The sequence below is a fragment of the Clostridium tetanomorphum genome (assembly GCF_017873215.1).
GTDB classification, from domain to species: Bacteria; Bacillota; Clostridia; order Clostridiales; family Clostridiaceae; genus Clostridium_AO; species Clostridium_AO tetanomorphum.
Window position 1 is genome coordinate 1 of sequence record NZ_JAGGKA010000005.1, and the last position, 57,671, is coordinate 57,671.

The window sequence follows — 57,671 nt, forward strand, 5'->3', positions numbered from 1 at the left end:
TCCTTTTTGTTTGAATAACTTAACCTTAAAGAAATATAATTTATTGATTCAAAAAAGTAAAACCGCCATCACTTTCGTGATGACGATTCAATATTTTTAGTTTTTCAGTGGCCTCCCCGTGAACAGAGATTTTTTTAATTCTTTAATGGAAGACAAACAGCAAAAACAGTATACTGATTTGGTTCGCTTTGAACGGTAATTTTACCATCCATTTTTTCAACCATCTGCTGAACAATAGACAATCCCAATCCACTTCCTTTGTCAGAACGGCCTTTATCGCATTTATACAGTCTTTCAAAAATATGCTGCAGATCAGTTTTCTCAATCCCGATTCCATTGTCCACTATGCGGATTTCAATTTCCTTTACCTTTTTCGCCATCTCGATTTTGATCCGCGTAGCTTGGCTATGGCTAAGGACATTTTGTACCAAATTGTTGATGATTCGCGCATATCCATCCAAGTCCACTTTTGCAAACAGCGGCTTTTCCGGAATTTCTATTTCATAATCCAAATGGTTTTCCTCAAAAATGGGTATCCAGTCTTTCAGAATATTTCGTGTCAGCTCCGCAATCTCTACTTGTTCTATGGATAAGGCAAATTCACTGGAATTTAATTTAAACCAATCAAAAAGAATGTCTATATAATCTTTTAGGTCATGGGCTTTCCGTCTTGCGATTTCCAGATAATCCTCGTGTTCTTTTCCGGCAACAATGCCTCTGTGAATGGCATCCAAATAGCCAATAAGTGTGGTAAGGGGAGTTCGTACATCATGAGAAAGACTGGTCATAAGTTGGCGGTTGCTTTCATCCGCCGCTTTAAGCTGAGAGAGCTGTTCTTCGTAACGATAAACTATTTCATTCATTTTATAGGAAAGGCCAGCGGTCAATTCATTACTTGCGGCGAGGATCTTTCGGTTTCCATTTCCAGACTTAATATCATTCAAGGCATCAGTCATGTCCTTGAGCTGCCGCTTTACATCAATTAGTTTTGCAAAACAGGTAATACCGAAAAGGAGAGCAAGGCAAAATAATATGCCCAAAGTCACATTGAGAATCACAGCCTACACCTCCTTGTTGAAACGATAACCAATCCCTTTTACTGTTTGAATATAAAACGGTGCACCAGGATTAGGTTCGATTTTTTTGCGAAGTCTGCTGATGATTGCCATAATATTGCTGTCATCATAAACATAAATCTCGCCCCAAACCTCCTCATAAATTTGTTGCTTCGTCAAAATTTTTCCTTGGTTTTTTGCACAGAACAGCAGTATATCAAATTCTTTCGGCGGTAATTCAGATGTACCGTTTTGCGTGGTTACGCTTCGGCTGTCTAAGTCTATAGTTAGTCCTTGGTAAGTTAGTAGGTGTGAATGACCTCCCACTGAATTGAAACGTGTGTACCGACGTATTAGAGAAACTACTCTAGCAATTAATTCTTCCATATCAAAGGGCTTTGTCAGATAGTCATCTGCACCGGAACGAAGTCCACGAATTTTTGATGTGCTGTCATTTTTAGAAGTCAGCATAAGGATGGGGACGCTGCTTTGTTTACGTATTTTTTCCATTGTCTTAAAACCGTCCATTCCCGGCATCATCACATCTAAAATGATGAGCTGATAATCGTTCTTTTCAATGATGGCTAGTCCATCTACGCCGGAGTAGCAGTTATCTGCATCTATATTTTCAGCCGCCACACTTTGCTTTATCAAAGCACACAGTTCTTTATCATCATCAATTACTAATATTTTACAATCCAATTTCACTCCCCCTAATTCTCATAGCCTTAACAAAAGTATTTCTCTTATCAACGACATAGAATTTAAAAACTTAATATTACAACAAGTTAATTTTACTTTATATCTTTAGATAGTGCAAGTTTGAAATGTGAATAACAATGGGTATATGTCAATATCTTAGACACAAAAAGAATAGCACTTATACTGATATAGATGATATCAATGCTAAGAATTTCACCCCCACGAACCAATTCCACTGGATCATAAAAACCGTGAATTAATAGCTTTTTGAAAATCTCTACATCTGCTGAAATACCACCTAACATATTCATAATTAAAAATGCTATTGGAATACCTGCGCCAAAACCAAGCGATAACTTTGTTTCATTGAAAAAATAAGAGAAGAAAAAGCTAATCATCATTACAACCATATTAACAAGCATTGTAGTAAGGTTTAGAATGAAAAATGCACCAGTGTTAGGAAACATAACTGTACAGTTCATAAAGCCAGCTTGCAAGATAACCTGTAAGGTCTGTAACCACATTTGAAAAATCCATAGCTTTCATGAGGTCTTCTGGAAGTAACTTCAACATTGATGTTAAAGCTTCCATTTCATTGGGGTCATACATTGAAATTATTATGGTCATATACATAATTAAGGATGGTAAACCGTGCAGCTGTCTTAATGAAACGATCAACATTTTCACCTGTTACAAAAACCTCAATGGTGTCTCCAGATGTAGAGTACACCTCAAAGCTTTCCTCTTTAAGCACCTTTGAAGCATAAGCAATATGGTCAGGTCTGATGGATGATAAAGCCTTTTCGTTGAGAATTTTTAAGAGTTTGTACATCAGAATGCTTAATGATTAGTACATTATCACAGGTTCTTTCGACTTCTTCAAATATGTGGCTGGACATCAAAATAGTTTTGCCTTTAGCTTTTTCCCTTAATATAGGATCAACAAATCTATTTTGCATAATAATCACACTAACCCCAAAACTCTTTGCTTTCCGATAACTTTATATATATGCTTAGTTTTAATCTAATTCTATGTTTTTTATACAAAATTATTCATCCTGCCTGACTTTCCACTTCTACCCAAATCAATAAAGCTGCTTATTCTATTATTTTTTACCAAAATACTATAGACATCTTTAAAAATATTGGGATAGATTATGTGTATAATCTATCTATTTTCAACAACATCAAAACTCGTTTTCATATCTTTTGAAAAATTCATAATATGTACGCACATTTTCTAATTTCGTCCACTTTTTCACATCAACTGGATTTTCATCAAGATCATATATCTTTGCTCCATGCATAGCAAGCAGAAACGGCGAATGTGTTGATATAATAAATTGACAGCCTAAAAATCGTGCAGAGTCCTCAATAAATTTCATTAATTCCATCTGACGTTTGGGAGAAAGACTATTTTCAGGCTCATCCAATATATACAGCCCATTTTCACCAATTTTTTCAATAAAATATCGGAATGCACTTTCCCCATTTGAATATTCCCGTACATTATCCATCAATTCATTTCTCACAAATCGTGACTGGGTTTTACTTCTATCAGTATTCACTTTTTTTAGTTGCTCGTAATCTGCTATAGACTTCATTTGGAAATGAGAATATTTCACATCTAAATATTCTTCAAAAATTTTTTCCCGTTTTTGATCAATTCCTTCGTTGAAGTTACGGATATTCAACATATAATCAAATACATCATCACTTGTTATAATTCTGCTATTTTTAGGGATGTCATTTTCAAACTGCATCTCACACATATTGACATAGTCGCAATAGAAATTAGATTTATTATAAATAGAATCTCGATTGATTCCTGTTTTTTCTGCTATCACATTTAACGCTGTTGATTTTCCTGAACCATTTCCACCATATAAAATCGTAATTGGTTCAAAATCAATTCTTTCAAAACCATGTCTTGATAATACCTTAAATGGATAAAACGAGTCATAGCATGTCCTTTTTACCTCTATTAGAAAGTCAAATTCCATATCATCATTTGGAAATTTAAAAGCATTTAAATAAACCATTATCATCTTCCTTATCACAACATTATATACATATCATATTTCGTTGCCTATATGTATATATTACCCAGACTATTTTACATTATTTAAAAGATAAATACAATTTTAAAGCGTTCTTCTAACTAGTATAAAAGATTCCCGTAAAAAATAAAAGTCTGACCCGTGAATAAGTGGTAGAAATATAATCTTGCTTGAAATCTGTTTTTTCTTTCACAGAAGTTTCCTCCTTTGTATGCCATTCTATTATATTATTCATATACCAAGTTGCCATATGAATAATAACTACAACAAATTAAAATCCCGATTTTTTTAAAATTCGGGATTTTAATCAAATTATCTAACTGTAAATGGCATTAAATAATTCCATATTCTTTTAATAACTTTTCAATGTCTGTTCCTGCTACTTGTTTTAAAATTTTACGTTTAGCCATTGGTGGTAAATCAAGTTCTGGTTTTTCTCCATCTAATAAACATACACCTGCATTTAATAAATAACGGATATCATATCTTGAAGAAAATACCTCAGGAACTCCTTTTTCAACTCCGGTTAAAACATATACTGCTTCCATAGCTGTACGTCCTGAATATTCTATAGTAAATACAGTATCACGGCCTGGATCATCTAATGTTTCAGCAAATTGTCCAAGGAAAGCAAAGTTTACAGCATTCTTTGGTACAACATATGGACGATCTCCAGCTGCACGAGGCATAAATTGAGAGGTTATAAATGGCATCATAACAGGAACTGCGCTACATGATCCTGCTAATTCTTCAATTTTATCTGTAGGAACACCTATATGATATAACCATTCTTTTGTAATTTCCTTACCAGTACAATCTCTCATAGGTTTTTTAATATAATCTCCAGGAACATCAGAGAATAAACCATATACCCAAACTAGAACATCTTTTTCTGGTTGTCCATAATATTGTTCTTGACGGTTTATTGTCCAACTCATCAACCATGAAGAGTCAAGAGCTGTAACTATTCCGCCTGTTACAGTATGTCCGCCATATGGTGAACGTTTTGTGATCTTTTCAATGTACTCAGGAACACGTTCATCATGACAAGTTACTGTACAAGATTCCCAATTAGATTTTTCTGTATCTGTACAGAATTTATCTGGTTTTCCAAATTCATCTGATTGAGCTGCTATGTTCCTCCATAACTTCCAGCACCCTTTTGGTTCTCTATTAAATGGTGCAGGAGTGTTGTCATCACCATATCCTGAACCTTCAGTCATGGAACCATTAGTGATAAATACTAAGTCGTTTTCTGTTAAATCAATAGAGATATTCTTTCCAGCTTTGTCTGTTGCAACTATTCTCTTTGCAACCTTTTTAGCATCTGAAATTGAGAACTCAACGTTATCAACAGTAACTCCATATTCAAATTTAGCACCATGATCTTCTAAATATTTAATCATAGGTTTTACAAATGAAGTGTATTGATCATGTCTTGAAAATTGTAAAGCAGAAAGATTTGGAAGTCCTCCAACATGGTGGATGAAACGATTCATATATAATTTCATCTCTAAAGCACTATGCCAATTTTCAAAAGCAAACATTGTTCTCCAATATGTCCAGAAATCAGTGTTTAAAAGTTCTTCAGAAAGAACATCTTCAATAGATTTATCTTCAAGTTCTTCATCTGTTATATTTACAAAAGCAGCTAATTCTTTTGCCAAGTCTTGACCCAAATTGAATTTTCCATTGTCATAACGCTCACCTTGGTTTTTAGTAATACGACAATTGCTAAAATTTGGATCATCGTAGTTTGTATAATAAAAATGATCTAAAACAGTCATATTAGGATCTTCTGTAGATGGTAATGAACTAAATAAGCTCCATAAAACCTCAAAATGGTGACCCATTTCACGTCCACCACGTGCTACATAATCCATATTTTGACGAACCTCTCCGTCCAAAGATCCACCAGGAATGTCTAATTGTTCTAAGAAGGTAATTTTGCTGCCATCCATGTGAGCATCACGAATTAAAAAACAACCAGCAGCTAAAGCTGCAATTCCAGTACCGATTAAATAAGCTTTTTTATCTTCAATTCCTTTAGGTTTTCTTGCATTTACTAAAGCATGATAACTTCCATTTGTAAGAGTAAGTCTATCATCATGTGTTTTTAATTTCATTATTATCTCACTCCTTCTTAATTTTTTAATAGTTTTCCAAATACTATCATTATATTTAGAGTTCTTCTATAATTTTGTGGATACTTATTACCTATAAGATCTCTATAAATCTATAATATAGTTTTTTTGTGTCTTTTTCATTAGATAAACAAACTGCGGTGTTCGAAATTTGAACACCGCAGTTTATTTATCTAATTTTTAGACATTTATATCAAAATGTCTGGTAAAAAGGAATCTCCTATTGCTTTTTATTAGACATTATTTAAATCAGCACTTCGCTTAAGGGACAATTCGATGTTTCCATCGAAAAGCTGTCCAATTCGTCTAACAATAGTATCAGGATCCTCCTTCATTCCGGCAGCAACCCAGCGTAGTACCATTTCAGTGAGGGCACACTGATAAAAGGAAGCAATCAATTTTCTATCTTCCAAAGAAGCTGAGATACCATCGCTTACTTTTTCAATATACCGAATCATCACATTTCCTGATACATTGTATATATAGTTCACTAGTCCTTCTCTCTGCATGGAATTATATACATGATAAATAGCTGTTTTGTTTTCTAAAGCAAATCTAGCAGCTACAATAAAACTCTCCTCCCAGGAAAGTGTATCATTATATTCATCAATTACTGTCTGAAGTTCTGTTTGGAATATCTCTGACAAAAGTGCATATATGTCTGTGTAGTAATAATAAAAAGTATTTCTATTTATCTCACATGCTGTAGCAATATCCTTAACTGTGATCTTGTTAAGTGGACGCTCATTCAGCATCTTTATAAATACCTCACGAATCATTTTTCTGGTATATTGCTGAGCCAAACTGCCACCCCCTTAATGCTTTATCTATATTCAAAATTATAACATAGGGTAGGTTATTTTTAAATTATTCAGTAGGAAGTTTTGAAAGCATTTCTGCCACATTAAAATACATCTGTTCAATTCCGTTTCGATCATATTTCATTCCACAAACCTCAATATGATCTGTATTATCCAATTCACCAAGATAATTCCATATACCCTTTACAGCAGTTCCTCTATAATCAACTATTTGATCTGGTGAACCGACCTTAGGGCTTATGGCTGATATCACACTCACAACTCCGTCATTTCTCCACCAGCTTTTATCTATAGGAACTTCACCGCTCTTATTGTTTGTATACATGCCCATAAATATCGAACTTTTTACAAGAATCGGATTCATATTTTTATTTGGCACCTGAAAATGAGTCAATTTATCTTCATGAGTATTTACACATGCAATTGAGAAATAATTGATATCACTTTGTGCCTTAACATAGGAATTAAATTCCTGAGCTCCTTCCGGTGATAAATCCCAAACACTTAAATCCTTAGTTTCTTTCCAGATTTCACTGTTAATTACTTTATTGCTATAGTCTAAATAGGATTCGCCAGGATTTCTTCTAAGTCCCCACTGATCTAATTGGAAATCGTAATTTAGGTTACCCAAATTAACATTTCTGCCTTTTATTGCAGCAATAGCTGCAACAAATTGATGTGTGAGAGGCTCAATATTACATTTTATATGTGCTTCCTGACTTCCATCATGTGGAGTAGCAATAGATGTAATACTGGACACCCATGATTTACCCCCAGTAAAAAGAGGATTGATACTTCCGTCTGTAGTAAATGCTAATTCATCAGGATCTCCATTTTCTAAAAGCTGTGCAAATAGACGAATTGTCTGTCCTCCCATACTGTGTCCAATTAAATGAATTTTCTTAATATTACTAGATGAATCTTCTGTTCCAATTTGTTTGTAAACGCCTGGATAACTCCGTCCGTATCTTGCATGTCCATATTTTTTAGAATGTACTTCACCGTAATCAACTATGCCACCTACAATATATGTATACAGCTCACATGCTCTATCCCAGTTACTTGAAACAGGTCCGATAGATGGAGAATATACAGTATAACCCTTCTCGGTAAGCTTTTGAGTCAGACTTTCTTGACCTCCCCAGTAATAAAGACCGGCTACTTCATTGCTTCCCCAACCAAAGCATCCATGTACCATAACTATAGGATAATCATTTCCAACTACCATAGCATCACTATTATCAGCAGCTTTTACAGTAGAAATTGAAGTGAAACCAAAAACTGTACAAATAATAAGTATAGATACCATAATCCTTTTAAAATAAGATGTTTTCATACCCATGCTCCTTTGCATTATAAATTCTCTAGTCAGCAGCCAGGCTATAGAACTTATTTTATTTTGTTTAAGCTAATAGTAACTTTCAATCGGAGTATCCTAATGTTAATTATTCTTAACAGGATATTAGAGAAGATTGGTTCGTTTATTCTTTGCAGAACATTAATTCTATTACTGTGAAAGCTTGTCCCACTGACTTAAGTATCACATGCTGCTTACTCAGATATTTCATATCTAATGGTAGCCCACATTAAGGCATTTTCATTGGATAAAAGCTGATTATATGAGGCTTTAGTCAGTATTTTGCTCAGGATATTCCTTTTCTTACTCCTCCATCTTTTCTATAGAAAGGTAGTGATATCATGAAGAAATCAGATAACTTATCTACCTTACCTATGTGCGTTGATGTTTCTGCCCGTGAGAATGTTGTCTGAGTTTTAAACTGTGAACAGGAAAAACTTCTTTAATTTGATGTCGCCAATACTCAATTTGACGGTGATGAAATTACTGATAAACTTTCCGTCTTTCTGTTCCACAACATTAAAATTCACCTCCTTTTAACTAGCTTTCTTTCTGATAGTACTTTATTAGCTCCATATAATACTTATATTTATTACCTAAATCACCAAATGACTGTTAACTACTAAAAATCATTTATCTGCATAGGAAAAAATAGACTATAATTTTGCTAATTGATGATTTTGCTTGTGCAGGCTGTAATTATGTGCAAGTTATGATGTGGTTTAAAGTATTTTATTAATGGAGTTAATGTTTTCGTTATAGCATACTGTTATATTACAGTCAATGTTATGAAGTGACTATAGTAAGCCTAAAATTCCAAATAACTTACAAAATCTTCCTCTCTTTAATCATTACATAATTTTCCCATTTTTCAAAAAAGGAAAGCCTCTATCTTTTCCGCTGGGAACGATAGATTTAATTCAGCCATACAGCCATGATAAGAACTTTTCTTTCTCATCAAGGTTTGTAGAAGCTTGTGTATTGCACAACTAGTAGAGCAGTTGTAAGAATAAACTTCCAATGTACCTATAATTTATGATTCTTTTTTTGTTTGATGTATCCTATTACTTGTCTGTTAATAATATTAGAAAAATTAATATATTGATTATTGATCTGTTTCCCAATTTCATCAAAAGAAGTTGTAAAAGGATTTTCTGTTCCTTTTTCTACTTTGTCTTTATTTGTATCATTTTTGCTATAAGCACTCTCTACCCAGCAGACATATGTTCCATCAGGGTATATAACAACACCTGAACTTTTAACTGGTGGAGCAAGACTTCTTAATTCCTTCTGGGCTTCTGGACTACAATTATCATTAATAATCTTACAAATTTTTGCTTTAAATTTTTCATCTCTTACCATTTTTTTAAGTGTTTCATTTGAGATTACTACATTGTTTAATGAATTACTATCTGTAGAATTCATCGTATAATTATAAGAATCAAATGAACATACATGCAGATTTGCATTATATTTATTTTTAAGCTCATTTTGGATACTATATGTAGATTGCTCACTAATTTCTTTATTAATTATATTAATAAATTGAGTGCTATCCTTTGCAGATTTTTTTATACTGTTTGCAGACATCTTATTATCCATACTATTTACTTGTAAAATTTTCATAAATATATCCTCGCTTTCTATAATATCTTTATAAATAACATTATTTGTTAGGTCTTTTCGGTTGATGATAAATGCCTGAACAAGACGATGGCCATACATATGAATTTTTTCTCACCTCAATTCTTGTTAACCTTTTTCATATTCTTTTACCTCCTGATTTAATATTTTTGCTATTAAAAGTAAAACTGCACACAATATAATAGAAATTGCCATGTAGCTTATGATAATATCAACGATTTGCTATCTTTTAGCCACTAAAATAAACATAATAGTAATTGTAACATATTCTTGTTTGTAATAATTTCAAATTTTAATAATATTTAGTCATATAATCTTGATATAAAGAATTTTCTTGAAACTCCAAGGGTTTTATTTAAAACAACTTTTTTTATTGATATTCAGTTGATTATATGATTTAAAAATGCTTCAATGCATCTTTAATATCTTCTACCTTGAATATATTCATAGACGAGTTTTTCTTACCTGCCGCTGATCTGGTGAAAAGCACCAGACGCAGGCAGATAGAAAAACAAATGGACAGTTTCACGGATAAAGAGCTAATGTTTATGGAATCTCTGGCAAAAGGAATTAAGCAATCAAAGGATATAAAAAATAAATAATTTCATTGCTGAAAAGAGCCGATAACCAAGAAATTTCATTCAAGGTCATCGGCTCTTCGTCTTAGCGTGTGGCTCTTTTATAATTGATATTTTAAGCTGCTGCATTTACCCCTTTCGGGTCAACAACCCAACCACTAACATTTTTATTTTGGAGAAAGACAAGATGTTCTTCTTTATTATGTAACATCACATTGTGTCCAACATTAATTCCCAATGGCGAAAATAAATTTTCTGTTGCAAAAGTATGTTAGAGCTATAAACGGACAATTACATAATAGATACATTTTCAAGAAAACTAGTAGGTAGAGAAATAACTAAAATAGCTACTACAAATGACGCCTTAACGTCTATAAAAAGAGCACTTATTGACAATAAAGTTACTGAAAATTTAGTGTTAAGAAGTGATAATGGTTCACAATTCACCTCTGTAAAATTTGAACATTTTTGCACAATAAATAATATATATCATGAGTTAATACCTGTAAACTCACCTAACTATAATGCTTATATAAAGTCGTTTCATACATTATGTGTATAAAAATAGACGCTCATTTCTCAACGTCTGTACAAGAGAAAAGGAGTACCATTTTCACAGTACCCCTTGATTCTCAACCTTTATTTTCTTGTATCTACACACTCTATATCAACTACCACAGAAACATTGATATAGTTTTTAATGACTTTATTTCTGAATTTTTCGCCCTCTCCTTTGAAGACGATATGCTTGAAAAAGTGCCTAGAACAAAGTATTCTACATATCTTTTCTTTGTATCAACACTATAGTCTTCACGTGCCAGCATACAGCTAGAAGCATATTTCCGGCTGTATTTTTCTCTTTTATCATCACCGATTTTTCCTCTGTTTTTATTTCTCTGATTTAAAATTTCCTGTGCTTTTTCAAAGACTTCCTCACTAATAATCGGCTCATGATGTTCATGAATATAAAACTGGTCTTCTTCTCCCATATTATCCAATCGCCGTTTGGAAATCGGGTCAACTGTAAAGGTCTTACCCAGCAATAAATCACCTTTTTATTTCTCGTTTTTTATAATACCAAGAATAGTAGAAGGTACCCAAGCAGAGCTGACGTATTTTGTTACGTATCCAAGATTCTCTAATTCTTGCTCTATAACGAAGCCACCAGCCCCCTGAATGTAGCGATTGAAAATATAGCGTACAATTTCAGCTTCATTTTCAATCCCTTTTTCACATTGGCAGAAATATTTTCTACTTCCTGTTGTGCGGCAGAGCTAAGTACCATTTACAAATTTTAATACCGCACAAAAATTAGCTTTTACCTTAATAGACTTATACTAAATTTTTAAGGTTTTACAGAAAGCTTCTTAAATGAATCCACATATAAAACCATTCCTACTAGAGTGAATAGCAACCTACTCATTATAAAATCTAAAGACAAACTAAAAACAGGTTCACCGAGACTATCAACCGGTAGAACTGTAGGAATATAAGTCACATACCCTTTGGCGAAAATATCAATAAAAGGTGTGCTATTAAAACTTATCAATGACAAAATCAGAACAATTGGAATCCAAGCATAAATCAAAGTTTGGCTTTTACTGCCTAAAAACATACTCGTTCCAAAAACAAACACAAAAGTAGGAAGTAGTATTATTAAGATCGGTAATGAAAAGTTTTGAAAGTTTGTAAAATTAAAAGTTGTCTTGTAAAACGCCAAACTTATCAAAATGCAACATACCGCAATAATTAAGTAAGAAATAAACAGAGCTAAACTTTTTGTAGCCAAATACTTTTTCTGTGGTAAAGACGTACATGAAGTAATTTCTCTTACTCTTTGTTCATTTCTAGAAAAAAGTCCTGTGCAAGAAAGCATTAGAATTAATGACATAATCGTATTTATGTCACACAAAAACTTGCAATAACTCCACTTGGAAAAAGGTGCCGTACCGGAAACACCTTGTATTATTCCTGTATAGAGGTTAATCACTGAAAAGAAAAGTGCAATTATGAAAGTTATCACAAACATTTTTGAAAAAATTATTCTTTTTAGTTCATATTTAAGAATTTTTATATCCATTGACGACTACCTCCTTTTAGCACCAGTAATATTTAAAAACTCAGAAAAAGATAGTTTTTTATCTTTTTTGTCATAATATTCTTTGTAAATAACTTTTATGGAATTAAAGTAATTGTCTTCACCAATCTGCTTATAAACATTGTAAACTGTGAGTGGTCCCAAAGCATAAATTTTACTACCTCTTAAAAATAATGAGACGCTGTACTTTGGAATCATTGGTAATTTGTTCATGTATTCAGGATTTCTTTGATAAAAGTTTCGATTTAATTCATTTGCTCCTTCTTTCCATTTTTTCAGCAATAAATTTTCTGCATAATCTTTTCCAAATTTGTTTTTGAAGAATAAATAAGTGCTAAATTCCGCAAAAGCTTCATTTGACCATTCATCGTGATTTTTATCTATTTGATTATGGCTGTTTTCATTAGATGCATCTATTCCACCGCCCCACCATTGATGAGCAATTTCATGGGTCATCAATGCAAAAGTGTCAGAAGAAGAGGCTTGGGATGAATCCACATTGGATTTTTTCTTTAAACAATCTTCAGAAATACAAGAAATATTTCCTGCTTGAATTCCAGTTCCACCATTTACTCCTGATGTTACAACTACTTTAAGATTATCTCTGCCTAGAGGCCCAAATTTTTCCGAAAAGAACGAGAATATATCCAGCGTGTCACTTCCCCTGGATTCAAATTCTTTTCTCGCAGCCAATGGATAGAAAAACTCCACATTTGTGCCACTTACATTTCTTTCAAATATTCCATATGCTCCAGCTGTCAAAGATAATTCACTTAGTTTATCACAAGAAAAGCTCCAAGTAGTAAAACCATCCTGCTCAAAAATTTTGTGATTTTTATCTCCTTGAGTTATGACTGTAAACTTTGAGTCTATTTTTATTTTCCCTTTAATAATCCTATTATTTTGTTCAACACAAACAACAGGAGCAATGTCCATGGCGTGCCCTAGACTTACATAATTTTTGCTAATTCCTTCGGAAAAATCTTTATTTAAACTTATGGCTTTCGGTGTACCTGAATACCTTATACTTAGTTTAGCTTTAGTATTTTTGGGAATGCTTGTTTCAAAAACATTTCCACGTTTTGCGTTATTCAAAATCTTGGACGAAACCTGTGTGTAATTTATGTCTACATTGTCTAACTTGATCTCATTAATGTGGTAGCCCTCTGCTAATTCAAAATATATGTTTTGAGGCTTATCAGTACCATTTTGCAGTTCTTGAAAATAAGCTCCAGCAGCATAATTTTTGTCTTTTTCTATCTTAAGATCTACAAATATATTCGAAGTTCCTATGATATTGGCGTTTACAGTTGTGTCTTTTTTACCACTAATCAACATTGACGCGACATCCGTAAGCGAAATTGATTTGAAAATTGGTTCATTTTGAAAAACAAAAAATACTCCAAAAAGAGAAGCCAAAAAGCAAATCGGTAGCATCTTATATTTTCTACAGTTTTTTAAGAGAGATTTAAATAATCCTTTTTCATAACATCTATGGCACAACATTCCGAATAAAAATACGGACATAGCTACCGATAATCCAAACAGCCTATTCCAGAGCATTGCAAAAAGGATATTCCCGCTTCCGAAATTTTCAGAAAGTCCACTAGCACCTGTCTGAACCCACATATATTGATAATTAATATTTCCTGTTAAAAAACTAAAAAGCACCGCTAAAAGCATAATAATGCAGGTTATATTAACGTTCCTAAATATAAGATAAAATCCTGCGGTCATAAGAATTGCTAACACAATGGAACCAAAAATTATTATGGAGTAACTGAGCAGGAAATACCTAAAATTGGTTAAACTACCCATGTTAAATATATAGTGAGGGATCATAATTATCATTGAACCCACTGTTGAAATAAGACCGGCACACATTAAGCCTGTAATTTTGGTTAAGTTTATCTTTATAGAACTTGATATTGGTTCAATTATATAATTAACTCTAAACCTAAGTATTTTGTCAAACTCAAAAACTGTTAGTGCAGTAAATGCAAAAGTTGAAAGTACTGCCCCTGCCTTTGCCGGAAAAAGTATGGTTTGAGATAAAAGAGTAGAGCTATTTATTCCAAGTATCAACTTGCTAATATCTTCGGTAATGTAGGTTGAGAGTAGTGCACCAATCAAAGGAAAAAATGACGCCAAAAAGATTATTATTTGAGTAAATCTGGACTTGAGAATTCGCTTTGTTTCATAGGCAAAAAATGCATTTCTCATTTACTGGACACCCCCATTGTGTATGACGTATGTGTACGCATCTTCAAGGGTAGGCTCTATCAGTGGAATAGAGCTTTCTATTTCTTTGCCGATAACACGACAAGAGATGCCATTACCTGTAAACAATTTGGATGTGATTATGTACTTACCTCCAATCCTTTTTTCTAAATCCTCGTTATCTTTTTCTTCAATAAATCCAACACGTCCGTGTACAGATTTTATTAAATCCGGCGAAGTTCCGTCAAATAAAATCGTACCGTTATTAATGATTATAATTCTATTGCAAATGGCTTGTATATCATCGATGATGTGAGTGGAAAGTAACACTATTTTGTCATTTGCAGTCTGTGAAAATATATTTCTGAATTTAATTCTTTCTTCTGGGTCAAGTCCAACTGTAGGTTCATCTAAAATGATAAGTTCAGGATTTCCAAGTAATACTTGTGCTATACCAACACGCTGCCTTTGACCGCCTGAAAGAGTTTTAATTTTGAAATTTCTTTTTTCTTGTAAATTAGTCTGTTTAATAACTTGTCTTATAATATCTTTCACGTTGTTTTTAATTTCTTTTAATGCACACATGTAATCCAAAAACTCATAAACTGTTAATTCGTCATATAAACCAAAGCTTTGGGGCAAATAACCCAACTGCTTTCTGAGTTCTTTTTCGCACTTTTGGATTGGTTTACCATCAACAATTATTTCGCCAGCTGTTGGTATTATTTTCGATACCAATAGTTTCATAAAGGTACTTTTTCCAGCACCGTTAGGACCCAAAAGTCCTATAAAATTCGGGCTGTTAACTTCCAAATTCATATTGCTTAGTGCCTTTTTTCCTGTTTTGTATGTCATACTCACATTTTTAATACTAATTTTCATAAATGCTGTTACACTCCTTTTTCATGTTTTACCTATATAATAGAACCTTCAGCTTACATCTCTGTGACTTTCAGGTGAGAGATTCGTCACTTTGGGAAACAAATTGATTAACATATTTGAAAAAGGAAACCGGCGGTTTTGATTGTTATTTCAAAACCGCCGCATGGCCACATTTTCGCCGCAAAACATCATCTGCCACAACTGCGTTTTTTTATTACCGCAGTTGTGGCATCACTCCTTTGTAATTTACATTACTTGTGTAGGATGGATTTTATATTTTCAATGTCTAAATTGCCTTTCGGGGCCATTGCCAATCACTTGAACCCGATCATGCAAATGTTTTTTGATTTTCTATCAAGTTAATATAGATTTTGAATCAAGTCATGTCATCCCGAAGCGCGTCAATGATATTTTCTTTTTTTATCTTGCAAGTAGCATACAGCATTGTAATGAACACGATAAAGAACACGCTGAACACACTGATTGCCATACTACCCCAGGGGAATACAAAATGGAAGTCGTCTATCCTTTCTGCGGCCACCACCCCTTTGTAAATCAGCCACGAGCTGATTCCCGCTATGGGAAGCCCAAATAGCAGCGTCCTCATGCCATAAAAGATACACTCGAAATTCATCATCTTTTGGAAATCGCGGTCAGACATCCCCACCGAGCGGAGCATAGCAAGTTCACGCCTGCGCAGCTTGATATTGGTAGAAATAGTATTGAACACATTGGCAATAGCAATCAACGAAATCATGATGACAAAAACATAGGTAAAAATATCAATAACAAATGTCAAACTGTTGTATTGTTCAATCACCTTGTACACATTGAGTAAGGTATACTCAGACGTAATCCCAGCACCCTGAATCATCTTTTCCATTTTAACTACTGATTGGGAAGGATTCTTTGATCTAAAGGCCATGCCTATATCTACATGGGTATCCGAAGTTTCAAACTTCTCTTTCAGCGAATAGGGAGCCACCACCATAAAAACGTATGGCTTCTTCTTGGAAGATTGATTTAGGGCTTTAAGAGGATCTATTGGGTACGTATCGACAAAAGTAATGTTTATACTTTGTCCCTGTTCCAGCTTTGGCTTGTCATTTTTTTCAGGAGCCACACTGAATATCATGGAACGACTGGCAAACATATTAAACAGTTCGCTGGATCCATCTTTCCTAGAAACCACCCCTTTGGCAACGGCAATCATTTTCCCGTCCTTCCCAGTATATTCTTCTGCAGGCAAACCCATTTTTTTTATAAAACTCAGATATTCACTATCCTCAATAAACTGGATGTCCATTGGCACATGAACTATTTGGTTAGGCGAAGCATAGCCCTCGGATTTCCGATAACGGTTTGAAAAATCATTTGCTTTGGCAGTGCATGAATATGAGAAAATTGCTTGATACCAGCTTTTGTAAACCCCGTCTGCGCTTTTTAGTTTGTCATAAAGTGGAAACATTTTGCTGTCGTCCATGTCCTGAGTGCTAAAAACAATGTCATAGTCAAAGTTTGTTATCGACCGTTCTGCAAGCCCTTTCAGAGTTGTTCCAAAAGCATTTCCTGATACAAACAGCACAACGCTTAAAACAAGGGATAGCACAATGCTGCGATAGCGTTTTTTGTTTCTCTTAAAATTCTTTAACGCAAGAGTTCCTTCCAAGCCGTAAATACGCTGTGCTAGTTTTGATGTTTTCACAGCTTTCGATTCAGTTTTGACCTCATTGGTCTGACGAATACTCTCCATCACAGGAGTGTTTGCAGCTTTCCTAGCCGGGATATAAACTGAAATCAAAATGGTAATCAAACTGATTACTGCTGCTGCCACAATGGCTGGAACAGATACTGACAAAGTTAATGGCACGGTGATTGGAATAATGTTGCTGAAATTCCTAGCAATAATAGGAATTAGAAGCCCAATACTGCCTATGCCCACCATAATACCAATAGGTATGCCGATTGCGCCAATGCAAAGCCCCTCAAAGAGGACCGAATTTCGCAGCTGCTTTGCGGTGGCACCCACTGATGAGAGAATCCCGAACTGACGTGTACGTTCATTCAGCGAGATGTTAAAGGAGTTATAAATCAAAAAAATTGATCCTACCATTATTATGGCAACCAAAATACCGCCAACGGTGTACAGAAACCCATTGAACAGTTCATTCTCCGAAAGACCCATGAAGCGCAGCACATCATCGTTAAAGACATAGCTATGAGTGACTGCTGTGCTGCTTGCGTAAGCCTTAACTCCTCGCGGATTTTTAAGAGTGACAAATATGCTGAAACTGTCTCCTTTGTCTTGAGTATCTGCTTTCGTTATTAAGGTGTATCCTGGTGCTGAATGTTCCTCAAAGCTAGGTCTTTCACAAATACCTACAACCGTATAGGTTCTATCTTCTTTTGGCACAAGAGTTTCTTTCCCAAAAATGTAAGCATCGTGTTGCCCAAGATTTTTGTTGCCATTCATGCGGTTTCCCACAGCAAGTGAAAGCTTGTCTCCCACCTTGAATCTAACGCCGCTCTTTATGGCCACATGGGAAGGAACAAGAACCTCCCCACTGTTTTCAGGCATTCTGCCTGAAATCAAGGTTAAGGGTAAGTTATCAAAAGCTTCCTTGCTAAATCCTGCTATAAAAACATAGGGCTTTTCAGGGCTTTTTCCACCCTTAAGCGTTGCATAGCCGACATTTTGAAATGCTGCTGTGTTTGCAACTCCCTTGTCCTGATTTCGCTGCTGCACGAAAGAGGAATTAACATCCAAAAACTCAACATGCCAACCGCCGTATTTCACAATACAACCCTTCACCATAAAATTTAACAGGGAAGTGCCCAAGGTAGCCACTGCCATAATCATGGTGGCGGACAGAACAACTCCGATAATGGTAACAATCGTTCGGCTGCGGCTTTTTTTCATACCTTCCAGTGTAACTTTGTTGAAAATGTTCATGGTCTTATCCTTTCGTCTCGCACTACTTTGCCGTCTGATATGCCGATAATACGGTCTGCTTGCAGGGCGATGTTTTCGTCGTGGGTGACAACGATAAGGGTCTGCCCATATTGTTTATTGCTTAATTTCAGCAATTTGATAATCTCATGTCCATTTCGGCTGTCCAAACTACCTGTGGGTTCGTCCGCAAGCATAACCGCTGGAGCATTCATCAAAGCACGTCCTATGGAAACACGCTGTTGCTGACCGCCCGAAAGCTGATTGGGTAAATGTGTTTTTCGCTCTTTTAGCCCAAGCATTTTGAGCAAGTCATTCAGCCGTTCCTCGTTAACCTTCCGTTTGTCCATCAGTATAGGCAATGTGATGTTTTCCACCACATTCAGAGTGGGAATTAGGTTGTGAAACTGGTAAATAAGTCCCACCTGCCTCCTGCGGAAAATGGCGAGTTTTTCATTGCTTTGGGCATATACATCCTGCCCATTCAAATACACTTTTCCGCTTGTGGGCACGTCCACACCAGCCATGATGTGAAGCAATGTGGATTTACCAGAGCCGGAAGAACCAATAATTGCGGTAAATTCCCCTTTTTCGATTGTAAGCGAAACATGGTCAAGGGCAGTAACTTGGTTTTCGTCCTTGCCGTAGACCTTGCATAAATTTTCAATTTTTAAGAACTCCATTACGTGAGTCCCCCCTTCTCATGGTTTACCTATATAATAAAACCTTCAACTTACATCTATGTGACTTTTAAGTGAGAGATTGGTCACTTTGGGAAACAAATATCAAATATTGCCCCACCTCGCGGGTGATTTTTTGCGGTAATAGTCCCTCCCTGCCCTGTTATAATCATCTTGCAAAGAGCCAATCCAATCCCATATCCTGTGGCACCTGCGTTTTTCCCACGATAGAACCTGTCAAACAGGCAGGGTAAATCTTCTTTTTCAAAGCCCGCGCCGCTATCGTGGATGGCAATCTCGGTAAACAGTGGGTTGTTCCTACAGATAACCTCAATCTTTCCTTTATCGCCTGCACTTTCCATGCAATTTTTGAGAATGTTTTGAATTGCTTCCGAAAGCCAACCAAAATCGCCCTGAATTATTATTTCTTTCGGCACGTCTATTTGCACATCAATATTGTGCAACTCTATTGAGATCAAAAACGGGTGAAGGGCAGCGCTTATTAAATTATTCACATCTATCTGCTTGCTTTGGAAAACCACAATTCCTGCGTCTAGGCGGGATAATTTTAACAGGGAAGTAAGCAGCCAATCCATCTGTACAAACAATTCCTTTGTTTCCCGTATCAATGCTTTCCGTTCATTTTCATCAGAGTTATTCTCTAACAATGACAGAATAAGGTTCACGGATGTAAGAGGGGTGCGGAGTTGGTGGGCTATGTCAGCCAGCGAATCGGCAAGATGTTCTTTTTCCTTTTTCAGTGCGTCGTTTTGCTCCCGAATACGCAGCGTCATTTTTGTTATCTCGCTTTGCAGAATGGAAAGTTCGCCCTCATCCGATTCACCAATATACAGATGGTCAGTGTTATGAAGCACAAGATCAATTTGATCTGAAATCTGGGCAATGCTTTTATATCGGGCTTTGGTAAACGCAAAAAACGTTGTTCCAAAGGCGGCTGTAGAAGCAATGGCAAGGATTCCAGCTAACCTATTGATTGCGAATCCCAGCGTCACAGCGGTGGCAGCTATTAAGGAGAACAAAATAGCAAACTGCCGAAACTCTCTATTCCGAAGCATACCCGTCCCCCAATCTATATCCCGTCCCGCGAACGGTCAGAATGATTTGCGGGCTTGCGGCGTCGTTCTCTATCTTCTCCCGCAAACGTTTGATGTACACGGTTAATGTATTGTCATTGACAAACTCGCCCGCTGCGTCCCACAATTCGTCAAGCAGCCTGCCCCTCGTGATAATACTTTTTGGGTTGTTAATAAACACCAACAACAAGCGGTATTCTAAGGCTGAAAGAAAAACCTCGCTGCCGTCCTTTTTCACTACGCCGCTTGCCATATCGACATGAAGCCCGCAAATTTCAAAAGCCGATGGAGAACGTCCACTTTTTCGCAGGGCGGTTCTGATTCGTGCGATCAGTTCACGCGGACGAAAAGGCTTGGTGATATAGTCGTCCGCACCTATGTTCAGCCCGGTAACAACACTTGCTTCATCGCCGGAAGCTGTCAAAAAGATGACGGGAATATCTTGCGTTTCTTTGATTTCCGTGCAAACCGTAAATCCATTTCCGTCAGGCAAAGAAATATCAATAAACGCCAAGTCAAATTTATTCCCCGCAAGCACGGCAAGGGCTTCACTTCGCGTAGGGGCGTGAGTGACTGCAAATCCCTCCGAGCGGAGCAGAAGCGCAAGGTTTCTGGCGATTGCCTTATCGTCCTCAACCAAAAATATCCGTTTCATTTATTTTCATCATCCTTTACTTTACTGCTCCTGTATCGTCCATCAGTCGGTTTTTCAGCGTCAATCGGAACAAGCCATGTATTTCCCATTTTTTTAGCTCCCTTAATCCGTCCAGCAGAGCAATGGTACACTACCATTCTGTCTGTGATTCCCCAATTTTTCGCTGCTTCTTTTGTCGTTATATAATCCACGCATAACACCTCCATAATTTTATTATATTTCTTTTGACGGAAATATACAAGCTGGTATATTTTCTTCAGACAACTCTCTGGCAATTGCATAGGAGCCTTTGCCCTTTGCCGTTGAGATGCTCTCTGAAAATGCGGCGGACAACAGCCGGGATATCCGGCTGCCGCACCCATTGCGTGAGTCTGTGGCTATGCGGAAGTATCATTATAGGCTATTCATATCTTGGCGGATAATCTACCGCAGATCATTTTCGGACGAACATTTCCCGCTCTGCACCTTTGATGTTATCATTTTGACAAACAGCTATTTGCTGCCTGTAGGTGGCCTTGCGCCTTTTTTTAAATTTATTTATAAAAAACCTGCCGCAAAAAGGGCAGATTTAGTACGCAATATTTATGGCAGCCAGACTATCATAATGCTCTGGTACCTTAGACCCTCGGCTTTGCGTCCTTGACTTTCGGCAAGTTTGCCCTTTATACAGCTATATTAATTTGCTGTGGTTTTCATTTGCCAAATAACACTTGTAGAATATTAAAGATATCTCAGATAAGATGTGGAATCACCACAAAAGCCAGAATACCCACAAGATACAGACCGTTCACTCCAAGAGAAACCTTGGTATAAATATCTCTGAGATGCTTCTTGGCAAACAGGAACAGCGCATAACAGAAACTAAACGCAATAAATATACAATAGCCAATTATGATGGAAGTTGTGTTAGGGTCGGTAGGTTCCCAAACGAAAACCACTGTAAGTGGAACAAATACAGTTATCAAAGCAATAATGCTTAAAATTTTATCTTTCATAATACTCCTACTTGTATGTCCACAAAATCGGCATCAGCCAACAATACAGAATTGAAGACAGGAAAAACAAAAGCTGCCATCATCGCAAACGAAAAGAGCTTGATTCGTTTGAATTTCCAAAACTCACATTTCATTAACCTAAGCAATTCCCTCACCACCTGTCACTTTTTTGAAATAATCCTCCAAAGTATCTTCACACAAATGGATTTCATTAACCTCTAGCCCCCTTGCATAAAGGCACGGTTGATAGCCGCTTTCGGAAGAGCCATATCATACAGCAGAATATTATGGCCGTCGGTCACCTTGAAATTTTTCGTTTTAAATGCCGATTCCAGAATACGGGAAGCTTGCATGGTATCAGAAACTTCAAAGTGAACGTATCTGCTGTTTTTTGATTCCAGTTTAGCAAGGCTTTCTTCTTCCAGCAAAACACCGTGGTCGATGATTCCAATATCGTCGGCCAGTAAAGAAATCTCTGAAAGAATATGACTGGAAATCAAAATAGTTTTTCCGCACTCATCACACAAATTACGGATGAAGGTGCGAACCTCCGCAATTCCGATAGGATCCAGCCCGTTGATCGGTTCATCAAGAATAAGCAGTTCGGTGTTAGTATAATATTGTAGACACAGAAAGCCGAACACTTTAAAATATAAGAAAGAGAAGGAAGTGTTTATAATGGCAAGAGGTCAAAAACAATATACAGAAGAATTCAAAAATGCAATAGTAGAAGCTTTATAACTCTGGAAAGAGCCTAGCAGAGTTAAGTAGTGAATATGCCGTATCAAAATCAACAATAATTCGCTGGATAAAGATACAACCATAACAGTAGAAGAATATAAAAACCTATTAAAGAAAAATGCAAATCTTGAAGAGGAAATCGAAATATTAAAAAAAGCTATGGGCACATTCGCAAGGAAATAACTACTCTATTTGATTTCATTACTAACAACAAGAAATATCATAATATTAAGCTCATGTGTAAAGTTTTAAAGGTGTCTAGGAGTTCTTATTATAAGTATTTAAATAAGAAGCCAAGCAATCGAGAATTAGAAAATAAAAAGATAGAAAAAGAAATCATAAATATTCACAGAGTGAGTAAAAATCGCTATGAAGCACCAAAAATAAATAAATCACTAAAAGCATTAGGTATAACTATTAGTTTAAAGAGAACTCAACGTTTAATGAATAAACTTTAAAGCAACTACTATCAATGAAAAATAGGTAACATACATCACTTATATCCATACAATTAAAGACGGTTGGTGTTATTTAGCTTCAGTTATGGATTTGTATAGTAGAAAGATAATTGGATATTCTATGTCTAAGTTTATTGATATCTCATTAACTCTGCAGGCCGTAAAAAACGTCGTAAGTCTTTAGAAACCAACTAAAGCTTTAATCCTGCATAGTGATTTAGGACGTCAATACACAAGCTCCGCTTTTAAGGAATACATAATAGCACTAAATTAATTACCCATTCCTTCAGTTCAAAAGGTTGCCCCTACGATAATGCTTGCATTGAATCTTTTCATGCCTCTTTAAAAAAGGAGGAAGTCCATCTTGTTAAGTATTTTGATTTTAATACTGCCAGGTTAGCAATATTTGAATATATAGAGGCTTGGTATAACAGAAAAAGAATACATAGCAGCATATTCGGGCAGTAGTGAAGCTCTCTTGTTATTAGAGAAACAGGGGTTTGATTTGGTTCTGCTTGATTTAATGTTAGCGGGACTTTCCGGCGAAACCGTTTTGGAGCATATTCGAAAAAAATCAGCTCCCCCTATTATTGGTGTATCTGCAAAAACTGATATGGACAGTAAAGTAAACGGTACAAAACATAGCGTATAGAAAAAGTACTCCCGAGCTGCTGGCCGGGGTGAATTTTTGAGTAAGCACCCTCTTCCTTATAAATTCCTTAAAAATTGCTGTTACCATAGCAGTAACAAATCAAAATGGAGGAATTTATGATGTATGAATATATAATAAAAACCAATAATGTTTCTAAAAAATTTAAAAAAACATATGGAATAAAAGATTTATCTATGTCTGTAAAAAAAAATTCTGTCTACGGTTTATTAGGACCTAATGGTGCTGGCAAATCAACATTATTGAAGATGATTACAGGAATTATCAGACCGACTTCAGGTGAAATATTATTCAACAATCACCCTTGGACTCGAAAAGATTTATTGAATATTGGTTCATTAATCGAATCACCTCCACTGTATGAGAATTTAACGGCATTTGAAAATTTAAAAGTGCGAGCTACTCTTATGGGGATTTCAACAAATAAATGTAATGAAGTTTTACAAAAAATGGACTTGATTGATGCTAAAAATAAAAAGACATCCGATTTTTCGCTGGGAATGAAACAGAGATTGGGTATAGCATTAGCGCTACTAAATAACCCCAAATTATTAGTCTTAGATGAACCTACAAACGGGTTAGACCCTTTTGGTATTGAAGAATTACGGAAAATGATTCGAACACTTGCGGAGTCTGGGATTTCTGTAATTATATCAAGTCATATTTTAGGTGAAGTACAACAAGTTGCCGATGACATAGGAATCCTATACAATGGATCGCTCCTGTATCAAGATAAAATTGATGCAAATGAAAACCTAGAACAATTGTTTATGGATATCATCAGAAAGGAGCGTGCATCCTAATGTTACGAACATATTTAAAAGCAGAAAACTTGAAATTTAAACGCTCCCTGTTTAGAAAACTCATTATATTTATTCCAGTAGCTTTAATTTTAATATCTATGGTATTTATATTTATTGGTATTGGTTTAGGTGGTTTTTCAAGCTCTCTCGTTTGCAATTGGTGTATGCCTATTGCGTCTTTGTCTGTTATGTTTTTATGTCATTTAGTGAATAGTAAGGATCAAAAACACAAATACCGAACTCTTTATAGTTTGCCCATCGACTTGAAGAAGACATTTATTTCTAAAACAATTTTGATAGCGCTTAATCTTTTGATAATATCATTATTGCTATGGTTTATCACTGTTATCTCTGAATGCATATTGTCAGGTGTTTCAGCTGCAATTGGCCATACCGGATATTATATTTTAGGATACTGCTTATTGTGGCTCTCTTTATTATGGCAGATCCCTTTCTGTTTGTTTTTGGATCAAAAAGTCGGATTTGTTGGTTCTGTGATAATAAATTTGTTCGCCAGCGCATTCGGCGGTTTGTTTTTTTCCTTGACGCCTTTGTTTTGGTTCTTCCCATATAGCTGGCCCGCCAGGTTTATGGTTACATTATTTGGAGTTTTGCCAAACGGATTATTAGTCGAAGCAGATTTAAGATGGATTTTAAATTTAGGAGAAAGTTCGTTGCTGGTATTGATATCCTTGCTTGCTATGCTGGTTCTTTCAGCCTTGTTTTCGCGCTGGTACGGAAAGCAGGTGTATCGCAAATGACGATTATAAGGGAGTTCTTTTCCAACTTTACCAAAATCAAACGTACTCCAATTATTTTATTGCATTTGTTACCGCCTATAGTGGTCACAACATTATTTTTAGTTTATTACGCTTTTGGCGGATACCATATTATCCCTGATGTGCGGTTGTTTTTCGTTATATTACAAATATGTTATCCGATTTTTGTTAGTATTGTTGTGCCAATTTTAATTCATTTAGACAGGAATATAAACGGTATTCAAAATGCTCTGGGTTTAGTGGAGTCTCGAAGAAGCGTATACCTGGGAAAATTGTTCTTTCTACTGTTTCTTTCAGCCATAAGTATGATACTATATGAACTGTGTTTCTATGTTGGAGTCAATTTGTTTTTGGATATCAGCATAACACACTTTGGTTCATATCTTGTCATATTTTATATATTTTTGTTTAGCAACTTATTTTTATATTTATTACACGTACCGATTGCTTTTCGGTTTGGTTCAAGTATTTCTGTTTTGTTAGGGATATCTGGTACAATTTTAGCAGGTTACTTTGAAAATGCGATTGGTGATAAAATCTGGCCGATCATTCCTTGGGAATGGGGTGTTCGGTTTTTGGAAAATTATTTTGGCTTTTCAAGTACACCTGTTTTTCCTGGAATTATTTCTTTGATCATTATTACTTCGATTGTTCTGGTTTTATCAATCCTATGGTTTAGCAGATGGGAGGGTAAAGTCATACAAGAGTAAAACAAGGAGGATAGACTATGCCGAAACTGTTAGTGGTCGATGATGACCTTGATATGCTGGTTCTGGTACGCGCCGCCCTGGAAAAGGACGGCCACCAGGTAGACACCGAAGCGGATTCCACTACCGTGCAGCCCGACCGATGCCAGCTGTACGATCTTCTGCTGCTCGATGTGATGATGCCCGGTGAGGATGGCTTTTCCCTTTGCAACCGTATCCGTGCCGAGGTGGATTGCCCCATCCTGTTTTTAACTGCCAAGGCGGAAGACGCGGCCCTTGTACAGGGCCTTGGCCTGGGTGCCGATGACTACATTAAAAAGCCATTCAGTATTGCGGAGCTGCGCGCACGGGTTAACGCCCATCTGCGGCGGGAGGTGCGCCAGCCGACCCGCACCCTGAACCGGGGCGGTGTGCGCTTTGATATGCAGGCAAAAGTGGCCATCGCGGGCGAACACACACTGCCCTTTACCAAGGGCGAATACGCTATCTGTGAGCATCTGGCCCTGCACGCCGGACAGGTGTTTACCAAAGAACAATTATACGAAGCGGTTTTCGGCTTTAACGCCGAGGGCGATTCGTCGGCCATTGCGGAGCACATCAAAAATATCCGCGTCAAGCTGAAAGCCGACGGCCTCAGCCCCATAGAAACCGTTTGGGGGGTGGGCTACAAATGGCGAAAAGACAGCGTTCTGTAAGCCTTTCCTTTGTGCTTTTGCGCTTTGCCATAGTTATGCTTGGCTGTATGCTGTTATGTTGCCTGGTATGGTATTTCTGCTTTGGGCGGCTTCAAAACACCGGCGTTATTTACCAGGGATACGTCTCCAACCAACAGGTGGAGCAAATGCTGACAGAAGAGCCAAAAACTTTTGTTTCTCCTGGTGACGATTTTCTGGCCGAGTACGCTTTGTTTGGCCGGAACAGCGAAGTGTTGGAAAGCAACGTAGAGGGAAAGAAGCTGGGAGTCCTGGCCGGATTTTTACAGGAGGACGCCTACAACATACATGTTTCGCGGCACACCTATGCGGATGGAAGCACCGTAATTTTTCGCTGGCATTACAGGGCAGAGTTTGCCAACCCTGTGCTGCGTGACATACTGCCACCCTTTGAATATCTATGGCTGGCCACACTTGGTGTGGCATGGGTGCTTTGTCTGCTGTTTAACACCCTGTGGCTCCGTCGACGTCTCGCCGCCAAGCTGAAGCTGTTCAGCGAGGTGAGCGAGAAGGTAGGCGCACAGGAGCTGGATTTCGCAATTCCCCACGCGGGCATACGGGAGTACGACCAAGCACTCGGTGCTATGGAGCATATGCAGGAGGCATTGTACAGCTCCCTGTCCTCCCAGTGGGCGGCACAGCAAGAACGCGAGGCGGAAATAGCAGCACTCGCGCATGATTTAAAAACCCCGCTCACCCTGGTGGGAGGCAATGCCGAACTTCTGCTGGATGAAGAACTGCCTGAGAGCAGCCGCAAAATGCTGGAAACAATTGTGACAAACAACGACCGGGCCAAGCAGTATGTTGCCAGCCTGCTGGAAACCTCCGCCGGTGCGGATGAGGCATTTGAAAACACCAGCCTGCCCGCCATGTTTGACGAACTTTGCCAGAGCACAATGGCCATTGCAGAAGCCAAGATGATTTGCATGCAAACCCAAAACGGTCTGGAAGGTGCTGCGAGCATTCAGAAAGACCATTTACTTCGCGCCCTCGGTAATGTGGTGCAGAATGCCATCGAGCATACACCGGCGGGTGGAAACGTGTATTTGGAAGGCAGCATGGTAGATGGCGGCTGGCAAGTTGTTGTGCGTGATGAAGGTCCCGGCTTTAGCAAGGCGGCGTTACACCATGCAACAGAGCGCCTATGGCGTGGTGATGCAGCGCGTGGCGCCGATGGACACAATGGTCTTGGCCTTTGGTTTGCAACGGAAGTAGCAAAAACGCACGCAGGACAACTAGAACTGCGCAACTGCGATTCTGGTGGGGTGGTTACAATCAAGTTCTGCTAAGCTGCCAGGAATTATTCGGAACACTAAAACGGCCGGATTTGAACATTGATTAGGATGTGTTAATCAGCTGAAAAATTCTTCTAGCGACCTATTTTTGTTGAACAGATAGTTTAAACTTGCTTTAAAAATATTTTAGAGTTGGTCTGCTGATTAGCAAACTATTATATGACACTCTTATTACTGCTCATTTTAGCTACGCTACTTGGAGTGTACCCGTTGTTCCTCTCATAATAATTCTTCTGTTTATTTTGGTTGCTACCATCGCCGCTGTCTATGCTCCATCGAAAAGGATTCGGAGGATATCAGTAACGGAAACGCTAAATGAGTTGTAAAAGATTAGCTCAAACGAAGTAATCTAAAATCTGCCGCACGACGGCAAAAGAAAAAAAGCCGTCGTATAGCAGACGTGTTTTTACACACTTAAATCTTTTTATGGCGGCTTTGAAATGACAATTAAAGCCACCGTTTTTCTTTTTCAAAAGTAAAGCATAGTAGGTGTATTAAAGTCGCCCTTTTTTGAGGATACGGCGGTATCTTAGGAGGTATCGCTGTGTTTCTGTTGTATCGACATTATTCGACAGTCAATAGCCTATTAAAAAAAGCCCTTATCCACCTACGGGATATTCCGGCAATAAACATGAACACACACATCACCTTTTAATTGTTAACAATTCCCTTATGCCCGGTTGCACTATGCAGCCGGGCTTTTTTGCGTTTATAGAGCCTCACTGCCGCTCTCCACCGCTGTCCTTTCGATTTCAGCAAACCCCAAAAAATCGAAAGGATGGTAAAACCATAAAAACAATTAATCTAAAAAATTATTACCCCTACCACACACAAGACACCTTTGTTGAAGTGCCTGATGAGCTGTTAGCTGTCTTTGACGAATACGTAAGAGCTGAGGCATCATATGAGAGAAAGAAATACCGCCACAAAGCGCACTACTCTCTTGACCGTGGCAATGGAATTGAGCATGATATCTTATTTGTTTCGCTCTCACCTGATGAGATTTACGAACGCAAGCTCACAAGTCAGCAACTCCACGCTGCCATTGCTTCCCTGCCAGACAAGCAGACGAAACGGATCTACGCTCATTATTTTCTGGGCATGAGTAAGACAGCCATTGCTAAAGCAGAAGGTGTAAGTGAAAAAGCTGTTGGCATTGGCATAGAAAGAGGATTACATACCATACATAAGGGATAATGATACTTTCTCACAACCTCCTACAGACTTGAGGGAGAGTTCCTGCGGTATACGTAGCTTTTGGGACAAGCACATACGGTATTGCGGGGCTATGATGCCCAGCTAACGGCAGCTCAAAATATCCCCTTGCTGGGGTGCGTGGCAAATATGGCAAACAGATAAAACTAACCGCACCGCACTTTTGTTTTATGCAAATTTGCGGGGGGCTTGGTTTTACTATAATTGATGCAGTGACAAACTTTTCATAAATGTTATATATGCTTATACTTTATGTAACCAATACACTTGGAGATGATTGCGAATGGAAAATATCAAAAATGCACCTAATCATACTGCTACAGCTGCTGAACCACCTAAATCCTATGAAAAAACCAAAGCATATCAGGATTTTATAAATGTGCTTTCTCAGATTATTGAAAAACATGGTGCAGAGGTCTTAGATGAAATCAATCGTGTTGTCTAAAAAGTACGGTGCTTACTGATTGATGTTTTCCAATAATTTATTGGAGGTCAACTACTATGAATAGGAGTGGAAAAAAATGTGTACTTTATCCTCGTGTAAGTACCGAAATGCAAGTTGATGGGTTCAGTTTGGATGGGCAGAAAAACAGCTTAAAGCGTTTTGCAGACAAGGAATTGATTCCTCACAAACAAGCGGAAAGCTTTTAATATCTGTGCTGTCTGCCGTTGCTGAAATAGAGCGTGAAAATATCATAAAGCAAACAATGAACGGACGAAAAGAAAAAGCTCGTCAAAGTGGCTGGAACGGCGGGTTTGCCCCCTATGGCTACTACCTCAAAGATAAACAGCTCTTTATCCAAGAGGAAGAGGCTGAGGCAATACGCATTATCTTTGACAAATATGTAAATGGTAATATAGGATTTTATAAAATAGCCAATTATCTTAATTTGCAGGGTATACAAAAAGTAAAACGTGATAACGGTACTCTCTCCCAATAAAGTACGTATTTTGTCAGAATGATAATAGATAACCCCGTTTACTGGGGTAAAATATCTTATGGCAGGCGTGTCCGTGAAAAAGTAAAAGGCACCAAGAACGAATACAGGCAAGCTACGCAAGAAAATTATATTATTGCCGAAGGACAACATGAGGCAATTATAAGCAAAGAACTGTGGAATGAAGCACATGAAAAACGAGAAATAACAGGTGTAAAATCCCCATCTAAAATAGGTCGGGATAGAGCGCACTTATTAAGCGTTATCTTGAAATGCCCGAAATGCGGTGGCCCTATGTACACCAATAAACATGCTTGGACTAATAAAGATGATACATATAAAGAGGTTTATTATTATGTGTGCAGCAAAGCCCGGGCAGCACGGGGAAAAATCTGTGACTACAAATCTATGCTCAAAAAAACGACATTGAGCCGCTTGTCATTGAGGCAATCAGAGAGTTGATTAAAAGCCAAGATTTTGCAGCAGAAATTAAATCAAGGATAGGTAAGAAAATTGACACTTCCACTTTAAACAGAGAGCTAAGCAATTATAAATCCAAGCTGCGGGAGGTAGAGCTTAATAAAACTCGACTTGAAAATGAAATTGATAGTTTGCCGGAAGATACTCACTTTAGAGAACGTAAACTTCATGATATGACGCTTAGACTTGATGGTCTGTATGACATCATTGTTGAACTGGAAGAAAAAATTAAAGATGTAAAGCTCCGTCGTAAAGCGGTAGAACAAGATGCCATTACACTGGAAAATATCTATACTTTATTGGCGAATTTCGATAAGGTCTTTGATAAAATAACGATGAAGATAAAAAATCTCTAATTTCTTCGCTAATCAAAGAAATAGAGATTTTTCCATGTGATGAGGCTAAATTGCCCTTAAGTCTATTTTATTTAATTTTCCGGTTTATAAAGACGGTGGAGATGTTTGTGGGCTTTTGTGAGATAAAAGTACGCACGTCTCCACATGGCTAGTTTGAGAAAACATATCTACTGGTTGCACCTTTTCAGTGTTATATCCTAAATCCTTTAATATAGCCAAATCTCTAGCAAGAGTTGATGGGTCACAGGATACATATACTATTCTTTTTGGCTTCATATTTGCAATCTCTTCTAGAAGAGATTTTTCACATCCCTTTCTTGGCGGGTCAACTACAACCACATCCGCCTTAATTCCCTTATGTATTAGCTTAGGAATTATTTCTTCTGATTTACCTACAATAAATTCAGCATTATTCACATTATTCTCTTTTGCATTTATTTTTGCATTATCTATAGCTTCTTTTATAATTTCTACTCCATATACTTTTTTAGCCTTTTGTGATAAAAATAATGATATAGTTCCAGTACCACAATAAGCATCAAATACTATTTCATTTCCATTTAAATCTGCATATTCTAAAGCTTTATTATATAGTATTTCTGTTTGTATAGGATTTACTTGAAAAAAAGATAATGGAGATATGTTAAATTTGAAATTTCCTATATAATCTACTATAGTGTCTTTTCCCCAAAGAGTAATATTTTTATCTCCCATTATTACATTAGTTTTTTTACTATTTACATTCTGTATAACACTTACTAATCCCTCTATATTTTCAACCATAATATTAATAAACTCTTTTTTATATGGTAATTCATTATTTCTTGCAATAATAACTATCATAATCTGATTTGTTTTAAAAGCTTTTCTTATCATTATATGTTTTACAATGCCTTTGTGTTTTTCTTCATTATAGGCCTCAATATTATATTTCTGCATCCATTCCTTAGTTAAGGCAATAACCTTATCTGCTATTTCATCTTGTATAAAACAATTATTTATGTCAATAATTTGATGGCTCCTCTGAGCATAAAATCCTATTTTTACATTATCTTCATCCTTACCCACTGGTAATTGTACCTTGTTTCTATATCTATATGGATTTTTCATTCCTATAACTGATTCAACATTTACATCTATCTTTCCTATTCTGCTTAAAACATCTTTTACTTTTTGTCTTTTAAATTCTAATTGTCCTTCGTAGGATATGTGCTGTATTTGGCACCCACCACATCTATTATATATTGGACAAATAGGCTGTACTCTATTTAAAGAAGGCTGTAAAACTTCTAATAATTTACCGAAAGCAAAATTTTTATTTACTTTTACTATTTTCACTTTACACTTTTCTCCTTTTATGGCTTGTGGTATAAAAACTGTAAAGTCATCTATTTTACCTACTCCTCCACCTTCATTCGCCATGCCAGTTATATCAATAATATAATCTTTGTTTTTTTCTACTGGAATATTTTTTAACATATTATCACCTTTTATTTAAGTATTTTCCATATAATTAACTTATAAACCTAATTTAATTAGAAATTATCTTTCATTGTAAACTAAATTCTTTTTAATTATACTATATAAATAGTGTTATATTGAAATGTAAATCTATTTAAATTATTAAATGATTCTTAGCTTCAAATTCAATATCGTAAGTAATAAATATAAAAAAATTGCACCTAAAACGGTGCATAGTAAGAATCAGTTGTCCTTATCTTCATTATCATTTTATTTTAACCAGACATCTTTTTATTATACAACAAAATTCAAATTTTGTAACAATATTTTATAAAAAATAAATAAAAATTTTACATTTAATCATTAAAACACACTCTTACTTCTTTAAGCATTTTCCTTATAGGTAAATCATAAGGACACTTTTTTTCACAACTTCCACATTCTATACAATCTTTTGCTCTACTTTTTAAAGAAAAATATCTTTCTTCTGCCCACTTTGGTAATCCATATCTTTCCTTATATGCTTTTAATACAAATATTCCTGGTATATCTATGGATTGAACGCAAGGTCCACAATATCCACATCTTCTACAAAATTCCGTTCCTAATTCTTCTGCTATAATTCTTATATTATTTTTTTCCTCATCAGTAAGAACCCTTATGTCCTTTCCTACTTTACTATTCTCCTCTATTTCTTCAAAGGTAGCCATACCTGGAATAGCTGTAGTAATATTAGTATTTTGTAAAATATATTTTAAAGCCAGCTTACCATCTCTAAGAGCGCCACCTGCCATGGGTTTCATAGCTATGACCCCTATGTTTAATTCCTTAGCCCTTTTAAACAGACCTTCTCCCTGATTTTCAACTATATTATAGGGATACATTATACTTTCAAATTTTCCTGTTTCTATAGCTACATTAAGTATATCCAAGCTATGTGATGTAATTCCTATATGTCCTATCTTTCCTTTTTCTTTCATTTCTAACAAAGCATTATAAGCTCCATCACCACTTAGAACCTTATCATAATCTTCTTTAGTCTTTACATTATGAAGCTGATATAAATCTATATAATCTGTTCTTAAATTTACTAAACTCTTTTCAACATCTTTTATCATTGACTCTTTATCTCTTGCCATAGACTTTGTAGCTATAATCCATTTTTCTCTTCTTCCCTCCATAGCATATCCTATGTACTCTTCCGACACTGTATATCCTCTAGCGGTATCAATAAAATTTATTCCCTTTTCTTCACATCTTATTAAAAGATTTTTTACTTCTTCCTCATTAGTTTTTTGAATAGGTATTCCTCCAAAACCTATTACTGATATCTTTAATCCGGATTTTCCAAGTGTTTTATATTCCAATGTTCCCCTCTCCTCTCCCTATATTTTAATATAATTCTATCTTTAGGTTTTTTTATTGTCAAATATTAAAAGGGCGTCTATAATAGACTCCCTTTTACATTTTTATGGAATAGTGACTCTTCCATTATATACAATTCCTCTTTTTACATCCATAGTTACAAAGGAACCACTCTTTAGCACTTCCATTGCTCCTCCTGCACTACAAATGAAAGGTATTTCTTGAGTTATACATTCTATGGCTAAGTGAGATGTTAGTCCTCCCTTTTCTGTTATAACCCCAGCAACCCTATCTAATACAGAAACATATTCTATATCTGAATTCTTAATTACTAAAATATCTCCTTTATCTACAATATCATTTGCTTCTTTTGGACTATTGACAACTTTTACTGTTCCATATCCATGGTTTATTCCGCCGCCTCTTCCTTGAACTAAAATATCTCCTACAACATGAACTTTAAGCATATTAGTAGTTCCTGAATAACTTACTGGTATTCCAGCAGCAATTACTACTAAATCTCCCTTGTTTACATAACCTGATTCCAAAGCCATTTCTACAGAGGTTTCTATAAGTTCATCTGTAGAGTCTACTTGATTAGTCAATATTGGAAATACACCCCAATTTAATGCTAGTTTCCTTGCTACACTCTTGCTAGGTGTTACTGCAATAATTGGACATGAAGGTCTATATTTGGAAACCATTTTAGCAGTATATCCACTTTGAGTGGCTGTAATTACAGCTGAGGCATTTAACTCTGTAGCTGTTGTACATGTTGCAATACTTATAGCATTTGCTACATTTAAAACATGAGACTCCATCTTCTTATTTAAAATTTTTTCATATTCAAGCTGAGCTTCTGCAGCTTGAGCTATTCTAGCCATAGTTCTTGCTGCTTCTACAGGATACTTTCCTCCTGCAGTTTCTCCACTTAACATTATGGCATCTGTACCATCAAATATGGCATTTGCTATATCAGAAGCTTCTGCTCTTGTTGGACGTGGGTTTCTAATCATTGAATCAAGCATCTGAGTAGCAGTGATAACAGCTTTACCTGCTTTATTACACTTTTCTATAATCATTTTTTGTACTAATGGAACTTGTTCTATAGGAATCTCTACACCCATATCTCCTCTTGCTACCATTATTCCATCAGAAAATCTTATTATTTCATCTATATTATCTACACCTTGATGATTTTCTATTTTTGAAAAAATTTGAATGTCACTTCCACCATTTTGTTCAAGAACTTTTCTGATAGCTAAAACATCAGAAGCTTTTCTTATAAATGATGCTGCAATAATATCTACTCCTACATTACATCCAAATTTTAAGTCTTCTTTATCCTTCTCTGTTAAAGATGGTAATGAAGTGGCTACTCCTGGTACATTTACTCCTTTATGATTTGCAACATAACCACTATTCTTAACTACACAGTGTATTTTATTTCCTTCTACTTGTTGTATTTCTAATCCAACAAGTCCATCATCTATAAGTATCATATCGCCAGGACTTACGTCTTCTGCAAGTCTATCATAGGTAATTGAACATTTGCTTTCATCTCCAAGTACTTCTTCTCCGCAGTATATTGTAAACTTATTACCTTCTATCAATTCTACTTTTTCATTTTTAAAATTCCCTGTCCTTATTTCCGGTCCTTTAGTATCCAGTATTATTGCTATTTGCTTATTAAACTCATTGCTTAGCTCCTTAACTAAGTCTATTCTTTTTTTATGTTCTTCATGGGAACCATGAGAGAAATTAAGTCTAGCTGCATTCATTCCCGCCTTAATTAATTCACTTAATATATTTTCATTATCACTTGCTGGACCAATGGTAAAAACCATTTTAGTTTTTTGCATAAAGTAACCCCTCCTTTTATTTTAACTTTTAATATGATAAAGCTGTTGCTATATTATATAAACTTTCATCAAACTTTCTTTCCATAGATAATGCTTCATCTATATCCACATCTACTACTTTTCCACCTTGTACTCCAATTACTCTAGAAGATTTACCTTCTATCAATAACTCAACTGCTCTATATCCCAATCTAGAAGCTAATATTCTATCGTTAGCAGTTGGGCTACCTCCTCTTTGTATATGTCCTAAAATAGTAGCCCTAGCTCCAATTCCTGTAACTTCTTCAACTTTGCTGGCAATTTCATTAGCTCCTCCTACACCTTCAGCAACTATAACTAGATTATGTCTCTTGCCCCTTAATTTTCCTTCTAATATAGTTCTGCATAATTCATTTATATCATAGCCTTTTTCGGGAACTATTATGCTCTCAGCACCTCCAGCTAATCCCGCATATAGAGCTATATCACCACAATTTCTTCCCATAACTTCTACAATACTAACCCTTTCATGGGAAGTGGATGTATCTCTTAATTTGTTTATAGCATCTAATACCGTATTTACTGATGTATCAAACCCTATAGTATACTCAGTATAAGCCAGGTCATTATCTATTGTTCCCGGTAGTCCAACAGCATTAATACCATATTTAGTTAAGGCTTGAGCTCCATGAAAAGATCCATCTCCACCTATTACTACAAGTCCATCAATACCAAAAGCATTTAGAATTGCTGCTCCTTTTTTCTGTCCTTCTTCAGTCTTAAATTCTTCACTTCTTGCAGTTCTTAGTATAGTGCCTCCTCTATGTATAATGTCTGCTACGCTTCTTCTATCCATTTGAAAAATTTCACCATTTATAAGCCCACTAAATCCTCTTTGTATTCCCATAACTACTAAATTCTTATCTAAACCTGTCCTAACTACCGCTCTTATGGCAGCATTCATACCGGGAGCATCTCCACCACTTGTTAAAACAGCTATCTTTTTCATATTATACCTCCTTTGTACCGCTTGGACATTTTATGTCCCACTTATTTTGCAAAATAAAAATTTATATTTCTATACTATTAATTTTAATAAATATAAGTAAAATATGCAATGATTTATATGAATAATTAGAAAAAATAAGCAAAATATTAAAGATATTTTTATCTTCTCTAATATTTTGCTTATTTATCACAATAAATATACTATTAATTTAAATAGTCTTTACGTTTTCTAATCCAAAATTATTGTGAAAAAATTTTAATATATCTATATCTCCATTTATCCATAAATCTTTATTAATTAAAAATGATTTTCTAGTTTCATTTATATATAGATATATTGGAATATTACCCTTGTATTGTATGCACACTGGTTTTATTCTTTTTATAACTTCATTTATATTTTTTTCTTTTTCTATTCTTATATATATTTTTTTGCATACATACTGCTGTTCACTATGTGCTTCATTTAATAAAGCCTCTATGTCTTCACATAAAATTTTAGGTTGTTCGCCTTCCCTTATGTTTACTCTTCCCTTTATTATTATCATAGAGTCTTCTTCTATTAAGTCTCTATATTTATTAAAAGTTTTTGGAAATATAATTACTTCTATAGCTCCATATAAATCCTCTATTTGTATAAAAGCCATCATTTCATTATTCTTTGTAATTTTTTTGCTTACAGAATTTATTATCCCACCTATCTTTACCTTCTGTCCATCTTCTATTGTCATTTCTTCCTCTATAAATCCTTCTTCTAATGTCTGTGATGAAGTTACTTCAGATATGTTCACACTAACTTTTTGATTTAAAATATCTTTATATTCCTCCAAAGGATGTCCTGACAAATATAGCCCTGTCATTTCTTTTTCCATCGCAAGTAAATACTTTTTATCAAATTCTTTTATATTAGGATATTCTATCTCTATATTTCTATCTTCTTTAAAATCCTGAAATAAATTTATTTGCCCATCTATATTTTTCTTTCTATCATTATTTATTCCGTCTAATATTCTTTCATAAACAGCTAAAAGTTTTGAACGATATATTCCTAAACAGTCGAAAGCTCCTGCTTTTATTAAACTTTCCACAGCTCTCTTATTTACAGAACTTAAATCTACTTTATTACAAAAATTAACTAGATCCTTAAAATTTCCTTTTTCATTTCTGCTTTTTACAATACTTTCAATTACATTTACTCCTACATTTTTTATAGCTGCTATTCCAAATCTAATTTTATTTCCCTTAACTGTAAATTTTGTGAAACTTTCATTTATGTCTGGTGGCAATACTTCTATATTATTATCATTAGCAAATCTTATGTAGTGTGCAATTTTTTCGTTATTTCCCATTACACTATTTAACATAGCTGCAATAAATTCCGTAGGATAATATCTCATTAAGTAGGCTGTTTGAAAACCTACCACCGCATACGCTGCTGCATGGGACTTGTTAAACGCATAAGATGCAAAGTCCATCATCTGATCGAATATTTTATTTGCAATTTTTTCATCTATACCATTATCTACACATCCTGGTACTTCTACATTACCTTCCTCATCAATAATACCATAGATAAAGTTCTTTCTTTCTTCTTCCATTACATGATGTTTCTTTTTAGACATTGCACGTCTTACTAGGTCACTTCTTCCCATTGAATATCCAGCTAATTTTCTAACAATCTCCATTACTTGTTCTTGGTAAACCATACATCCATAAGTTACAGAAAGAATCTCCTTTAATTCTGGAGTTAAATATTCTATTTTGTCTGGATTTTTCTTATTTGAAATATATTTTGGTATTTCAGCCATAGGACCAGGTCTATAGAGACTTATTCCCGCTATTATATCTTCTAAAGAATCTGGCTTCAATTCTTTCATAAAACTTGTCATGCCTGGAGATTCTAACTGAAATACACCAACGGTCTTACCTTCACTTATCATTTTATAAACTTCTTTATCTTCAAAATCTATTTTATCTAAGTCTATATCTATCCCTCTATTTTCTTTAATCATAGTTACCGCATCTCTCATAACTGTAAGAGTCCTTAATCCTAAGAAGTCCATTTTTAAAAGCCCTAGTTCTTCTAATGTTCCCATAGTAAACTGAGTAACTATACTTCCTTCATTTTTCTGCAGAGGAACATAGTTTACAAGTGGATGAGATGCTATTACAACTCCTGCTGCATGAGTAGATGTATGTCTAGGTAATCCCTCTAGCTTTTTAGCTATGTCCACTAATTCCCTTACTCTCTCCTCATTATCATAGGCTTCTTTTAATTCGGGATTTAACTCTAAAGCCTTATTTATAGTTATATTTAAGATAGTTGGAATCATCTTCGCTATTCTGTCAACTTCTGCATAGGAATATTTCAAAGCCCTTCCTACATCCCTTATACATGCTCTTGCCGCCATAGTTCCAAAGGTTATTATTTGTGCTACATTATTTACTCCATACTTTTGAACTACATAATCAATAACTTCCTGCCTTCTCTCATAACAAAAGTCACTGTCTATATCGGGCATAGATACTCTTTCTGGATTCAAAAACCTTTCAAATATAAGACTGTATTTTATAGGGTCTATTTTTGTTATACCAAGAGTATATGCAACTATTGATCCTGCTCCACTTCCTCTTCCTGGTCCTGTCATTATACCATTTTCTCTAGCAAATCTTATAAAATCCCATACTATTAAAAAATAGTCTATATAGCCCATATCTTTTATTATTTTAAGTTCATATAAAAGTCTATATTCTAGTTCTCTAGTTATATGAAAATATCTTTCTTTAAGCCCATCATAACATAATTTTTTAATATACTCATAGTGATTTGTGCCTTCTGGAAGCGGAAAGTTAGGAAGTTTAGATTCATGAAATTTATAATTAAAATTACACTGTTCAGCAATTTTTATGGTATTTTCTAGAGCCTCTGGTACATGTGAAAATTGATTATACATTTCTTCTGGAGATTTAAGATAAAATTCATCCGAGGGATATTTCATTCTGTTTTCTTCATCTACAGTTTTACCTGTTTGTATACATAAAAGTATGTCATGAGGTTTATAATCCTCTTTTTTTATATAATGTACATCATTTGTAGCAACTAAAGGTATATTTGTTCTTTTAGACATTTCAATAAGTTCTTTATTTACCTTTAACTGTTCCTGCATACCATGATATTGGAGTTCTAAATAAAACCCATCTTTAAATATATCATTATAAAATAGTGCTATTTCTTCAGCTTTTCTTATATTTCCCTGTAGGATATAAGATTGAATTTCTCCTCCAAGGCAAGCACTTAATGCAATTAATCCTTCACTATGCTGTTTTAAAAAATTATGATCCACTCTTGGCTTATAATAAAATCCGTCTGTAGAAGCTTTACTTACAATATCCATTAGATTTTTATAGCCTATTTCATTTTTTACTAATAAAACCAAATGATAAATTTCATTGTCTTTATCATTTACCTTCAAAGTCATGGATTTTGGTACTACATATATCTCACAACCAATAATAGGTTTGATACCAACACTTTCTGCTGCCTTATAAAACTCTACACATCCATACATAACGCCATGATCTGTTATAGCTATGCTATCCATACCTAATTCTTTAGCTCTTTTTACTAAGTCTGTAATTTTTGCTGATGAATCTAGAAGCGAATATTCTGTATGCTGATGTAAACTAACCCATTTACGTGCAATTTTTTTAGCTTTCTCCATACATTCTCCCTTCTTCAATTGTAATATTTAAAATATGCTATTTTTTAATACCTTTAGCAGATAAAAAAGCTTTAGCAATTAAATCTTTTTTATCATCATACATACTTATTTCTACTTTACAAAAATTCTTGTTCATAGCCTTGCAAAAAATTTTGCCATTATTAATAATACTAACATAAGCATCTATATTAGTATCTATTTGCACTGGTTTCATAAAATATGTGGTAATATTATCTACAAATAAATTTATATTATCTTTTGCATCTATGGATAATATAGCCATAGAAGAAAGTAACATATTTAAAGAACTCCAAGAAGCAGTTCCAACTGGATCCAACATTTCTGGAGTTATTTTTCCTTGAAAATGCATTTTTTCATCTTCCCACTGACATTTAAAATTTTTTAAAACTATACTTTCTAAATTGTCTTTTGATTTTGGTTGCCTTATAGCATATTTAAGTGCTCTTATTATATCGTTTCTTCTAATTATACCTATTAATTTTTTATTCTCTATAACTGGACAAAAGTGAATACCCTCACTCTCCATAATATAACTAGCATAAGCTGCGGTAATCTTAGAATCAATAGTTACTACATTTTTATCCATTACTTTTTCTACTAAGTCTTCATCTTTCAAGGCAGATGATAAGTTATTTAATGATACAATTCCTAATAATTTCATTTCCTCATTTATAACTGGAAATCTAGCACGAGAGCTTGTATCCATTAAATCTTTCCATTCTGATATAGTATTCGTATTTTTCAAATAAGGATACTTCGAATCCATTATATCTTCTACAAGAACTATATCCTTTTTAGTCATATTTTCTTCCATGGCTTTATTAATCATACTTCCTACAGTAAATGTATCATACAATGAACATATAACAGGCATTTCCTTTTTATTTGCTAGTTTTTTTATATTATCACTACACTTAAATCCACCAGTTATTATTATTCCACATTCACTTAATAAAGCTAGTTCTTGAACTTCTTCTCTATTTCCTACTATAAGTAATGAACCAGGAGATATATATTCTTCAATAGCCTCTGGTGTCATAGCTGCTATCATGAATCTATCTAATGTTTTATGAACTCCAGCTTTACCCGCGGCTATATTTCCATCTACAATATTAACAATATCTGCAAAAGTTAATACTTCTTTTTTCTTTTTCTCAACTTTTTCTACTCTAATTGTTCCTATTCTTGGTATAGTAGTAACAATGCCTATGCTTTCACAATCTTTTATAGCTCTATATGCAGTTCCTTCACTTATGGATAACAAATTTGCCATAGATCTTACAGAAATTTTCGTTCCTACTACCAAATTTGTAATATATTTAACAACCTCTTCATGTTTTGACATGTGTTAATTTTACCTTCCTTCCCTTCTAAGCTCATCTGCTATTTTCTCAATCCTTCTTAATCTATGATTTACCCCAGATTTGCCTACTGGAGGATTTAACATTTCTCCTAGTTCCTTTAAAGATTCATCTGGAAACTTAAGTCTTAATTCTGCCACATCTCTTAAGTTTTTAGGAAGACGTTGAAGTCCTATTTCATTTTGTATAAGTTTTATACTTTCTACTTGTCTAACTGCTGCATTAACAGTCTTACTTAAATTTGCAGTTTCACAATTCACTAATCTATTAACATTATTTCTCATTTCTTTCATTATTCTTACATTCTCTAATTCCAAAAGAGATGAATGAGCTCCTATTATATTTAATAAATCAATAATTTGTTCTCCTTCTTTTATATAAACTATATAACTATTTTTCCTTTGTATTACCTTTGAATCTAATCCATAACTATTTATAATTTTACTTATATTATGGGCATAACTATCATTGTGAGTTACAAATTCTAAGTGATATGCCTTTTCTGGATTACTTATACTTCCACCCCCAAGAAAAGCTCCTCTAATATAAGCTCTTTTTGTCTTATCGTCACAAACTATTTTAGGCGATATTTCATAATTTAGAGCTAATACCCCTTCTTCACCTTTTAAGACCTCTACTTCTCTTAATAATTTTCCTACATTATTTTCTTCAGTTATAATAATCATATAAACATTATTTTTTTTAAAAGAATTACTTTTCTTTACCATTATCTTAGTATGAATATTAAAATGCTCTTTCAAAAGCTTAAAAACAAGCCTTCCAATGGCAGGATTTTCTGTAGTAATCTTAAAACTAATATGTCTATTGCCACCAAAAGTTAATGTACCACTTACTCTCATTATTGCAGATAACTCTGCTAAAGCTTCTTCTTTACTCAATTCTGTATATCTACAAACTTCATTTTTTACTTTTCCTGAAAACGACATAACTTCTACTCCCTATTTATTTTTATTCTTTTCTTTTAATCTTTCTGATAAATAGAAGTATTCTATTATCTTTCTTCTATCATATAATAACTTTTTGTCCATTATAGTTTCAATTAAAATAGATGCTAACTTTTCAGAATTATGCCTTATAAGCCCTTTTTTTACACTTATAAAATCTCCCCCAATTATTTTTACATTAGTGTTCTTTATTTTTTCTTCATCTATTTTAACTAAATGTGATGCTTCTTCTTTGTACTTTCCTTCTAATTCTTTTGCAACTTTACCTACATTTACTATAACGTAATCAATTATTCCATTGCCAGCATGCTTAAATATAGCCTTAATATGATCTGAAACAGTATATCCATCTGTTTCTCCAGGCTGAGTCATTATATTAGAAACATACAATTTAAGTGCATTTGTCTTTTGTATAGCTGCACTGATATCCTTTACCAACAGGTTAGGTATAACACTTGTATATAAACTACCTGGTCCCAATATAATTGCATCAGCTTCTTCTATGGCATTCACAGCCTCTGATAAAGCTTTTGCATCCCTAGGCTCTATAAATATTCTCTCTATAGGACTATTTTGTTTAATAACTTCCTCTGGAATATTAGATTCTCCTTTTACCATATTTCCATTTTTAAGTCTTGCTTCTAATATAAGATTATCTAAAGTTACAGGTATGACTTTTCCAGTTACAGCTAAAACAGAGCTCATTTTTTGAACTGCTTCCTCAAAATTATTTGATATTCCATCCATAGCTGCCAAAAACAAATTACCAAAACTTTGATTTTTTAATCTTCCATCCTTAAATCTATATTGAAGCAACTCCTCCATTAAAGGCTCTGTATCTGATAGCGCTAATATACAATTTCTAATATCTCCAGGTGGTAATATTCCTAAATCTTCTCTTAAGTCTCCTGATCCTCCCCCATCATCTGCTACAGTTACAATAGCCGTAATATTAGAGGTATAATATTTAAGTCCTCTGAGCATCGTAGATAGCCCAGTTCCTCCTCCAATAGCCACAATCTTAGGTCCTTTAACTAATAACCTTTTTTCATATATCAACGTTTCTAATTTTTTGGAATCCAAAGAAACATTTAGGTATCCTTTATTTATAAGGGCTATAATAGATCTCATTCCCTGTGTAGCAGATATATATATAATAAATACTCCTGCTATAATTAAAAACACATAAAATGAAATATAATATATGCTATATAGTCTATGCCTTACAAATTCAATTAAAGCAAAAGCAATAAAAAGTATTCCCATAGAAGCAAGAAGAATCCACCTTTTTACTTTTATCCCTGGTCTCAGCCAATCAATTATTTTCATAGCTTTTTACCACCTTTGTTTACATCTTCTTCTATATCTCTATGATCTATATTAACCTTACGCCCTCTATCCTTTAACTTCTTATGAATAGCATTAGCTATTGCTACAGAACGATGTCTTCCACCAGTACAACCTATAGATACAATAAGTTGTCTTTTTCCTTCTTTTAAATAATTAGGTATTAAAAATTCCAGCATATCTTCTAATTTGTTTATAAAATTATTTGTTACGTCATAACTCATAACATAATCTACTACATCTTTATCATTACCTGAAAACTTTTTTAATTCCGGTATATAATAAGGATTAGGTAAAAACCTAACATCAAATACTAAATCCGAATCTAGTGGAATACCATACTTAAAACCAAAGGATACAATTGTTATCATAAGTTCAGTTTCAATTTGACCTTTTTCTCCATATATCCGTGTTATTTCTTCTCTTAATTTCGCAGTAGTAAAATTTGAAGTATCTATTATATTATTTGATCTATCTCTTACCTCTCTTAGTCTATTTCTTTCTAATAATATTCCATTCAAAATTCTTCCATCTGGGGCTAAAGGATGCTTCCTTCGTGATTCCTTAAATCTTTTTACTAATACTTCATCAGAAGCATCTAGAAATAATATTTCATGTTTGTATCCTTCATACTTAATATATTTTAAGCTTTCAAATAGGTCATCAAAGAATTCCCCACCTCTAATATCTATTACCAAAGCGATTTTATCTATTCTACCATCTGTTTTATAACAAGCTTCAGCAAATTTAGGTATTAATGTTGGTGGTAAATTATCTACACAAAAATATCCTAAATCCTCTAAACTTCTAATAGCTTGAGTTTTACCTGCACCAGACAATCCCGTAACAATTACGAACCTCATAGTTGTTCCTCCTCTTATAAAAACTACAAAATCATCCTTAAAATAATTATTTTTTATTATAGCATAACACACTATACATTAATAGTAAAAAAGATATGCGTCCTTATATAGCAATGATAGGCATAATTATAAAAATAAAAGTTAAGGACAAAATCTTAACTATTTTACCCTTAACTAATTATAATCTTATTCTTCTCCTATAATCATCACTTCTGTATGAAGATCTACATTAAATTTTTCCTTAACAGTATTTTGAACCACTTCTATTAAATTCAATATGTCTTTTGCTGTGGCGTTTCCTCTATTAATTATAAATCCTGAATGCTTTTTTGATACTTCTGCATCACCTACATTAGTTCCTTTTAATCCGCTATCTTCTATGAGCTTAGCAGCAAAATAGCCTTCTGGTCTTTTAAATGTACTTCCTGCTGAAGGATACTCTAAAGGTTGTTTTTCCCTTCTTCTCTTTCCAAGTTCCTCTATTCTAGCATAAATTTTTTGACTATCTCCTCTTTCTAATTTAAATACTGCTTCTAACACAGTATATCCATGCTTTAGTATAGAACTCATTCTATATCCAAGTTCTAATTTTTCCTTAGATAATCTCATAATATTTCCTTCACTATCTAAAACTAAAGTACTTTCTATTACCTGTGATATTTCACCATTATATGCTCCTGCATTCATAGTAAGGGCTCCCCCTACACTTCCAGGTATTCCGCTAGCAAATTCAAATCCTGTTAAACTATTCTTTGCTGCTAAACTAGATACCTTTGAAAGTAATGCTCCTCCTTGAGCTACAATTTTCTCATCCTCTACACTTATTTTATCTAATTTGCATAACTTAATTATGATTCCTCGTACACCGCCATCTCTAACTAATAAGTTAGAACCATTTCCCATAACAAAATAAGGAATTCTATTTTTCTTAGCTAAAATTATAGCCTCTCTTATTTGTTCATGGGATTTAGGGGTAAGTAAAACATCTACTGGGCCACCTACTTTAAAGGATGTATGATTTTTCATTGGTTCATCTATTTTTACATTTTCTTTACCTAAATATTTAACTAGTTCCATAGCAAATTCTTTATATTGACTCATATCCTTTTATCTCCTTGAACTTAAAATTATGTATCATACATAAGTATAATGTAATTTACTTTCTTAATCAATATTTATATATTCACTAATATCTATCAACTTATTTATATTCTTGTCACCTTTAATCCAGTTTATTCCTTATTGTTATTTTTCTTTAAAAAACTCTAGTATACTTAAAGCTGCCTTTTTGTCTATGGAAGGTGTATGTAAAAGTTCTTCATAAGATGCATTCTTTATTTTTTCTATGCTTCCAAACTTTTTTAAAAGTTCCTTTCTTCTTTTATTTCCTATATGCGGAATATCCTCTAGTATAGAATGTAGTACTCTTTTATCCCTTAGACTTCTATGATAACTTATAGCAAATCTATGAACTTCATCTTGTATTCTAGTTATTAATCTCATAACATTGGAATTAAAAGGTATACTTAACTCATTATTATTATATATAATACCTCGTGTATTGTGATTGCTATCTTTGACCATACCACATACAGGTATATTTATATTAAAACTTTTTAAGACCTCCAACGCAATATTTACTTGTCCTTTTCCTCCGTCCATTAATATTAAATCTGGAAATACACAAAATTTCCCTGAGCTCAGTGTTAAATTTCTTTCTTGTATATCCTTTATTTCCATTAATCCATGTTTAAACCTTCTATTTAATATTTCCCTCATACTATCATAATCATTTGCTCCTTTTACAGAGTTTATCTTAAATCTCCTATAATCACTATTTTTACTTTTTCCATTTTCAAAAACCACCATACTTCCTACTGAGTCGACTCCTTGTATGTTTGAAATATCATAAGCTTCTATTCTCATAGGTATTTCTTCTAACCCTAAAACTTCCGCTAATTCTCTTAGCGCAACTTGATGTATTTCTTTATCTTGTAAAATCTTTAATTTAAATTGCTCTAATGTAAATTTTGCATTTTTTTTCACCAAATCTAATGTGTCCTTTTTTTCCCCCTTTTTAGGTATCTTAATCCATACTTTACTTCCTCTTTTCATAGTTAACCATTTTTCTATTAATTCTATATCTTCCATACTTGACACATATATGCTCTTAGGTATAAAAGCAGTTCCACCGTAAAAGCTTTTTATAAAATCACATATTATATTAGCTTCTTCCATACCTACTGTATTTTCGATTATAAAGTGTTCCCGCCCTACAATCTTTCCCTCTCTTAAGAAAAATATCTGAGCACAGCTGTCCTTTTCGTCACTATATATGCTTATAAAATCTTCATTCTCAAAGTTTCTAGTAATAATTTTCTGTTTTTCTGTTATTTTCTCTACTGCAACTATTTTATCTCTTATATTAGCTGCTTTTTCAAATTCTAGATCTTCTGCTGCCTCTTCCATCTGTTTTCTTAAATTTTCCACAATATTTTTACTTTTTCCATTGAGTAATTCCATTACATCCTTTATTATATTCATATATTGATTTTTTGCTATATATCCACCACAAGGAGCTTTACATAATCCTATATGGTAGTTTAAGCAAGGTCTTATTTTTTCTCCATCCTCCTTAATTAATTTTCTACATGTTCTTATAGGAAAAATTGTTTTTATCAATTCTATGGTTTCATAAACAGCTCCTGAATCTGTATAGGGCCCAAAATATTTAGATCCATCTTTGGCAACAGTTCTTGTTACAAAAACTCTTGGAAAATCCTCATTTACAGTTATTTTAATAAAAGGATATCCCTTATCATCTTTTAGCAAAATATTATATCTTGGCCTATATTTTTTTATTAAATTACACTCTAATATTAAAGCCTCCATTTCTGAATCTGTAACTATATATTCAAACTCATAAATATTTTTAACCATAGCCCTTACTTTTTCAGAATGATTTTTCGAATTTTGAAAATACTGTCTTACTCTATTTTTTAGAATCTTAGCTTTTCCTATATATATTATCTCACCAAGAGAATTCTTCATAAGATACACTCCTGGTTTATCTGGAAGTATTTTTAATTGATATTCAAAATCAAACATAAAATCTCTCCATTTCTGTATTGCCTACCAACTATAATATACTAGGCAGTTTATATACAATATAAAATAATCCTATTATAACTATAATATCTTCAACTGTATTACCTACTTTTGAATTTGTTTTAAATGTAATAGGCAGCTTTACATTCTTATTCCTAAATGGATAGAACAAGGGAATTCCTCTGTTGGTTCCCATATCGCAAAATAAATGTAATCCATATCCTAACATAAAATAGTATATTACATTATTTATGTTATATATATTCCCTATATAAGCAGCTAAAAAAGAGAATATTATCATTCCTGTTAAACTATGAGTTAATCCGTTCCTATGGGATGATATTGCAATTAATAAAAATAATATTCCTATAGACTTTAAATAATCATCTGCATTATATAAAAAGCTATACCATAATACTGTTATTCCTATACAGGTATAAAATGTTACTTTAGTAATTTTATTTTTAAAAGGTAATATATATTTGTTTATTATACTCTTAGGATGATCAATATCTGGTAATAGAGATGCTACTGTAACTATGACTAAGCCTGACAATTCCATTTTCACTGGTAATTTATTGTAAATCGCAATAAAACTAAGTATTCCTATTCCCGCATGAGTTTTACCCTTCATATTTTCTCCTCAGTTAAAATTTAAATGTATTCTATAATGTCTACTATTTAGTATATTATACATTAAAACAAAAGAAAAATGGAGAATTATATCACAATTTCTCCATTTCTTTATTTATATTTTATTTTCAATAGCATTTACAATTTGACTGTCAACTATATCTGCTACATTTAATAGTATATCTTCAATTCCCTTAGGTTCAAAATTACCAAATTCGCCATGATGGGCTAATATAGAATAACAAATATCATCTAGTTCTTCTTCTGATAATACATTGTTCATCTCTTTATTTATTTCTCTAATGTATGCTGCTCCTAAAACTAAATGATCTAGCTTTATATCTTTCCTTCTTATTATTCCATCATAGTCATATTCTTTTATCTTCATAATGTCATGAACAATAGCTTTTAACATTAATCTGTCCTTATTTATAGTATCTTTTGCACTCATGTAAAAAGGACTAGTAATATAATTTCCTATAATCCCTTCCATTGTCTTCATAACTCCAATAGTATGTAAGAATAGTCCTCCTCTTTTATTGCCATGGAATTTTTCTGCAGCAACACAATTTAAAAATGCTTGCCACCTATCCTTATTATATCCTAATGCTCCTGTAGCACCTATAGCTATTTTTTTATACTTTTCTTCTAAATTGTTCACTATGTTGTTAAAATACTCTATTAATTCTTTAGGTATGTCATACACAGGAACATATTCAGCATAATCAAATTCTTCTTCTATAGTATTTATTATAGGATTACGTATTTGTATACTTCCATTGAACCTAACTACTATTCCTTTAACATTTATAATAGAATTAACTTCTAACATAGAATTATACTTATCATAGTTATCCCATACTGGAAAAGCTATTGTACCTGTATTATCCTGCATAATAAGAAGTAAATAAGCACTTCCATCCTTTTTCCATCCTGTTCTTTTATCACTGATTAGAGCATTAAATTGAACTTTCTCTCCATTTTTTAGTTGCTCTATCTCTTTAATTTTCAATATAATCCCCACTTTCTAACCATTATTTAACTAAAGCTGCCTTAAATACACCTGATGCTATACTAGCTGCAGCAATTCCTCCTTGTCCTCCACCTTCAACAATTACTGCTAATGCTATTTGTGGATCATTATAAGGTGCAAAACCTATAAACCAAGAATGAGGAGAAGCTCCTGATCCTTCTTCTTTATAGTCTGCTGTTCCAGTTTTTCCGCAAACTTCAATACCTTCTAAAGCTGCTCCCCTACCTGTACCATCTGATACCACTCCACGCATAAAATCTTTCACAATTTTTGCATTTTCTTTTGAAGTAACCGTATTTAGTGATTCAGGTTTTATAGTCTTAATAACTTCTCTCTTACTAGTTAGTACTTCCTTTACTATATAAGGCTTCATCATTACCCCATCATTAGCTATTGTTCCAGCCGTCAATGCCATTTCTATAGGGGTAGATAATACCGTTGCCTGCCCTATAGCACTTTGAGCTAGATTTCCTTTTTCATAACTTTTTAATGATGGAAATCTACTATTTTCTATTACTAATCCATTTGCAGGAATATCTTTGTTAAAATAAAATTTTTCAGCAGTTTCTTTTAACTTATCATTTCCAATATCTATACCTAGTTTACCAAACACTACATTACTTGAATGAACAAAGGCTTCTTTAAACCCTATGTTTCCTAAAACTTCACCATTATAATTCTTTAAAGATTCTTTTGAGTTAAACGCCAACACTCCATTATCTTCAAATCTTTTATTGATTATTCCTGGAATATTATCTAACGCACTCACTGCAGTTATAGTTTTAAAGATTGACCCTGGTGGATACAGTCCCGCTGTAGCTCTATTAAGTAATGGTCTATCTTTATTAGTATTTATAGCTTCCCAATCTTTTTCTAAATCATTAGGGTTAAAGGAAGGTTTTGATACCATAGCTAATATTTCACCTGTTTTAGGATTTAAAGCTACTACAGCTCCTCTATTGTCCCCTAATAATTCATAAGCTTTCTTCTGAACATTATAATCTAAAGTAGTTTTTATATTATTACCATATTTTTCTGGTTCTTTATCATTTGCTTTTATAAAACTACTTATAGTTTCTTTAATGCTAGTAGATGTAAGTTCTTCATCATATTTTTTTTCAAGACCAGTTATTCCATATTTTACATCTAAATATCCTAATGCATGAGCAGAAATAGCTCCTCCTTCATACTGTCTTTTTTGACTATCTTTATTTATTCTTATACTTTTAGTTAATGCTTTCATATTTCTATCATATATAGTTCCTCTAAGGACTTCATTTCTCTTAGCCCATAATCTTTGATTATATTGGCTAGAAATAATCTTTGGAGCTACTATAATTTGAAAATATGTTATATAAGAGATTAAGCCCATAAAGCATAATAAAAATACAATCATTACTTTTTTTATATTATCTGATATATCTTTCATTCTTACCTACCCTCTTCTGATATCTTTTGAATTACTCCAAGAGCAAAAAAAGTACTTAACATAGAACTTCCTCCATAACTAACCAAGGGTAAAGTTATACCAGTAAGAGGAATCATATTAATTACCCCTCCCACTATTACTAACACTTGGCAGGCAATCATAGCACTATATCCTACAGTTATAAGTCTAGAAAAATTATCATCTGCATATATAGCTGCTCTCATACATCTATAAAATAATAGAAAATATAAAAGTAATATAGCAAATCCCATTAATATTCCAAGTTCTTCACATATAATAGAAAATATAAAATCTGTAGTTCTAACTGGTACATAGTTAGGATATCCTCTTCCTAATCCTGAACCAGTAAGTCCACCAGATGCAATGGCTAAAAGTGATTGAACTATCTGATAGCTTTTTGTTGTGGCATAAGGCCATGGATTTTTCCAAATTAAAAACCTTAATTTTACATGATCAAATAATCCATAACTTATAAAAGCCCCTATACCAAAAAGCCCAAAGCAAGTTGTTATATATTTTATTTTAGACGTAGCGATGTAAAGCATAGTTATGGATATACCAAAGAATATAAGTGCACTTCCCAAATCTCTTTGTAAAACCATAAAACCTAATGATACCATAACTACAGCAGCTGGTTCTATTAAGTTTTTAAAACTTTTATAATCTTTTAGTGCACATGCTAGATAAGCTACTAAAGATAGTTTTCCAAACTCTGATGGCTGAAAAGTAAACCCAGCTATGGATACCCAGTTTTTAGATCCAAAGGTATCTTTTGCTAATAAACTCCCCATAGACATAAGTATCAAAGTTAAAACTAAATATATATATTTATATCTACTAAACTTCTTTAAGTCTGGAAACAGTACTACAATTAATATAAAACTAGTGACTCCTATAGCAAACCAAATAATTTGTTTTATAGAAACAGATGTATCTATTCTATATAGCATTATTATTCCTATAACTGCTAATATACTAGAAAAAATAAATATATATTTATCTCCATCGGAAAAAAATTTTCTTATAACAAAATATGAATATCCTATAAGTAAACAGGTAATTAAAGACATAAGCATAGCCCCTTTATCAAAGGGCTGTTTTAATATTGCTAAGTTAAGGAAACCTACTAAACACAATAAATAGGTATATCTTAATAATTTTTTTTCATCTCTACTAGTGTCCAAGCCTAGTCACCATCCTAAATTACTTTTTCTAAAACTTTAATGTTCTATTTTTTATCCTATAAATTTTAATACTGTGCTTCCTATTTTAATTATATCACCAGAATTCAAATATTTTCTGCCATTTATTTTTACATTATTCACCAAAGTACCGTTTGTACTCTGTAAATCCTGTACTATATATTCATTATTCCTAATAAATACTTTGGCATGTAGTGAGGAAACATACGGGTCATCCAAAACAAAAGTATTGTCTGTTCTTCTTCCTATGGTTATTTCTCCTTGAATAGGGATAACTCCTCCCCTTTTTAAATTGACACTATTACCAGGTTCTATAATTTCAAGCCCCACTGATTTTCTTCTAGTTCTTCTCTTTCCATTAGACTTAATATCTTTATTCATTATCTTTAATGCAGTAAATATTACCATATAAACTATGGCTATAATTACAATGGTAATTATAGAACTCAATTTTCCCAACACTATACAACACCTTCTTTTCTTATTCCATCTAAGTCAACAATAGAATTTCAAGCTATAATTTTAACATATTTATATTGGAAAGACTAGCATCTTAACGTTTCATGCTAGTCCAAATTAAATTATAACATCTTTTTTAAATAATGTCCTGTATACGAATTGTTAATTTTGCTTATATTTTCGGGTGTTCCTGTTCCTACAATAGTTCCACCCTTTTCTCCACCCTCTGGACCTAAGTCTATTATATAATCCGCACATTTTATAACATCTAAATTATGTTCTATTACTACAACAGTATTTCCAGACTCCACTAATCTTTGCAATATTGATATTAATCTATTAACATCATCAATATGAAGTCCTGTAGTAGGTTCATCTAAAATATATAATGTTTTTCCTGTACTTCTTTTTGATAGTTCATATGCCAACTTAATTCTCTGTGCTTCTCCTCCTGATAGCTGCGTAGAAGGTTGCCCTAATCTAATATATCCTAACCCTACATCAGATAAAGTTTGTAGTTTATTCTTTATTCGTGGAATATTTTCAAAAAACTTTAATGCTTCTTCTACAGTCATATTCAATACATCGTCTATATTTTTTCCTTTGTACTTTACCTCTAAAGTTTCTCTATTATATCTTTTTCCTTTACAAATTTCACAAGGTACATATACATCTGATAAAAATTGCATTTCAATTTTTATTATTCCATCTCCTCTACATGCTTCACATCTTCCACCCTTTACATTAAAACTAAATCTTCCTGGCTTATATCCTCTCATTTTTGATTCTGAAGTATTTGAAAACACTTCTCTTATTATATCAAACACCCCAGTATATGTAGCTGGGTTAGATCTAGGAGTTCTACCTATAGGGCTTTGATCTATATTTATTATTTTATCTATATTCTCTACTCCCAATATCTCCTTATATTTGCCTGGATTTTCTTTTGAGTTATTTAATTGCTTATTTAATCCTTTGTAAAGAATTTCATTAACCAAAGTACTCTTCCCTGATCCTGACACTCCAGTAACACAGGTGAAAATTCCTAAAGGAAACTTAACATCTATATTTTTCAAGTTATTTTCTTTAGCTCCTTTTACTGTTATTGAGTTTCCATTATCTTTTCTTCTCTTTTCTGGAATTTCAACTCTCTTTTTACCACTTAGATATTGACCAGTTATAGATTTATCGTTATTTAAAATTTCCTCAACTGTTCCCGCTGCTACAACTTCTCCACCATGTTCACCTGCGCCAGGTCCTATGTCAACAACAAAGTCCGCTTCTCTTATAGTATCCTCATCATGTTCCACTACTACTAATGTATTTCCTAAATCCCTTAAATGCTTTAGTGTATTAATTAATCTATCATTATCTCTTTGGTGAAGTCCTATACTAGGTTCATCTAGTATGTAAAGAACCCCAACTAAACTTGAACCAATCTGTGTAGCAAGTCTTATCCTTTGTGCTTCTCCTCCTGACAACGTTCCCGCAGTTCTAGCTAAATCAAGATAGTCTAGTCCTACATCTATTAAAAATTTTAATCTACTCTTTAATTCTTTTAATATTTGTCTGCTTATAATTTTTTCTTTTTCTGAAAACTGAATTTCCTCTAAAAATTCTAGTTCCTCCCTTATAGGTAACTTACAAAATTCAAATATGTTTTTTCCACCTATAGTTATAGCCAAAACCTCTGGCTTTAATCTTGCCCCTTTACATTTTTGACATGGATTGTCACTCATATAAATTTCTATTTCATCCTTTATATAATCAGAGTTTGTTTCCATATATCTTCTCTTTAAACTATTAATAACTCCTTCAAAGGCATGTTGGAATTCCATAACTCCATTTTCTCTTTCATATTTAACTTTTATCTTTTCTCCTCTTAAACCATAAAGCAATATATCTAAAACCTTTGGTTCTAGCTTCTCTATAGGAGTATCTAATTTGAATTTATATTCTTTAGATAAAGCTTTTAAAATACTATAAGTCCAGGAGTCTTCCTTTAAAGCTACATTGCTCCAAGGTAATATTCCTCCTTCTGATATACTCTTACTTCTATCAGGAATAACTAAATTCTCATCTATCTCCAAAAGTGTTCCTAATCCGTCACAACTATCACATTTACCAAAAGGAGAATTAAATGAAAACATCCTAGGAGCTATCTCCCCTATACTTATTCCACAATCCGGACATCCAAAATTTTCGCTAAATAATATATCCTCTTTGTCTATAACATTTATAACTACCATACCTTCTGCTAATTTTAATGCTATTTCTATTGAATCAGCAAGTCTACTTCTTATATCTTCCTTTACCATTAATCTATCAATTACCGCTTCTATAGTATGCTTCTTGTTTTTTTCAAGTTTTACTTCTTCCTCTTCTAAATCAATAGTAATTCCATCTACTCTAGCTCTTACATATCCATTCTTCTTTATATTATCTAAAATTTTAATATGTTCTCCTTTTCTTCCTCTAACTACTGGTGCCAACACTTGAATCTTAGTTCTTTCAGGTAACTCTAAGATTTTATCTACCATCTGATCTACTGTTTGTTGTTTTATTTCCTTTCCACATTTAGGACAATGTGGTATTCCAATTCTAGAATATAATAATCTTAAATAATCATATATTTCTGTAACAGTTCCTACTGTAGATCGTGGATTTCTGCTAGTGGTTTTTTGATCTATAGATATAGCTGGTGAAAGTCCTTCTATATACTCTACATCTGGCTTATCCATTTGTCCTAAAAATTGTCTAGCATATGCAGAAAGAGATTCTACATACCTTCTTTGACCTTCAGCATATAATGTGTCAAAAGCTAATGATGATTTTCCTGAACCTGAAAGTCCTGTAAACACAACAAATTTATCTCTGGGTATTTGAAGACTTACATTCTTTAAATTGTGTACTTTTGCTCCTTTTATAATTATTTTATCTATCATAAGTTTATCTATTACACTCCTTAGTTATTTTATTTTTTCTGTTTGAGTTTCTTTTTTAATTGAAATATATCGTCTCTAAGTTTTGCTGCCTTTTCAAATTGTAATTCCTTGGATGCTTCCCTCATTTCCTCTTCATATTTCTCAATTAGCTTCTCTATACCATCATTATTGGCCTTTATTGCCTCTTCTAAACTATTGTATTCAACCTTTTCTTCTCCAACTTTTGTAGCCTCTATTACTTCTCTTATATCCTTTATTATAGTTTTAGGTACTATTCCATGTTCTTTATTATACTGAATTTGTATACTTCTTCTTCTATTTGTTTCTTTAATAGCTCTATCCATAGACTTTGTAATGGTGTCTGCATACATTATAACTTTACTTTCTGAGTTTCTAGCTGCTCTTCCTATAATCTGTATTAAGGACCTATCTGATCTTAAAAATCCTTCTTTATCCGCATCTAATATAGCTACTAACGCAACTTCAGGAATGTCCAATCCTTCTCTAAGAAGGTTTATTCCTACTAAAACATCAAATTCACCTTTTCTTAAATCTCTTATTATCTTCATTCTTTCAATTGTGTCTATATCTGAATGCAAATAATTGGTTTTTATATTCATTTCCTTAAAATATTTCGTTAAATCCTCTGCCATTTTTTTAGTTAGAGTAGTTACTAAAACTCTATATCCCTTATCTATAGTTTCTTTAATATTAGAATATAAATCATCAATTTGTCCCTTTACTGGACTTACTACTATTACAGGATCTAGTAATCCTGTAGGTCTTATAATTTGTTCGGGTACATTTACAGAATGCTCTAATTCATAATCTCCAGGAGTAGCACTAACAAATACTACTGTATTTAACTTAGATTCAAACTCGTTAAATTGCAATGGTCTATTGTCAAAGGCAGACGGAAGTCTAAACCCATATTCCACTAAAGTATTTTTTCGTGATTTATCTCCTGCATACATTCCTCTAACCTGTGGTAATGTTACATGACTTTCATCTATAAAGAATAGAAAGTCATCAGGGAAATAATCTAAAAGAGTTTGAGGTGGTGTGCCGCCTGCTCTACCATCCATTATTCTTGAATAATTTTCTATACCACTACAATATCCTACTTCTCGCATCATTTCTATATCAAAATTTGTTCTTTGTTTTAATCTTTGAGCTTCTAACAACTTATCCTGTGATACAAGCTCCCTGACTCTTTCTTCTAATTCTTCTTCTATCTTTTTAATTGCCATTTGCAATCTATCACTAGAAGTAGCAAAGTGAGATGCTGGAAATATAGATACATGTTTTCTAATTCCCAATGTTTCACCAGTTAATACATCAAATTCTTTTATCTTCTCTATTTCATCCCCAAAAAATTCTATTCTTATTGCTGTGTTAGTAGATGAGGCTGGAAATATATCTAATATATCTCCTCTTACTCTAAAAGTTCCTCTAACAAAATTAATCTCATTTCTTTCATATTGTATCTCCACAAGCTTTTTTAATACTTCATCTCTGTCCTTTTCCATACCTTCTCTTAAAGAGATAGTAAGCTTTTTATATTCTTCTGGATTACCAAGTCCATATATGCAAGATACTGAAGCTACAATAATTACATCATTTCTTTCAAATAAAGCAGAGGTAGCTGAATGTCTTAACTTATCTATTTCATCATTTATTGAAGCATCCTTTTCAATATAAGTATCCGTTTGAGGTACATAAGCTTCTGGTTGATAGTAATCATAATAAGACACAAAATATTCTACGCAATTTTCAGGAAAGAATTCTCTAAACTCA

General features: G+C 33.8%; 48 protein-coding genes, 5 pseudogenes and 1 riboswitch (1 of these 54 running past the window's edge). Of the genes and pseudogenes, 15 read left to right on the forward strand and 38 right to left on the reverse strand.

Features of this window, described 5'->3' with window-relative positions; all coding sequences use genetic code 11:
* Nucleotides 1-134: 134 nt before the first annotated feature.
* From J2Z24_RS05895 to J2Z24_RS21900, 9 genes are all read right to left on the reverse strand, one after another.
* Complete coding sequence (locus J2Z24_RS05895; RefSeq protein ID WP_035145288.1) at nucleotides 135-1,058, reverse strand: sensor histidine kinase; 924 nt, start codon at nucleotides 1,056-1,058, stop codon at nucleotides 135-137.
* A 3-nt stretch (nucleotides 1,059-1,061) separates the two neighbouring features.
* Nucleotides 1,062-1,757, reverse strand: coding sequence for a response regulator transcription factor (locus J2Z24_RS05900; RefSeq protein WP_035145289.1), 696 nt, complete (start codon nucleotides 1,755-1,757; stop codon nucleotides 1,062-1,064).
* A gap of 92 nt (nucleotides 1,758-1,849) precedes the next feature.
* Nucleotides 1,850-2,281, reverse strand: a complete 432-nt coding sequence (locus tag J2Z24_RS05905) for a hypothetical protein (protein ID WP_035145292.1) — start codon at nucleotides 2,279-2,281, stop codon at nucleotides 1,850-1,852.
* Between the two features lie 663 nt (nucleotides 2,282-2,944).
* A complete protein-coding gene (locus J2Z24_RS05910; RefSeq protein ID WP_035145296.1) occupies nucleotides 2,945-3,799 on the reverse strand; it encodes an AAA family ATPase in 855 nt (284 codons plus the stop codon).
* A 350-nt stretch (nucleotides 3,800-4,149) separates the two neighbouring features.
* On the reverse strand, nucleotides 4,150-5,943 hold the full coding sequence (locus tag J2Z24_RS05915; protein ID WP_035145298.1) for an oleate hydratase: 1,794 nt from the start codon (nucleotides 5,941-5,943) through the stop codon (nucleotides 4,150-4,152).
* A gap of 251 nt (nucleotides 5,944-6,194) precedes the next feature.
* On the reverse strand, nucleotides 6,195-6,764 hold the full coding sequence (locus tag J2Z24_RS05920; RefSeq protein WP_035145300.1) for a TetR/AcrR family transcriptional regulator: 570 nt from the start codon (nucleotides 6,762-6,764) through the stop codon (nucleotides 6,195-6,197).
* Between the two features lie 64 nt (nucleotides 6,765-6,828).
* On the reverse strand, nucleotides 6,829-8,118 hold the full coding sequence (locus tag J2Z24_RS05925) for an esterase/lipase family protein (protein WP_035145303.1): 1,290 nt from the start codon (nucleotides 8,116-8,118) through the stop codon (nucleotides 6,829-6,831).
* A 1,047-nt stretch (nucleotides 8,119-9,165) separates the two neighbouring features.
* On the reverse strand, nucleotides 9,166-9,765 hold the full coding sequence (locus J2Z24_RS05930) for a DUF6033 family protein (RefSeq protein WP_035145305.1): 600 nt from the start codon (nucleotides 9,763-9,765) through the stop codon (nucleotides 9,166-9,168).
* A 40-nt stretch (nucleotides 9,766-9,805) separates the two neighbouring features.
* Nucleotides 9,806-9,880 carry an AgrD family cyclic lactone autoinducer peptide gene (locus tag J2Z24_RS21900; RefSeq protein ID WP_372440073.1) on the reverse strand — a complete coding sequence of 25 codons (75 nt, stop codon included), beginning with the start codon at nucleotides 9,878-9,880 and terminating at the stop codon, nucleotides 9,806-9,808.
* A gap of 382 nt (nucleotides 9,881-10,262) precedes the next feature.
* Here J2Z24_RS21900 and J2Z24_RS05940 point away from each other — a divergent pair, with 382 nt between their 5' ends.
* Together J2Z24_RS05940 and J2Z24_RS21905 are read left to right on the forward strand one after the other, a co-directional pair.
* Nucleotides 10,263-10,385, forward strand: coding sequence for a hypothetical protein (locus tag J2Z24_RS05940; protein WP_443652018.1), 123 nt, complete (start codon nucleotides 10,263-10,265; stop codon nucleotides 10,383-10,385).
* A 274-nt stretch (nucleotides 10,386-10,659) separates the two neighbouring features.
* Nucleotides 10,660-10,923, forward strand: a complete 264-nt coding sequence (locus J2Z24_RS21905) for a DDE-type integrase/transposase/recombinase (RefSeq protein ID WP_372440074.1) — start codon at nucleotides 10,660-10,662, stop codon at nucleotides 10,921-10,923.
* A 256-nt stretch (nucleotides 10,924-11,179) separates the two neighbouring features.
* Here J2Z24_RS21905 and J2Z24_RS05950 read toward each other — a convergent pair.
* The 11 genes and pseudogenes from J2Z24_RS05950 to J2Z24_RS06000 form a co-directional block, all read right to left on the reverse strand.
* Nucleotides 11,180-11,646 (reverse strand): annotated as a pseudogene (locus tag J2Z24_RS05950) (recombinase family protein); the annotation flags it as partial.
* Between the two features lie 60 nt (nucleotides 11,647-11,706).
* Nucleotides 11,707-12,441, reverse strand: coding sequence for a hypothetical protein (locus tag J2Z24_RS05955; protein ID WP_035145308.1), 735 nt, complete (start codon nucleotides 12,439-12,441; stop codon nucleotides 11,707-11,709).
* Nucleotides 12,442-12,447: 6 nt separating this feature from the next.
* Nucleotides 12,448-14,682, reverse strand: coding sequence for a gluzincin family metallopeptidase (locus J2Z24_RS05960; RefSeq protein WP_035145309.1), 2,235 nt, complete (start codon nucleotides 14,680-14,682; stop codon nucleotides 12,448-12,450).
* Nucleotides 14,683-15,561: an ATP-binding cassette domain-containing protein gene (locus tag J2Z24_RS05965; protein WP_035145310.1), complete on the reverse strand. Its 879-nt coding sequence runs from the start codon at nucleotides 15,559-15,561 to the stop codon at nucleotides 14,683-14,685.
* Between the two features lie 376 nt (nucleotides 15,562-15,937).
* On the reverse strand, nucleotides 15,938-18,514 hold the full coding sequence (locus tag J2Z24_RS05970) for an ABC transporter permease (protein WP_035145312.1): 2,577 nt from the start codon (nucleotides 18,512-18,514) through the stop codon (nucleotides 15,938-15,940).
* A complete protein-coding gene (locus J2Z24_RS05975) occupies nucleotides 18,511-19,194 on the reverse strand; it encodes an ABC transporter ATP-binding protein (protein ID WP_035145314.1) in 684 nt (227 codons plus the stop codon). The genes J2Z24_RS05970 and J2Z24_RS05975 overlap by 4 nt, the downstream gene beginning before the upstream one ends.
* An 83-nt stretch (nucleotides 19,195-19,277) precedes the next feature.
* Complete coding sequence (locus tag J2Z24_RS05980; RefSeq protein WP_035145315.1) at nucleotides 19,278-20,267, reverse strand: sensor histidine kinase; 990 nt, start codon at nucleotides 20,265-20,267, stop codon at nucleotides 19,278-19,280.
* On the reverse strand, nucleotides 20,254-20,940 hold the full coding sequence (locus J2Z24_RS05985) for a response regulator transcription factor (protein WP_035145318.1): 687 nt from the start codon (nucleotides 20,938-20,940) through the stop codon (nucleotides 20,254-20,256). Before J2Z24_RS05985 ends, J2Z24_RS05980 begins: the two co-directional genes overlap by 14 nt.
* On the reverse strand, nucleotides 20,937-21,131 hold the full coding sequence (locus tag J2Z24_RS05990; RefSeq protein WP_035145320.1) for a helix-turn-helix domain-containing protein: 195 nt from the start codon (nucleotides 21,129-21,131) through the stop codon (nucleotides 20,937-20,939). Before J2Z24_RS05990 ends, J2Z24_RS05985 begins: the two co-directional genes overlap by 4 nt.
* Nucleotides 21,132-21,523: 392 nt before the next feature.
* A riboswitch (cyclic di-GMP riboswitch) is annotated at nucleotides 21,524-21,610 on the reverse strand.
* 61 nt (nucleotides 21,611-21,671) lie between these two features.
* Nucleotides 21,672-21,935 carry a hypothetical protein gene (locus J2Z24_RS05995; RefSeq protein ID WP_035145321.1) on the reverse strand — a complete coding sequence of 88 codons (264 nt, stop codon included), beginning with the start codon at nucleotides 21,933-21,935 and terminating at the stop codon, nucleotides 21,672-21,674.
* Nucleotides 21,936-22,073: 138 nt separating this feature from the next.
* Nucleotides 22,074-22,567 (reverse strand): annotated as a pseudogene (locus J2Z24_RS06000) (DrrA family ABC transporter ATP-binding protein); the annotation flags it as partial.
* Nucleotides 22,568-22,613: 46 nt separating this feature from the next.
* On the opposite strand from J2Z24_RS06000, the pseudogene J2Z24_RS06005 reads away from it, so the two are divergent.
* From J2Z24_RS06005 to J2Z24_RS21305, 13 genes and pseudogenes are all read left to right on the forward strand, one after another.
* A pseudogene (locus J2Z24_RS06005) lies at nucleotides 22,614-23,602 on the forward strand (IS3 family transposase).
* A gap of 37 nt (nucleotides 23,603-23,639) precedes the next feature.
* A complete protein-coding gene (locus J2Z24_RS06010; protein ID WP_338078442.1) occupies nucleotides 23,640-23,786 on the forward strand; it encodes a response regulator in 147 nt (48 codons plus the stop codon).
* A gap of 119 nt (nucleotides 23,787-23,905) precedes the next feature.
* Nucleotides 23,906-24,607, forward strand: coding sequence for a lantibiotic protection ABC transporter ATP-binding protein (locus J2Z24_RS06015; protein WP_035145322.1), 702 nt, complete (start codon nucleotides 23,906-23,908; stop codon nucleotides 24,605-24,607).
* Nucleotides 24,607-25,368: a lantibiotic immunity ABC transporter MutE/EpiE family permease subunit gene (locus J2Z24_RS06020; protein ID WP_035145324.1), complete on the forward strand. Its 762-nt coding sequence runs from the start codon at nucleotides 24,607-24,609 to the stop codon at nucleotides 25,366-25,368. Before J2Z24_RS06015 ends, J2Z24_RS06020 begins: the two co-directional genes overlap by 1 nt.
* Nucleotides 25,365-26,096 (forward strand): lantibiotic immunity ABC transporter MutG family permease subunit, encoded by a 732-nt coding sequence (locus tag J2Z24_RS06025; RefSeq protein WP_035145327.1) that lies wholly within the window; start codon nucleotides 25,365-25,367, stop codon nucleotides 26,094-26,096. Before J2Z24_RS06020 ends, J2Z24_RS06025 begins: the two co-directional genes overlap by 4 nt.
* Nucleotides 26,097-26,113: 17 nt before the next feature.
* Nucleotides 26,114-26,788 (forward strand): response regulator transcription factor, encoded by a 675-nt coding sequence (locus J2Z24_RS06030; protein ID WP_035145329.1) that lies wholly within the window; start codon nucleotides 26,114-26,116, stop codon nucleotides 26,786-26,788.
* Nucleotides 26,764-28,095, forward strand: a complete 1,332-nt coding sequence (locus J2Z24_RS06035) for a sensor histidine kinase (RefSeq protein ID WP_035145331.1) — start codon at nucleotides 26,764-26,766, stop codon at nucleotides 28,093-28,095. The genes J2Z24_RS06030 and J2Z24_RS06035 overlap by 25 nt, the downstream gene beginning before the upstream one ends.
* Nucleotides 28,096-28,232: 137 nt before the next feature.
* A pseudogene (locus tag J2Z24_RS21760) lies at nucleotides 28,233-28,427 on the forward strand (ABC transporter permease); the annotation flags it as partial.
* 463 nt (nucleotides 28,428-28,890) lie between these two features.
* Nucleotides 28,891-29,298, forward strand: a complete 408-nt coding sequence (locus tag J2Z24_RS06040; RefSeq protein ID WP_035145398.1) for an RNA polymerase sigma factor — start codon at nucleotides 28,891-28,893, stop codon at nucleotides 29,296-29,298.
* Nucleotides 29,299-29,599: 301 nt separating this feature from the next.
* Nucleotides 29,600-29,761: a hypothetical protein gene (locus J2Z24_RS06045; protein WP_173679932.1), complete on the forward strand. Its 162-nt coding sequence runs from the start codon at nucleotides 29,600-29,602 to the stop codon at nucleotides 29,759-29,761.
* A gap of 56 nt (nucleotides 29,762-29,817) precedes the next feature.
* Nucleotides 29,818-29,967, forward strand: a complete 150-nt coding sequence (locus tag J2Z24_RS21290) for a hypothetical protein (RefSeq protein ID WP_241392993.1) — start codon at nucleotides 29,818-29,820, stop codon at nucleotides 29,965-29,967.
* 5 nt (nucleotides 29,968-29,972) lie between these two features.
* A pseudogene (locus J2Z24_RS21910) lies at nucleotides 29,973-30,716 on the forward strand (recombinase family protein).
* Complete coding sequence (locus tag J2Z24_RS21305; RefSeq protein WP_241392994.1) at nucleotides 30,713-31,090, forward strand: hypothetical protein; 378 nt, start codon at nucleotides 30,713-30,715, stop codon at nucleotides 31,088-31,090. The pseudogene J2Z24_RS21910 and the gene J2Z24_RS21305 overlap by 4 nt, the downstream one beginning before the upstream one ends.
* 84 nt (nucleotides 31,091-31,174) lie before the next feature.
* Here the strand turns inward: J2Z24_RS21305 and rlmD are convergent, their stop codons facing one another.
* From rlmD to uvrB, 18 genes are all read right to left on the reverse strand, one after another.
* The gene (gene rlmD, locus J2Z24_RS06055; protein ID WP_035145332.1) at nucleotides 31,175-32,569 is read right to left on the reverse strand and encodes a 23S rRNA (uracil(1939)-C(5))-methyltransferase RlmD; all 1,395 of its coding nucleotides are present in this window, start codon (nucleotides 32,567-32,569) and stop codon (nucleotides 31,175-31,177) included.
* 338 nt (nucleotides 32,570-32,907) lie between these two features.
* Nucleotides 32,908-33,918, reverse strand: a complete 1,011-nt coding sequence (locus J2Z24_RS06060; protein WP_035145333.1) for an aldo/keto reductase — start codon at nucleotides 33,916-33,918, stop codon at nucleotides 32,908-32,910.
* Between the two features lie 102 nt (nucleotides 33,919-34,020).
* Complete coding sequence (gene pyk / locus J2Z24_RS06065) at nucleotides 34,021-35,778, reverse strand: pyruvate kinase (RefSeq protein WP_035145334.1); 1,758 nt, start codon at nucleotides 35,776-35,778, stop codon at nucleotides 34,021-34,023.
* 28 nt (nucleotides 35,779-35,806) lie between these two features.
* On the reverse strand, nucleotides 35,807-36,766 hold the full coding sequence (gene pfkA / locus J2Z24_RS06070; RefSeq protein WP_035145335.1) for a 6-phosphofructokinase: 960 nt from the start codon (nucleotides 36,764-36,766) through the stop codon (nucleotides 35,807-35,809).
* A gap of 208 nt (nucleotides 36,767-36,974) precedes the next feature.
* Nucleotides 36,975-40,487 (reverse strand): DNA polymerase III subunit alpha, encoded by a 3,513-nt coding sequence (locus J2Z24_RS06075; protein WP_035145337.1) that lies wholly within the window; start codon nucleotides 40,485-40,487, stop codon nucleotides 36,975-36,977.
* Nucleotides 40,488-40,524: 37 nt separating this feature from the next.
* Nucleotides 40,525-41,853 (reverse strand): DRTGG domain-containing protein, encoded by a 1,329-nt coding sequence (locus J2Z24_RS06080; RefSeq protein WP_035145339.1) that lies wholly within the window; start codon nucleotides 41,851-41,853, stop codon nucleotides 40,525-40,527.
* A 9-nt stretch (nucleotides 41,854-41,862) separates the two neighbouring features.
* A complete protein-coding gene (gene whiA, locus J2Z24_RS06085; protein ID WP_035145341.1) occupies nucleotides 41,863-42,816 on the reverse strand; it encodes a DNA-binding protein WhiA in 954 nt (317 codons plus the stop codon).
* A gap of 12 nt (nucleotides 42,817-42,828) precedes the next feature.
* A complete protein-coding gene (gene mgfK / locus J2Z24_RS06090; RefSeq protein ID WP_035145342.1) occupies nucleotides 42,829-44,163 on the reverse strand; it encodes a gluconeogenesis morphogenetic factor MgfK in 1,335 nt (444 codons plus the stop codon).
* Complete coding sequence (rapZ, locus tag J2Z24_RS06095) at nucleotides 44,160-45,044, reverse strand: RNase adapter RapZ (protein WP_035145344.1); 885 nt, start codon at nucleotides 45,042-45,044, stop codon at nucleotides 44,160-44,162. The genes mgfK and rapZ overlap by 4 nt, the downstream gene beginning before the upstream one ends.
* A gap of 186 nt (nucleotides 45,045-45,230) precedes the next feature.
* Complete coding sequence (gene murB / locus J2Z24_RS06100; RefSeq protein ID WP_035145346.1) at nucleotides 45,231-46,145, reverse strand: UDP-N-acetylmuramate dehydrogenase; 915 nt, start codon at nucleotides 46,143-46,145, stop codon at nucleotides 45,231-45,233.
* Nucleotides 46,146-46,289: 144 nt separating this feature from the next.
* Entirely contained in the window at nucleotides 46,290-48,152 is a 1,863-nt protein-coding gene (uvrC, locus tag J2Z24_RS06105) for an excinuclease ABC subunit UvrC (RefSeq protein WP_035145348.1), read from the reverse strand.
* Between the two features lie 31 nt (nucleotides 48,153-48,183).
* The gene (locus J2Z24_RS06110; RefSeq protein ID WP_035145349.1) at nucleotides 48,184-48,786 is read right to left on the reverse strand and encodes a metal-dependent hydrolase; all 603 of its coding nucleotides are present in this window, start codon (nucleotides 48,784-48,786) and stop codon (nucleotides 48,184-48,186) included.
* A gap of 114 nt (nucleotides 48,787-48,900) precedes the next feature.
* A complete protein-coding gene (locus tag J2Z24_RS06115) occupies nucleotides 48,901-49,797 on the reverse strand; it encodes an HD domain-containing protein (RefSeq protein ID WP_035145351.1) in 897 nt (298 codons plus the stop codon).
* 22 nt (nucleotides 49,798-49,819) lie between these two features.
* Nucleotides 49,820-51,247 carry a peptidoglycan D,D-transpeptidase FtsI family protein gene (locus J2Z24_RS06120; RefSeq protein ID WP_035145353.1) on the reverse strand — a complete coding sequence of 476 codons (1,428 nt, stop codon included), beginning with the start codon at nucleotides 51,245-51,247 and terminating at the stop codon, nucleotides 49,820-49,822.
* Nucleotides 51,248-51,249: 2 nt separating this feature from the next.
* Nucleotides 51,250-52,452 (reverse strand): FtsW/RodA/SpoVE family cell cycle protein, encoded by a 1,203-nt coding sequence (locus tag J2Z24_RS06125; protein WP_035145356.1) that lies wholly within the window; start codon nucleotides 52,450-52,452, stop codon nucleotides 51,250-51,252.
* Nucleotides 52,453-52,503: 51 nt separating this feature from the next.
* Nucleotides 52,504-52,935 (reverse strand): FHA domain-containing protein, encoded by a 432-nt coding sequence (locus J2Z24_RS06130; RefSeq protein WP_035145358.1) that lies wholly within the window; start codon nucleotides 52,933-52,935, stop codon nucleotides 52,504-52,506.
* A 116-nt stretch (nucleotides 52,936-53,051) separates the two neighbouring features.
* A complete protein-coding gene (gene uvrA, locus J2Z24_RS06135) occupies nucleotides 53,052-55,874 on the reverse strand; it encodes an excinuclease ABC subunit UvrA (protein WP_035145361.1) in 2,823 nt (940 codons plus the stop codon).
* A 29-nt stretch (nucleotides 55,875-55,903) separates the two neighbouring features.
* Nucleotides 55,904-57,671: the 3' portion of an excinuclease ABC subunit UvrB gene (gene uvrB / locus J2Z24_RS06140; RefSeq protein WP_035145363.1), read on the reverse strand. Its footprint extends 221 nt past the window's final position; only the last 1,768 of its 1,989 coding nucleotides appear in the window; its start codon lies beyond the right edge, outside the window; the stop codon is at nucleotides 55,904-55,906.

Coding starts and splice junctions, on each gene's coding strand:
- J2Z24_RS06110 (WP_035145349.1), bottom strand. CDS start 48,786: ATGAAGGGTAAAACTCATGCGGGAATAGGAATACTTAGTTTTATTGCG.
- murB (WP_035145346.1), bottom strand. CDS start 46,145: ATGAGTCAATATAAAGAATTTGCTATGGAACTAGTTAAATATTTAGGT.
- J2Z24_RS06015 (WP_035145322.1), top strand. CDS start 23,906: ATGTATGAATATATAATAAAAACCAATAATGTTTCTAAAAAATTTAAA.
- J2Z24_RS05910 (WP_035145296.1), bottom strand. CDS start 3,799: ATGGTTTATTTAAATGCTTTTAAATTTCCAAATGATGATATGGAATTT.
- J2Z24_RS05905 (WP_035145292.1), bottom strand. CDS start 2,281: ATGTGGTTACAGACCTTACAGGTTATCTTGCAAGCTGGCTTTATGAAC.
- pyk (WP_035145334.1), bottom strand. CDS start 35,778: ATGCAAAAAACTAAAATGGTTTTTACCATTGGTCCAGCAAGTGATAAT.
- J2Z24_RS05930 (WP_035145305.1), bottom strand. CDS start 9,765: ATGAAAATTTTACAAGTAAATAGTATGGATAATAAGATGTCTGCAAAC.
- J2Z24_RS05925 (WP_035145303.1), bottom strand. CDS start 8,118: ATGAAAACATCTTATTTTAAAAGGATTATGGTATCTATACTTATTATT.
- J2Z24_RS05915 (WP_035145298.1), bottom strand. CDS start 5,943: ATGAAATTAAAAACACATGATGATAGACTTACTCTTACAAATGGAAGT.
- J2Z24_RS06020 (WP_035145324.1), top strand. CDS start 24,607: ATGTTACGAACATATTTAAAAGCAGAAAACTTGAAATTTAAACGCTCC.
- whiA (WP_035145341.1), bottom strand. CDS start 42,816: ATGTCGTTTTCAGGAAAAGTAAAAAATGAAGTTTGTAGATATACAGAA.
- J2Z24_RS06075 (WP_035145337.1), bottom strand. CDS start 40,487: ATGGAGAAAGCTAAAAAAATTGCACGTAAATGGGTTAGTTTACATCAG.
- J2Z24_RS06035 (WP_035145331.1), top strand. CDS start 26,764: ATGGCGAAAAGACAGCGTTCTGTAAGCCTTTCCTTTGTGCTTTTGCGC.
- J2Z24_RS06120 (WP_035145353.1), bottom strand. CDS start 51,247: ATGAAAGATATATCAGATAATATAAAAAAAGTAATGATTGTATTTTTA.
- J2Z24_RS05980 (WP_035145315.1), bottom strand. CDS start 20,267: ATGCTTCGGAATAGAGAGTTTCGGCAGTTTGCTATTTTGTTCTCCTTA.
- J2Z24_RS05970 (WP_035145312.1), bottom strand. CDS start 18,514: ATGAACATTTTCAACAAAGTTACACTGGAAGGTATGAAAAAAAGCCGC.
- rlmD (WP_035145332.1), bottom strand. CDS start 32,569: ATGTTAAAAAATATTCCAGTAGAAAAAAACAAAGATTATATTATTGAT.
- J2Z24_RS06025 (WP_035145327.1), top strand. CDS start 25,365: ATGACGATTATAAGGGAGTTCTTTTCCAACTTTACCAAAATCAAACGT.
- J2Z24_RS05975 (WP_035145314.1), bottom strand. CDS start 19,194: ATGGAGTTCTTAAAAATTGAAAATTTATGCAAGGTCTACGGCAAGGAC.
- J2Z24_RS05985 (WP_035145318.1), bottom strand. CDS start 20,940: ATGAAACGGATATTTTTGGTTGAGGACGATAAGGCAATCGCCAGAAAC.
- J2Z24_RS05955 (WP_035145308.1), bottom strand. CDS start 12,441: ATGGATATAAAAATTCTTAAATATGAACTAAAAAGAATAATTTTTTCA.
- J2Z24_RS05965 (WP_035145310.1), bottom strand. CDS start 15,561: ATGAAAATTAGTATTAAAAATGTGAGTATGACATACAAAACAGGAAAA.
- J2Z24_RS05960 (WP_035145309.1), bottom strand. CDS start 14,682: ATGAGAAATGCATTTTTTGCCTATGAAACAAAGCGAATTCTCAAGTCC.
- uvrA (WP_035145361.1), bottom strand. CDS start 55,874: ATGATAGATAAAATAATTATAAAAGGAGCAAAAGTACACAATTTAAAG.
- J2Z24_RS05995 (WP_035145321.1), bottom strand. CDS start 21,935: ATGAAAGATAAAATTTTAAGCATTATTGCTTTGATAACTGTATTTGTT.
- rapZ (WP_035145344.1), bottom strand. CDS start 45,044: ATGAGGTTCGTAATTGTTACGGGATTGTCTGGTGCAGGTAAAACTCAA.
- J2Z24_RS06045 (WP_173679932.1), top strand. CDS start 29,600: ATGGAAAATATCAAAAATGCACCTAATCATACTGCTACAGCTGCTGAA.
- J2Z24_RS06080 (WP_035145339.1), bottom strand. CDS start 41,853: ATGTCAAAACATGAAGAGGTTGTTAAATATATTACAAATTTGGTAGTA.
- mgfK (WP_035145342.1), bottom strand. CDS start 44,163: ATGAAAATAATTGATTGGCTGAGACCAGGGATAAAAGTAAAAAGGTGG.
- J2Z24_RS21290 (WP_241392993.1), top strand. CDS start 29,818: ATGAATAGGAGTGGAAAAAAATGTGTACTTTATCCTCGTGTAAGTACC.
- uvrC (WP_035145348.1), bottom strand. CDS start 48,152: ATGTTTGATTTTGAATATCAATTAAAAATACTTCCAGATAAACCAGGA.
- pfkA (WP_035145335.1), bottom strand. CDS start 36,766: ATGAAAAAGATAGCTGTTTTAACAAGTGGTGGAGATGCTCCCGGTATG.
- J2Z24_RS06030 (WP_035145329.1), top strand. CDS start 26,114: ATGCCGAAACTGTTAGTGGTCGATGATGACCTTGATATGCTGGTTCTG.